The 52702-nt window shown below is 70.5% G+C and carries 70 protein-coding genes, 2 pseudogenes and 1 riboswitch (2 of these 73 only partly in view); of the genes and pseudogenes, 39 read left to right on the top strand and 33 right to left on the bottom strand.

Going from position 1 to position 52702, the window contains the following annotated elements; all coding sequences use genetic code 11:
• The 8 genes and pseudogenes from mug to NLX86_RS19350 all read right to left on the bottom strand — a co-directional run.
• Positions 1-251: the 5' portion of a G/U mismatch-specific DNA glycosylase gene (gene mug, locus NLX86_RS19385; RefSeq protein ID WP_254372997.1), read on the bottom strand. It extends 337 nt beyond the left edge of the window; the window shows 251 of its 588 coding nt (coding positions 1-251); its start codon is at positions 249-251; its stop codon lies beyond the left edge, outside the window.
• Positions 248-1690: an adenylosuccinate lyase gene (purB, locus tag NLX86_RS19380; RefSeq protein ID WP_254372983.1), complete on the bottom strand. Its 1443-nt coding sequence runs from the start codon at positions 1688-1690 to the stop codon at positions 248-250. The genes mug and purB overlap by 4 nt, the downstream gene beginning before the upstream one ends.
• 77 nt (positions 1691-1767) lie before the next feature.
• Complete coding sequence (locus NLX86_RS19375) at positions 1768-2547, bottom strand: SGNH/GDSL hydrolase family protein (RefSeq protein WP_254372982.1); 780 nt, start codon at positions 2545-2547, stop codon at positions 1768-1770.
• A gap of 38 nt (positions 2548-2585) precedes the next feature.
• Positions 2586-3605, bottom strand: coding sequence for a hemolysin family protein (locus NLX86_RS19370; RefSeq protein ID WP_254372981.1), 1020 nt, complete (start codon positions 3603-3605; stop codon positions 2586-2588).
• The gene (locus tag NLX86_RS19365; protein WP_254372980.1) at positions 3602-4939 is read right to left on the bottom strand and encodes a hemolysin family protein; all 1338 of its coding nucleotides are present in this window, start codon (positions 4937-4939) and stop codon (positions 3602-3604) included. The genes NLX86_RS19370 and NLX86_RS19365 overlap by 4 nt, the downstream gene beginning before the upstream one ends.
• 195 nt (positions 4940-5134) lie before the next feature.
• Positions 5135-5529, bottom strand: a pseudogene (locus tag NLX86_RS19360) (GNAT family N-acetyltransferase).
• 96 nt (positions 5530-5625) lie between these two features.
• Positions 5626-8190 carry an FtsX-like permease family protein gene (locus NLX86_RS19355; protein ID WP_254372979.1) on the bottom strand — a complete coding sequence of 855 codons (2565 nt, stop codon included), beginning with the start codon at positions 8188-8190 and terminating at the stop codon, positions 5626-5628.
• A gap of 6 nt (positions 8191-8196) precedes the next feature.
• Entirely contained in the window at positions 8197-9018 is an 822-nt protein-coding gene (locus tag NLX86_RS19350) for an ABC transporter ATP-binding protein (protein WP_254372978.1), read from the bottom strand.
• A 112-nt stretch (positions 9019-9130) separates the two neighbouring features.
• On the opposite strand from NLX86_RS19350, the gene NLX86_RS19345 reads away from it, so the two are divergent.
• Both NLX86_RS19345 and NLX86_RS19340 read left to right on the top strand, forming a co-directional pair.
• The gene (locus tag NLX86_RS19345; RefSeq protein ID WP_254372977.1) at positions 9131-9358 is read left to right on the top strand and encodes an antitoxin; all 228 of its coding nucleotides are present in this window, start codon (positions 9131-9133) and stop codon (positions 9356-9358) included.
• The gene (locus NLX86_RS19340) at positions 9355-9726 is read left to right on the top strand and encodes a fic family toxin-antitoxin system, toxin component (protein WP_254372976.1); all 372 of its coding nucleotides are present in this window, start codon (positions 9355-9357) and stop codon (positions 9724-9726) included. Before NLX86_RS19345 ends, NLX86_RS19340 begins: the two co-directional genes overlap by 4 nt.
• Positions 9727-9775: 49 nt before the next feature.
• On the opposite strand, the gene NLX86_RS19335 is transcribed toward NLX86_RS19340, so the two are convergent.
• Genes NLX86_RS19335 through bioB form a run of 5 tightly spaced genes read right to left on the bottom strand, consistent with a single transcriptional unit; the run spans position 9776 to position 14125 of the window.
• Positions 9776-10453, bottom strand: coding sequence for a class I SAM-dependent methyltransferase (locus tag NLX86_RS19335; RefSeq protein WP_254372975.1), 678 nt, complete (start codon positions 10451-10453; stop codon positions 9776-9778).
• A 60-nt stretch (positions 10454-10513) separates the two neighbouring features.
• Positions 10514-10858, bottom strand: a complete 345-nt coding sequence (locus NLX86_RS19330) for a VOC family protein (protein ID WP_254372974.1) — start codon at positions 10856-10858, stop codon at positions 10514-10516.
• A 5-nt stretch (positions 10859-10863) separates the two neighbouring features.
• Positions 10864-11577 carry a dethiobiotin synthase gene (gene bioD, locus NLX86_RS19325; RefSeq protein ID WP_254372973.1) on the bottom strand — a complete coding sequence of 238 codons (714 nt, stop codon included), beginning with the start codon at positions 11575-11577 and terminating at the stop codon, positions 10864-10866.
• Positions 11578-11622: 45 nt separating this feature from the next.
• Positions 11623-12936 carry an adenosylmethionine--8-amino-7-oxononanoate transaminase gene (locus tag NLX86_RS19320; RefSeq protein ID WP_254372972.1) on the bottom strand — a complete coding sequence of 438 codons (1314 nt, stop codon included), beginning with the start codon at positions 12934-12936 and terminating at the stop codon, positions 11623-11625.
• Positions 12929-14125, bottom strand: a complete 1197-nt coding sequence (gene bioB, locus NLX86_RS19315; protein WP_254372971.1) for a biotin synthase BioB — start codon at positions 14123-14125, stop codon at positions 12929-12931. The genes NLX86_RS19320 and bioB overlap by 8 nt, the downstream gene beginning before the upstream one ends.
• A gap of 147 nt (positions 14126-14272) precedes the next feature.
• Between bioB and NLX86_RS19310 the strand changes: the two genes are divergently transcribed.
• Positions 14273-15418, top strand: a complete 1146-nt coding sequence (locus tag NLX86_RS19310) for an 8-amino-7-oxononanoate synthase (protein WP_254372970.1) — start codon at positions 14273-14275, stop codon at positions 15416-15418.
• Positions 15419-15439: 21 nt separating this feature from the next.
• On the opposite strand, the gene NLX86_RS19305 is transcribed toward NLX86_RS19310, so the two are convergent.
• Together NLX86_RS19305 and NLX86_RS19300 are read right to left on the bottom strand one after the other, a co-directional pair.
• The gene (locus NLX86_RS19305; protein WP_254372969.1) at positions 15440-15691 is read right to left on the bottom strand and encodes a DUF397 domain-containing protein; all 252 of its coding nucleotides are present in this window, start codon (positions 15689-15691) and stop codon (positions 15440-15442) included.
• A 10-nt stretch (positions 15692-15701) separates the two neighbouring features.
• A complete protein-coding gene (locus NLX86_RS19300) occupies positions 15702-16565 on the bottom strand; it encodes a helix-turn-helix transcriptional regulator (protein ID WP_254372968.1) in 864 nt (287 codons plus the stop codon).
• A gap of 228 nt (positions 16566-16793) precedes the next feature.
• Between NLX86_RS19300 and NLX86_RS19295 the strand changes: the two genes are divergently transcribed.
• Positions 16794-17285, top strand: coding sequence for an ATP-binding protein (locus NLX86_RS19295; protein WP_254372967.1), 492 nt, complete (start codon positions 16794-16796; stop codon positions 17283-17285).
• Positions 17286-17293: 8 nt separating this feature from the next.
• On the opposite strand, the gene NLX86_RS19290 is transcribed toward NLX86_RS19295, so the two are convergent.
• Complete coding sequence (locus tag NLX86_RS19290; protein WP_254372966.1) at positions 17294-18196, bottom strand: LysR family transcriptional regulator; 903 nt, start codon at positions 18194-18196, stop codon at positions 17294-17296.
• A gap of 72 nt (positions 18197-18268) precedes the next feature.
• On the opposite strand from NLX86_RS19290, the gene NLX86_RS19285 reads away from it, so the two are divergent.
• Positions 18269-18898 carry a LysE family translocator gene (locus tag NLX86_RS19285; protein ID WP_254372965.1) on the top strand — a complete coding sequence of 210 codons (630 nt, stop codon included), beginning with the start codon at positions 18269-18271 and terminating at the stop codon, positions 18896-18898.
• Positions 18899-18933: 35 nt separating this feature from the next.
• Here NLX86_RS19285 and NLX86_RS19280 read toward each other — a convergent pair whose 3' ends face one another.
• From NLX86_RS19280 to NLX86_RS19270, 3 genes are all read right to left on the bottom strand, one after another.
• Complete coding sequence (locus tag NLX86_RS19280; protein ID WP_254372964.1) at positions 18934-19410, bottom strand: C40 family peptidase; 477 nt, start codon at positions 19408-19410, stop codon at positions 18934-18936.
• Between the two features lie 2 nt (positions 19411-19412).
• Positions 19413-19596, bottom strand: a riboswitch (cyclic di-AMP (ydaO/yuaA leader).
• A 315-nt stretch (positions 19597-19911) separates the two neighbouring features.
• Positions 19912-20217: a hypothetical protein gene (locus NLX86_RS19275; protein ID WP_254372963.1), complete on the bottom strand. Its 306-nt coding sequence runs from the start codon at positions 20215-20217 to the stop codon at positions 19912-19914.
• 7 nt (positions 20218-20224) lie between these two features.
• Positions 20225-20860, bottom strand: a complete 636-nt coding sequence (locus NLX86_RS19270) for an ATP-dependent Clp protease proteolytic subunit (protein ID WP_254372962.1) — start codon at positions 20858-20860, stop codon at positions 20225-20227.
• Between the two features lie 60 nt (positions 20861-20920).
• Here NLX86_RS19270 and NLX86_RS19265 point away from each other — a divergent pair, with 60 nt between their 5' ends.
• From NLX86_RS19265 to NLX86_RS19230, 8 genes and pseudogenes are all read left to right on the top strand, one after another.
• On the top strand, positions 20921-21223 hold the full coding sequence (locus NLX86_RS19265; RefSeq protein ID WP_254372961.1) for a type II toxin-antitoxin system Phd/YefM family antitoxin: 303 nt from the start codon (positions 20921-20923) through the stop codon (positions 21221-21223).
• A gap of 386 nt (positions 21224-21609) precedes the next feature.
• Positions 21610-21912: an urease subunit gamma gene (locus NLX86_RS19260; RefSeq protein WP_254372960.1), complete on the top strand. Its 303-nt coding sequence runs from the start codon at positions 21610-21612 to the stop codon at positions 21910-21912.
• 14 nt (positions 21913-21926) lie between these two features.
• Complete coding sequence (locus NLX86_RS19255; RefSeq protein WP_254372959.1) at positions 21927-22238, top strand: urease subunit beta; 312 nt, start codon at positions 21927-21929, stop codon at positions 22236-22238.
• Entirely contained in the window at positions 22231-23958 is a 1728-nt protein-coding gene (locus NLX86_RS19250; RefSeq protein ID WP_254372958.1) for an urease subunit alpha, read from the top strand. The genes NLX86_RS19255 and NLX86_RS19250 overlap by 8 nt, the downstream gene beginning before the upstream one ends.
• Before the next feature lie 8 nt (positions 23959-23966).
• Complete coding sequence (locus NLX86_RS19245) at positions 23967-24671, top strand: urease accessory protein UreF (protein ID WP_254372957.1); 705 nt, start codon at positions 23967-23969, stop codon at positions 24669-24671.
• A gap of 29 nt (positions 24672-24700) precedes the next feature.
• Entirely contained in the window at positions 24701-25393 is a 693-nt protein-coding gene (gene ureG, locus NLX86_RS19240) for an urease accessory protein UreG (RefSeq protein WP_254372956.1), read from the top strand.
• Positions 25390-26211: an urease accessory protein UreD gene (locus NLX86_RS19235; protein ID WP_254372955.1), complete on the top strand. Its 822-nt coding sequence runs from the start codon at positions 25390-25392 to the stop codon at positions 26209-26211. The genes ureG and NLX86_RS19235 overlap by 4 nt, the downstream gene beginning before the upstream one ends.
• 110 nt (positions 26212-26321) lie before the next feature.
• Positions 26322-27949: pseudogene (locus NLX86_RS19230) on the top strand (alpha/beta hydrolase).
• Between the two features lie 77 nt (positions 27950-28026).
• Here the strand turns inward: NLX86_RS19230 and NLX86_RS19225 are convergent.
• The 3 genes from NLX86_RS19225 to NLX86_RS19215 all read right to left on the bottom strand — a co-directional run bounded on the left by NLX86_RS19225 (position 28027) and on the right by NLX86_RS19215 (position 30388).
• Positions 28027-28509, bottom strand: a complete 483-nt coding sequence (locus NLX86_RS19225) for a YbaK/EbsC family protein (RefSeq protein WP_254372954.1) — start codon at positions 28507-28509, stop codon at positions 28027-28029.
• Positions 28510-28551: 42 nt separating this feature from the next.
• On the bottom strand, positions 28552-29619 hold the full coding sequence (locus NLX86_RS19220; protein ID WP_254372953.1) for an NAD(P)-dependent oxidoreductase: 1068 nt from the start codon (positions 29617-29619) through the stop codon (positions 28552-28554).
• A 64-nt stretch (positions 29620-29683) separates the two neighbouring features.
• The gene (locus NLX86_RS19215) at positions 29684-30388 is read right to left on the bottom strand and encodes a 1-acyl-sn-glycerol-3-phosphate acyltransferase (protein WP_254372952.1); all 705 of its coding nucleotides are present in this window, start codon (positions 30386-30388) and stop codon (positions 29684-29686) included.
• Positions 30389-30525: 137 nt separating this feature from the next.
• Here NLX86_RS19215 and NLX86_RS19210 point away from each other — a divergent pair, with 137 nt between their 5' ends.
• A complete protein-coding gene (locus NLX86_RS19210; protein ID WP_254372951.1) occupies positions 30526-31050 on the top strand; it encodes a hypothetical protein in 525 nt (174 codons plus the stop codon).
• A 114-nt stretch (positions 31051-31164) separates the two neighbouring features.
• Entirely contained in the window at positions 31165-31620 is a 456-nt protein-coding gene (locus tag NLX86_RS19205) for an ATP-binding protein (RefSeq protein WP_254372950.1), read from the top strand.
• Between the two features lie 7 nt (positions 31621-31627).
• Here NLX86_RS19205 and ppk2 read toward each other — a convergent pair whose 3' ends face one another.
• The gene (gene ppk2, locus NLX86_RS19200) at positions 31628-32602 is read right to left on the bottom strand and encodes a polyphosphate kinase 2 (protein ID WP_254372949.1); all 975 of its coding nucleotides are present in this window, start codon (positions 32600-32602) and stop codon (positions 31628-31630) included.
• A 32-nt stretch (positions 32603-32634) separates the two neighbouring features.
• On the bottom strand, positions 32635-32940 hold the full coding sequence (locus tag NLX86_RS19195) for a DUF4235 domain-containing protein (RefSeq protein ID WP_254372948.1): 306 nt from the start codon (positions 32938-32940) through the stop codon (positions 32635-32637).
• Positions 32941-33088: 148 nt separating this feature from the next.
• On the opposite strand from NLX86_RS19195, the gene NLX86_RS19190 reads away from it, so the two are divergent.
• Positions 33089-33445: a hypothetical protein gene (locus tag NLX86_RS19190; protein WP_254372947.1), complete on the top strand. Its 357-nt coding sequence runs from the start codon at positions 33089-33091 to the stop codon at positions 33443-33445.
• 54 nt (positions 33446-33499) lie between these two features.
• On the opposite strand, the gene NLX86_RS19185 is transcribed toward NLX86_RS19190, so the two are convergent.
• The 5 genes from NLX86_RS19185 to NLX86_RS19165 form a co-directional block, all read right to left on the bottom strand.
• Positions 33500-33658, bottom strand: coding sequence for a hypothetical protein (locus tag NLX86_RS19185; RefSeq protein ID WP_254372946.1), 159 nt, complete (start codon positions 33656-33658; stop codon positions 33500-33502).
• A gap of 85 nt (positions 33659-33743) precedes the next feature.
• On the bottom strand, positions 33744-34700 hold the full coding sequence (locus NLX86_RS19180; RefSeq protein WP_254372945.1) for a cytochrome c oxidase assembly protein: 957 nt from the start codon (positions 34698-34700) through the stop codon (positions 33744-33746).
• Positions 34701-34811: 111 nt separating this feature from the next.
• Positions 34812-35837, bottom strand: a complete 1026-nt coding sequence (locus NLX86_RS19175) for a 6-phosphofructokinase (RefSeq protein WP_254372944.1) — start codon at positions 35835-35837, stop codon at positions 34812-34814.
• Positions 35838-35954: 117 nt separating this feature from the next.
• Entirely contained in the window at positions 35955-36683 is a 729-nt protein-coding gene (locus NLX86_RS19170) for a type 1 glutamine amidotransferase (RefSeq protein WP_254372943.1), read from the bottom strand.
• A 244-nt stretch (positions 36684-36927) separates the two neighbouring features.
• Positions 36928-38166: a MurT ligase domain-containing protein gene (locus tag NLX86_RS19165; RefSeq protein WP_254372942.1), complete on the bottom strand. Its 1239-nt coding sequence runs from the start codon at positions 38164-38166 to the stop codon at positions 36928-36930.
• 114 nt (positions 38167-38280) lie between these two features.
• On the opposite strand from NLX86_RS19165, the gene def reads away from it, so the two are divergent.
• Entirely contained in the window at positions 38281-38820 is a 540-nt protein-coding gene (gene def, locus NLX86_RS19160; protein WP_254372941.1) for a peptide deformylase, read from the top strand.
• A 10-nt stretch (positions 38821-38830) separates the two neighbouring features.
• On the opposite strand, the gene NLX86_RS19155 is transcribed toward def, so the two are convergent.
• Positions 38831-39475, bottom strand: a complete 645-nt coding sequence (locus NLX86_RS19155; RefSeq protein ID WP_254372940.1) for a TetR family transcriptional regulator — start codon at positions 39473-39475, stop codon at positions 38831-38833.
• Positions 39476-39628: 153 nt separating this feature from the next.
• Here NLX86_RS19155 and NLX86_RS19150 point away from each other — a divergent pair, with 153 nt between their 5' ends.
• Positions 39629-40855, top strand: coding sequence for an acyl-CoA dehydrogenase family protein (locus tag NLX86_RS19150; protein WP_254372939.1), 1227 nt, complete (start codon positions 39629-39631; stop codon positions 40853-40855).
• A 124-nt stretch (positions 40856-40979) separates the two neighbouring features.
• Here the strand turns inward: NLX86_RS19150 and NLX86_RS34765 are convergent, their stop codons facing one another.
• The 3 genes from NLX86_RS34765 to NLX86_RS19135 all read right to left on the bottom strand — a co-directional run bounded on the left by NLX86_RS34765 (position 40980) and on the right by NLX86_RS19135 (position 43187).
• Positions 40980-42242, bottom strand: coding sequence for a tyrosine-type recombinase/integrase (locus NLX86_RS34765; protein WP_254372938.1), 1263 nt, complete (start codon positions 42240-42242; stop codon positions 40980-40982).
• Positions 42243-42317: 75 nt separating this feature from the next.
• On the bottom strand, positions 42318-42503 hold the full coding sequence (locus NLX86_RS19140) for a hypothetical protein (protein ID WP_254372937.1): 186 nt from the start codon (positions 42501-42503) through the stop codon (positions 42318-42320).
• Positions 42504-42647: 144 nt separating this feature from the next.
• Positions 42648-43187 (bottom strand): helix-turn-helix transcriptional regulator, encoded by a 540-nt coding sequence (locus tag NLX86_RS19135; RefSeq protein WP_254372936.1) that lies wholly within the window; start codon positions 43185-43187, stop codon positions 42648-42650.
• Positions 43188-43433: 246 nt separating this feature from the next.
• Here NLX86_RS19135 and NLX86_RS19130 point away from each other — a divergent pair, with 246 nt between their 5' ends.
• The 21 genes from NLX86_RS19130 to NLX86_RS19035 all read left to right on the top strand — a co-directional run.
• Positions 43434-43649 carry a helix-turn-helix transcriptional regulator gene (locus NLX86_RS19130; RefSeq protein WP_254372935.1) on the top strand — a complete coding sequence of 72 codons (216 nt, stop codon included), beginning with the start codon at positions 43434-43436 and terminating at the stop codon, positions 43647-43649.
• Positions 43636-43959 carry a hypothetical protein gene (locus NLX86_RS19125; protein WP_254372934.1) on the top strand — a complete coding sequence of 108 codons (324 nt, stop codon included), beginning with the start codon at positions 43636-43638 and terminating at the stop codon, positions 43957-43959. Before NLX86_RS19130 ends, NLX86_RS19125 begins: the two co-directional genes overlap by 14 nt.
• 87 nt (positions 43960-44046) lie before the next feature.
• Positions 44047-44886 (top strand): phage antirepressor N-terminal domain-containing protein, encoded by an 840-nt coding sequence (locus NLX86_RS19120; protein WP_254372933.1) that lies wholly within the window; start codon positions 44047-44049, stop codon positions 44884-44886.
• The gene (locus NLX86_RS19115) at positions 44883-45308 is read left to right on the top strand and encodes a hypothetical protein (protein ID WP_254372932.1); all 426 of its coding nucleotides are present in this window, start codon (positions 44883-44885) and stop codon (positions 45306-45308) included. Before NLX86_RS19120 ends, NLX86_RS19115 begins: the two co-directional genes overlap by 4 nt.
• Positions 45308-45646 (top strand): hypothetical protein, encoded by a 339-nt coding sequence (locus tag NLX86_RS19110; protein WP_254372931.1) that lies wholly within the window; start codon positions 45308-45310, stop codon positions 45644-45646. The genes NLX86_RS19115 and NLX86_RS19110 overlap by 1 nt, the downstream gene beginning before the upstream one ends.
• Entirely contained in the window at positions 45643-45945 is a 303-nt protein-coding gene (locus NLX86_RS19105; protein WP_254372930.1) for a hypothetical protein, read from the top strand. Before NLX86_RS19110 ends, NLX86_RS19105 begins: the two co-directional genes overlap by 4 nt.
• The gene (locus NLX86_RS19100) at positions 45942-46334 is read left to right on the top strand and encodes a phiSA1p31-related protein (protein WP_254372929.1); all 393 of its coding nucleotides are present in this window, start codon (positions 45942-45944) and stop codon (positions 46332-46334) included. Before NLX86_RS19105 ends, NLX86_RS19100 begins: the two co-directional genes overlap by 4 nt.
• Positions 46331-46465 carry a hypothetical protein gene (locus NLX86_RS34485; protein ID WP_302061492.1) on the top strand — a complete coding sequence of 45 codons (135 nt, stop codon included), beginning with the start codon at positions 46331-46333 and terminating at the stop codon, positions 46463-46465. Before NLX86_RS19100 ends, NLX86_RS34485 begins: the two co-directional genes overlap by 4 nt.
• Entirely contained in the window at positions 46462-46827 is a 366-nt protein-coding gene (locus NLX86_RS19095; protein WP_254372928.1) for a hypothetical protein, read from the top strand. Before NLX86_RS34485 ends, NLX86_RS19095 begins: the two co-directional genes overlap by 4 nt.
• Entirely contained in the window at positions 46820-47149 is a 330-nt protein-coding gene (locus NLX86_RS19090; RefSeq protein WP_254372927.1) for a hypothetical protein, read from the top strand. The genes NLX86_RS19095 and NLX86_RS19090 overlap by 8 nt, the downstream gene beginning before the upstream one ends.
• A 192-nt stretch (positions 47150-47341) precedes the next feature.
• A complete protein-coding gene (locus NLX86_RS19085) occupies positions 47342-47581 on the top strand; it encodes a hypothetical protein (RefSeq protein ID WP_254372926.1) in 240 nt (79 codons plus the stop codon).
• On the top strand, positions 47578-48018 hold the full coding sequence (locus NLX86_RS19080) for a hypothetical protein (RefSeq protein ID WP_254372925.1): 441 nt from the start codon (positions 47578-47580) through the stop codon (positions 48016-48018). The genes NLX86_RS19085 and NLX86_RS19080 overlap by 4 nt, the downstream gene beginning before the upstream one ends.
• A complete protein-coding gene (locus NLX86_RS19075; RefSeq protein ID WP_254372924.1) occupies positions 48018-48326 on the top strand; it encodes a hypothetical protein in 309 nt (102 codons plus the stop codon). The genes NLX86_RS19080 and NLX86_RS19075 overlap by 1 nt, the downstream gene beginning before the upstream one ends.
• Complete coding sequence (locus NLX86_RS19070) at positions 48323-49117, top strand: site-specific DNA-methyltransferase (RefSeq protein WP_254372923.1); 795 nt, start codon at positions 48323-48325, stop codon at positions 49115-49117. The genes NLX86_RS19075 and NLX86_RS19070 overlap by 4 nt, the downstream gene beginning before the upstream one ends.
• A 113-nt stretch (positions 49118-49230) precedes the next feature.
• Complete coding sequence (locus NLX86_RS19065; RefSeq protein WP_254372922.1) at positions 49231-49614, top strand: hypothetical protein; 384 nt, start codon at positions 49231-49233, stop codon at positions 49612-49614.
• On the top strand, positions 49611-50129 hold the full coding sequence (locus NLX86_RS19060) for a hypothetical protein (RefSeq protein WP_254372921.1): 519 nt from the start codon (positions 49611-49613) through the stop codon (positions 50127-50129). The genes NLX86_RS19065 and NLX86_RS19060 overlap by 4 nt, the downstream gene beginning before the upstream one ends.
• A 113-nt stretch (positions 50130-50242) precedes the next feature.
• The gene (locus tag NLX86_RS19055; protein WP_254372920.1) at positions 50243-50485 is read left to right on the top strand and encodes a hypothetical protein; all 243 of its coding nucleotides are present in this window, start codon (positions 50243-50245) and stop codon (positions 50483-50485) included.
• Entirely contained in the window at positions 50485-51411 is a 927-nt protein-coding gene (locus NLX86_RS19050) for a YqaJ viral recombinase family protein (protein ID WP_254372919.1), read from the top strand. The genes NLX86_RS19055 and NLX86_RS19050 overlap by 1 nt, the downstream gene beginning before the upstream one ends.
• Positions 51408-52226 (top strand): recombinase RecT, encoded by an 819-nt coding sequence (locus NLX86_RS19045; protein ID WP_254372918.1) that lies wholly within the window; start codon positions 51408-51410, stop codon positions 52224-52226. Before NLX86_RS19050 ends, NLX86_RS19045 begins: the two co-directional genes overlap by 4 nt.
• A 79-nt stretch (positions 52227-52305) precedes the next feature.
• Positions 52306-52674 carry a hypothetical protein gene (locus NLX86_RS19040; protein ID WP_254372917.1) on the top strand — a complete coding sequence of 123 codons (369 nt, stop codon included), beginning with the start codon at positions 52306-52308 and terminating at the stop codon, positions 52672-52674.
• A protein-coding gene (locus tag NLX86_RS19035; protein ID WP_254372916.1) for a hypothetical protein crosses the window boundary here: on the top strand, positions 52671-52702 show its 5' portion. The gene runs 274 nt beyond the window's last position; the window shows 32 of its 306 coding nt (coding positions 1-32); the start codon lies at positions 52671-52673; its stop codon lies off the right edge, out of view. The genes NLX86_RS19040 and NLX86_RS19035 overlap by 4 nt, the downstream gene beginning before the upstream one ends.

Genomic DNA, 52702 nt, shown 5'->3' with positions numbered 1-52702 from the left:
CGTGCCACCACATTGGTGATGCCGAGCCGGTGGGTGAGCAGTTCGTCCTGCTCATCCGGTCTCAACTGCCGTGGCGTGAAGCCGGACAGATGCAGCACCGGCCAGAAGCGGTTGCCGGGCCGGGCGAAATGGTGCCCCGTCGCAGCCGACATCAGCCCCGGATTGATGCCACAGAAGAGCACACGCAGACCGCCCGCGACCACATCGGGGACGACGTGACCGCGGGCGGCCTGGAGATCGTCGGGGGTCAGAGGATCGACCCCGGCGTGTATCCGGCAGCCTCCGGGTGCTGCTTGGCGATCTCCTCGACCCTCGAGACCACGGCCGTCACCTGGTCGCCGGCCGCGCCCGTGAACGACAGCTTGTCTGCCATCAGCTCGTCCAGCTGCGCACGGTCGAGCGGAATCCGCCCGTCGGTCGCCAGCTTGTCCAGCAGCTCATTGCGCTCGGCGCCCTGCTCACGCATCGCCAGCGCCGAGGCGACCGCGTGCTCCTTGATTGCCTCGTGCGCGACCTCGCGGCCGACCCCGGCCCGCACCGCACCCATCAGCACCTTGGTGGTGGCCAGGAACGGCAGGTAGCGGTCCAGTTCCCGCGCCACGACCGCCGGGAAGGCCCCGAACTCGTCCAGCACCGTCAGGAACGTCTCCAGCAGCCCGTCGAACGCGAAGAACGCGTCGGGCAGCGCCACCCGGCGGACCACCGAACAGGAGACATCGCCCTCGTTCCACTGGTCGCCGGCCAGTTCGCCGGTCATCGAGGCGTAGCCGCGCAGGATCACCATCAGGCCGTTGACGCGCTCGCAGGAGCGGGTGTTCATCTTGTGCGGCATCGCGGAGGAGCCGACCTGGCCGGGCTTGAACCCCTCGGTGACCAGCTCGTGCCCGGCCATCAGACGGATCGTCTTGGCGATCGACGACGGGGCGGCGGCCAGCTGCACCAGCGCGGTGACGACGTCGTAGTCGAGGGAGCGCGGGTAGACCTGGCCGACGGAGGTGAAGGCGTGAGAGAAGCCGAGGTGCCCGGCGATGCGCTGCTCCAGCTCCGCGAGCTTCGCCGCGTCGCCGCCCAGCAGGTCGAGCATGTCCTGTGCGGTGCCGACCGGTCCCTTGATGCCGCGCAGGGGGTAGCGGCCGAGCAGGTCCTCGAGCCGCCCGTAGGCCACCAGCAGCTCGTCGGCCGCAGTCGCGAAGCGCTTGCCGAGGGTGGTGGCCTGCGCAGCGACATTGTGCGACCGTCCGGCCATCACCAGTTCCGCGTGCTCGCCGGCCAGCTTGCCCAGCCGGGCCAGTACGGCGACCGTGCGGTCCCGGGCGAGCTCCAGCGAGAGCCGGATCTGCAGCTGCTCGACGTTCTCGGTGAGGTCCCGGGAGGTCATGCCCTTGTGGACGTGCTCGTGGCCGGCGAGGGCGTTGAACTCCTCGATCCGGGCCTTCACATCGTGGCGGGTGACCTTCTCGCGCTCGGCGATCGAGGCCAGGTCGACCTGGTCGAGCACCCGCTCGTAGTCGGCGAGGGCGGCGTCCGGCACCTCGATACCGAGGTCCTTCTGGGCGCGCAGCACGGCGAGCCACAGCCGCCGCTCCAGCGTCACCTTGTACTCGGGGGACCACAGGACGGCGAGCTCCGCGGAGGCGTAGCGGCCGGCAAGGACATTGGGGATGCGAGGCTTCGCAGGAGCAGCAGTCACGTGTACGGATTCTACTGGCGGTTTACGCAGGCCAACGCCCCGGTACGGTTTGTGGCTTCCTACGAGAACGAGATCTGCTACGGCAGCGGTGTGTCGTACGGGAGCAGCTCGGGACGCTTGGCCGGGCGGCCGTCTCCCGAGGAGCGGCCGGTCAGCCGCCGCCCGATCCACGGCATCAGGTGCTCACGCGCGAAGCGCAGGTCACTGCCGCGCCGGCGCGCCCACCCCGGCGGCACACCGGGAGGCAGCACGGCCCGCCAGTCGTCCTCCGCCTCCAGGCCCAGCGTCTGCCATACCGCCTCGGCCACCCGCCGGTGCCCCTCGCCCGTCAGATGCAGCCGGTCGACATGCCACATCCGCGGGTCGCCCAGCGCGGGCGCGCCGTACAGGCCGACGACGAGGGCCCCGTGCCGCGCCGCGAGCTCGTCGATGATCGAGAAGAGCTCCTCCATACGAGGCCGGAACCGCTCCATCACCGGCCCGCTGCGGCCGGGGGAGCGCATCAGCACCAGCTGTCCGCACATCGGCGCCAGCTTGCCCGCGGCCTCCTCCAGGAGCCCGCGGACCCGTCCCATGTCGCACTTGGGCCGCAGTGTGTCGTTCAGACCGCCGACGAGCGTCACCACGTCGGCCCGCATGGCCACCGCCATGTCCACCTGCTCGTCGACGATCTGGCCGATGAGCTTGCCGCGTACAGCGAGATTCGCGTACCGGAAGCCGGGAGCGCGCGCCGCGAGCCGGCCGGCGAGCAGATCGGCCCAGCCCCGGTAGGAGCCGTCCGGCAGACCGTCGGACATGCCCTCGGTGAAGGAGTCACCGAGGGCGACAAAGCTGGTGTAGGTGGCATTCAATTCCATGGCGGGAGCGATCCTACCGCCCAGTAACACATGCCGGGTCAGACCGCGGGAGCGCTGCCGAACAGCTCCCGCAGTACGTCCTCCATGGTCACCAGGCCGGCCAGCGTGCCGTCCGCGCCGAGGACCGCCGCCAGGTGCGTCCGACTGCGGCGCATCGCGGTGAGCACGTCGTCCATCGGAGTACCCTGCCCGACCTGGGCGATCGGGCGCAGCGCGGCGACCGGGAACGGTTCCTCGCGCGGCCCTGCCTCCAGCGCGTCCTTGACATGCAGGTAGCCGAGGATGCGACGGTCGTCGTCCACGACGGGGAACCGGGAGAAGCCGGACTCCGCCGACAGGCGCTCCAGGCCCTCCGGCGATATCCCGGCCCGGGCACTCACCACCCGCTCCACGGGCAGCACCACATCGTCGACCGGGCGGCGCCCCAGTTCCAGGGCGTCGTGCAGCCGCACGCTCGCGCGGTCGTCCAGCAGCCCCGCGTCACTGGAGACCTTGACCATCCGGGCGAGTTCGTCGTCCGTGAAGGTCGCGGACACCTCGTCCTTGACCTCAACCCGCAGCAGCTTCAGCAGTACGTTGGCGAATGCGTTGACGGTGAAGATCACCGGCCGCAGCGCGCGGGTCAGGGTGACCAGCGGAGGACCGAGCAGCAGCGCGGTCTTCACCGGCTCCGCCAGCGCGATGTTCTTCGGCACCATCTCGCCGACGAGCATGTGCAGATACGTCGCCGCGGCGAGGGCGATGACGAACGAGATCGGGTGGGTCAGCCCGTCCGGCACACCCACGGCATGGAACACGGGCTCCAGCAGATGGGCGATGGCCGGCTCGGCCACCACACCCAGCACCAGGGTGCACAGGGTGATGCCCAGCTGAGCCGCCGCCATCAGCGCCGAAACGTGCTCGAGCCCCCACAGGACGCTGCGCGCCCGGCGGTGGTCGTCGTCCGCGTACGGCTCGATCTGACTGCGGCGTACTGAGATCAGCGCGAACTCCGCACCGACGAAGAAGGCGTTGACGACGAGAGTCGCCAGACCGATCAGAAGCTGGACCGCTGTCATCGCACGCCCTCCGACGCCTGGTTGTCACCCGGGGCCGGGGCATGCAGAAGCACCCGCGCCGCACGCCGCCCGGAGGCGTCCACCACGTCCAGCCGCCAGCCGTTCAGCTCCACACGGTCGCCGACGGCCGGGATCCGGCCGAGGTCGGTGGCGACCAGGCCGGCCAGGGTCTCGTACGGCCCGTCCGGGACCCGCAGGCCGATGGACTGCAGCTGATCGGTCCGGGCGGCGCCGTCCGCCGAGTACAGCCGGCGGCCTTCGGCGTCGGTTCCGGCCGAAGCCAGATCCGGCGTCTCGTGCGGATCGTGCTCGTCGCGCACCTCGCCGACCACCTCCTCGACGATGTCTTCCAGGGTCGCGACCCCGGCCGTACCGCCGTACTCGTCGATGACGACGGCCATGGTCCGCCGGCCGGACAGCCGGTCGAGCAGCCGGTCCACCGTCAGCGACTCGGGTACGAGCAGCGGCTCGCGCAGCAGCTGCGCGACCGGGAAGCGGTGCCTGCGCTCGGCAGGCAGCGCCAGCACGTCCTTGATGTGCACGATCCCGACGACCGTGTCGAGGCTGCCCCGGTAGACCGGGAAACGGGAGAGGCCCGTGGCGAGCGTCGCGTTGGAGACGTCCTCGGCCGTGGTCTGCACATCCAGCGCCGTGACCTGCACCCGGGGGGTCATCACGTTCTCCGCCGTCAGATCGGCAAGGTTCAGTGTGCGTACGAAGAGTTCCGCCGTGTCCTTCTCCAGCGCACCCTGCTTCGCGGAGTGCCGCGCCAGCGCGACCAGTTCCTGCGGGGTGCGCGCGGAGGCCAGCTCCTCGGCCGGCTCCATGCCCAGCCGGCGCACCGTGCGGTTCGCGGTGCTGTTGAGATGGCTGATGAGCGGGCGGAACAGGGCACTGAAGGCGCGCTGCGGGGTGGCCACCCGCTTGGCCAGCGCCAGCGGCGAGGAGATCGCCCAGTTCTTCGGTACGAGTTCGCCGACCACCATCAGGACGATCGTCGACAGCGCGGTGCCGAGCACCAGCGCCACCGAGGAGGCAGCCGAGGCGGACAGGCCGATCGACTGGAACGGGCCACGCATGAGCTTGGCGATCGACGGTTCGGCGAGCATGCCGATGACCAGGTTGGTGACGGTGATGCCGAGCTGAGCTCCGGACAACTGGAACGTCAGGCTCCGCACAGCCTTGAGAGCACTGGCGGCGCCCCGCTCGCCCCGCTCGACGGCCCGCTCGAGATCGCTGCGCTCGACCGTGGTCAGAGAGAACTCGGCGGCGACGAAGGCGCCGCAGGCCAGCGAGAGCAGGAGGGCCACGAGGAGAAGAAGCACTTCGGTCATCGGTTCACCTCCGTCCCATGGTCGGCCAGGGGGAGGATGAGTGCGCGATGTCGGCTACTGGGAGGCTCGCCCATGGGCGGACGCTCACACCTTTCGATCGAAGTGGAGGTGCACCCATGGTAAAGGACAGGCAAAGGAGTGTTGCCGTCAACCGCCGAGCGGCTTGACCCAGCGACTCCACTGGGGTTCGGGCGCCTACCCCGCAGCGCTCCAGGCATGCTGCGCGAGCGCATTGCGGTCCAGCACCATCGCGTCCCCGCGCCGCCCGCCGAGCCGTACGAAGCGCTCCTCCGCCGCCGCGAGCAGCGCCGAGGCGACCCCCTGCCTGCGGTGGTCCGGGTGCACCGCCAGTCGGTACAGGTGGCACTGCCAGCCGTCGAAGCCCGCGATGACGGTGCCGGCCAGGTCGCCGCCGCGCTCGGCGATGATCAGCGCCTCGGGGTCCCGGCCGACCAGCCGCTCCATGCCGTCGAAGTCGTCGCTGATGCTCATGCCCTCCGCGGCCACCGTCCAGAAGGCCGGCACCGCGTCAAGGCCAGCACCGCGTCAAGGTCCGAGGGCGCCGCGGCCCGGGTCCGAAGGTCGTCCATGGCAGGAATCCCACCACCTCGTGGCCGTCGCGTCGAACAGATTCCAGCATCCGGCACATTCCGGCATCCGGTCAGCGGCCGTGCCACGGCGTCACCTCACTCGTGGGCGATGGCGGCCAGCACATTCATCCGCGCCGCCCGCAGGGCCGGCAGCACCGCGGCGGCGAGGCCGACCACGACCGAGCCCGCCACCACCGCGACGATCGTCGGCCACGGAACGGCCAGCGCCTTCATGCCCTCCAGCGCCAGCACCTGCTGGACGGCCAGGCCCCACACCAGCCCGAGCCCGAGACCGAGCAGCGCGCCGAACACGGCGATCACCACCGACTCCAGGTGGATCATCCGCCGCAGCTGCCTCCGGGAGAGCCCGATCGCCCGCAGCAGCCCGATCTCACGGGTGCGCTCCACGACGGACAGAGCGAGCGTGTTCACCACGCCGAGCACCGCGATGATGATCGCCAGCGCCAGGAGTCCGTAGACCAGCCTCAGCATCACGGCGATCTGATCACGAATCAGTTCCTTGTAGTCCGCCTGGTCGCGGACCTGCACCTGCGGATACGGGTCGAGGGCCGCTTCCAGTCCCTCGCGCAACTGCTGTACGTCGGTTCCGGGCGCGGCATTCACGTACAGCGCCGCGTCCTGGCCGCCCGGCAGATACTCCTCCACCGTGCCCAGGCCCAGGAACAGCCCGCCCTCCATGCCGGGACCGCTCGGCGCGTCCTGGTCCGTCAGCGCGGCGACCTTCAGTTCGGCAGCGCGCTCGCCCGGGAAGGTCACCGGCAGCGTGGCACCCAGCGCGAGGCCGTGCTCCTCGGCGAACTTCCGGTCCATCGCGATGCTGCCCGAAGCGAGCGCGGCGGGCGTGTCCCCGTCCGCGTACGTGACCCGGGCGATCTCGTCGAGCTCCCGGTCGTAGCCCGCCGCGGTGGTCTCGACGCGCTTGCCGTCCGGCAGCCGGATTTCGAGCGGCGCGAAGCGCTGCCGCACCACCAGGCCCGCGCCGTCGACGCCGCGCACCTTCTCGGTGATCTCCTTCGGGAAGGGCAGGAAGTTGCTGTTCTGTACGACGAAATCGGCGCCGAGCGTCTTGTCGATCTGGTCGTCGAAGGACTGCGCCATCGAGGCACTGGCCACCGAGAGCCCGCCCACCAGCGCCAGTCCCACCATCAGCGCGGCCGCCGTCGCTCCGGTGCGGCGCGGATTGCGCAGCGCGTTGCGCTGGCTCAGCCGCCCCACCGAGCCGAACACGCGGGGGAACGCCCCGCCCAGCACCCTGATCACCGGCCGCACCAGCAGCGGCCCCGCGACCACCGTCGCGATCAGGGTGAGGACCACGCCGAGCCCCAGCAGTGAGGCCGCCGACGAGGTGTCGTTGCTCGTCGCGCAGCCCGCGAGCGCCGCCGCACCGGCCGCGCCGACCAGCGCGCCCGCCACCGCCCGGACTCTCAGCGGCCTGCCGACGCCCGCCACTTCGACGTCCGCGAGCGCGGCCATCGGCGAGACCCTGCCCGCCCGGCGGGCCGGCAGGTACGCGGCGAGGAACGTGACGCCGACCCCGACGACGTACGCCGACACCGGAGTCGCCCAGCCGACGACCATCTCGGCGGCGCTCAGGTTCATCCCGAGCAGCCCCATCAGCTCGATCAGGCCGGCTGCCAGACCGATTCCGGTCGCCAGCCCCAGCGTCGCGCCGACCAGTCCGAGCAGCAGCGCCTCGATCAGGACGGACCTGCGCACCTGGCGGCGGTCGGCGCCGAGCGCGCGCATCAGGCCCAGTTCACGGGTGCGCTGTGCGATGAGCATCGAGAAGGTGTTGACGATCAGGAACACGCCCACCAGCACCGCGACACCGGCGAAGCCGAGCATCACGTACTTGATGACGTCGAGGAAGCCGCCGAGCTGCGACGCGGCCGACTCCGCCTGCTCGTCCGCCGTCTTCAGTTCGTACGCGTCGCCGACGGCGGCCGCGACGCGCTCCTTCAGTACGGCATCGCTCACGCCGGGAGCCGCGTCCACGGAGATCGTCGTCGCCACGCCCGGCCTGCCCAGCAGCGCGGTCTGCGCGGTCGGGGTGTCGAGGAAGACCAGGGCGGCGCCGGGGTTGGTGGTCGTGAAGGTGGCGATGCCGACGATCTCCACCTTGAAGGAGCCCGGTTGGGCGAGGACGGTGAGCGTGTCGCCGATCCGGACCCTCTTGTTGTCGGCGGTGTCCTTGTCGAGCAGCGCCTCGGCGGCGCCGCGCGGCTCCCGCCCGCTGGTCAGCTTCACCGGACTGCGTTCGGTGACGTACCAGTTGGTCGCGATGGTCGGCGCGCCCGTCGTCGGCCCGACCGGATCGTTGTTCCGGTCGACGATGGTGATGTTCTCCACCGCGGCGTCGACGTGGGTGGCGGCCACCCCGTCGACCTCGTCGATGCGCTCGGCGAGGGTTGCGGGCACGGTCTCGACCACCCCGGAGGGCAGGTTGCCGCTGACCCCCTCCTTGGGGCCGACGGTCACATCCGCCGAGGTGGAGGCGAAGAGCCGGTCGAACGTCCGGGTGACCGTGTCGGAGAAGATCAGGCTTCCCGCGACGAAGGCGACGGACAGGATCACGGCCAGCGCGGACAGCAGCAGCCGCCCCTTGTGGGCGAAGAAGCTCCGCAGCGTCGCCTTCAGCACCCGGGCTCAGTCCTTTCGCAACGGGTCGGAACCCGGCCCGGAACCCGGCTCGGAACGCAGTCCGTCGAACCGTTTCATCCGTTCGAGCACCGCCTCCGCGGTGGGCTGCGGCATCCTGTCGACGATCCGCCCGTCCGCGAGGAACAGCACCAGATCGGAGTGGCCGGCGGCGCCTGGGTCGTGCGTCACCATCACCACCGTCTGGTCGAGGCAGTCGACAGCCTCCCGCAGGAAGGCCAGTACCTCGGCGCCCGCACGGGAGTCGAGGTTGCCCGTGGGCTCGTCCGCGAAGATCAGTTCGGGCCGGGACGCGAGCGCCCGCGCGCAGGCCACGCGCTGCTGCTGGCCGCCCGACAGCTGGGCCGGCCGGTGCCCGAGCCGGTCCCGTAGCCCCAGCGTGTCGATGACCCGCTCCAGCCACTGCGGGTCGGCTTCGCGCCCCGCGATGTCCATGGGGAGCGTGATGTTCTCCGCAGCGGTGAGCGTGGGCAGCAGATTGAACGACTGGAACATGAAGCCGATCCGGTCCCGCCGCAGCCGGGTCAGCTCACGCTCCTTCAGCCCGGTGATCTCGGTGTCGCCCAGCCACACCTGCCCGGCGGACACCGTGTCGAGGCCGGCCAGGCAGTGCATCAGGGTGGACTTCCCGGACCCGGACGGGCCCATCACAGCGGTGAACCGGCCACGCGCGATGTCCACATCGACAGAGTCCAGGGCCAGTACCGTCGTCTCGCCCGTGCCGTACGCCTTGGTCAGCGCCCTGGCCCGCGCGGCCACCGGCACCGGGCCTGCCCGGTCCTCGGCGTGCGCAGCAGCAGGTGTGGACATGGCCGCCTCCCCGGTTGTGGCCGTCCCAACTCGCGTACAGGCCGAGGGTAGAACATGCGGGGGCCGGGGCGGGCCGTTGCCGGTGATAGCACTCCTGCGCTAGCTTGGAAGCGTGGCAAAGACCCAGCTGAACGTGCGGGTGGACGAAACCACCGCGGAGGCCGCGCGCAGTCGCGCCCAGCAGCGCGGCATGAGCGTCAACCGGTACATCGAGGAACTCGTCCGCCAGGACGCGGGCGACGCCGGCCGTACCTTCGTCGAGGCGGCCGCGGACTTCATGAAGAGTTACGAATCGGTGTTCACCGAGGAGTTCGGCAGCGAGCGCGAAGGGCGCCGTTGAGCCTCAGGATCGACCTCGCCTGGCTGCTCATGATCGCCGAACACAAGACGCCCGGCGATCCCCAGGTCACTGACTGGGGCGCGTTGGTCGCCGCCGTCAGCCGCCATGACGCGGAGATATTCGGCATCCCCGTCTACGGCGATCCGCAGGCCCGGGCCGCCTCGCTGCTGCAACTCCTGCTTCACATCCCGGCCCTGGAGCGCTCCAACGCCATGTTCGCCTGCGCCGTGGCGTACGCCTATCTCGTCGCCAGCGGCCTCAAGGTCGCCACCTCGCCCGAGCAGGTCCGCGATCTGGCCCGCCTGGTCAAGGACGGCGACGCGGACGTACGGGCGATCGCCGACGCACTGCGGCAGTGGAGTGTGTGACCGGTCCTCGCGGGAGCCGGATCCATGCCCCGATCGGTCCATGCCCCGATCAGTCCATGACCGGGGGCCGTCTGGCCGTGCCCAGCACGCAGGACGACATCGGCAGCGTGACCCCCTTCTCGGGGACCTTCAGCCGGCGGTATCCGTCGATCTCGAAACCCGCGGCCTCGATCGCGGCCAGTGCGTCCCGAGCCGTATGGCAGCCGCCGAAGAGCAGCGGCCACACCGTACGGTCCAGCGCCTTCTGGGCGGTGGCCATCGCCCGCCCCCGGGCCACCCCGTGCTCGAAGAACCGCAGCTCGCCGCCGGGACGCAGGACGCGCCGGACCTCCGCGAGGGCCCGCGGCACATCCCGTACGGTGCACAGCACCAGCGACACCACGGCCGCGTCGAACGCCTCGCTCTTGACCGGGAGGGCCTCGGCGGCGCCCGGCACCACATCCACCGGAACCTCCGCCCGCATCGCCGCGCTCGCGGCCAGTCGGCGCAGGGTGCGCTCCGGCTCGACCGCCACGACCTCGGAGACGGTGGCCGGATAGTGCGCGAAGTTCAGGCCGTTCCCCGCGCCGATCTCGATCACCCGGCCGGACAGCCCGGACAGCAGCTCCTCCCGGTAGGCGGCCACCCCGGCCCTGAGATCGGCGGCGACACTGAACCGGGCGTAGAAGCGGGCGAACAGCGGATGATGCACGACGTCCCGGGGCACCTTGGTGCTGCGCAGCGGCATGACGGGTCCTCCTCCGGCGAACGGACGGATACCGTCAATTGTCCCCCCGGCCGTGCCGCCTCATCCGCCTACGAAACAGAACTCGTTGCCCTCGGGGTCGCGCAGCAGCTGGAAGCGACCGTGATCGTCGGTCACCATGTCGCCGACCCTGACCGCGCCGAGCCGGACCGCCTCGTCGGCCGCCGCGTCGACATCGCCCGCGTCCAGGTCGAGATGGAGCCGGTTCTTGGCGGACTTGCCCTCGGGCACCTGCTGGAAGGCGATCCGGACGAACCCGGGCGGGTCGATGTACGACCAGTCCGCGCTGCGGTCCACCGGTTCGCCGCCCAGCAGGGCAGCCCAGAAGCGCACCAGGGCGGCCGGATCGGCGCAGTCGAAGACGATCTCTTCCACTCGTGCTCGCATGACGCTCAGGCTATGCGGAGGGCGAACGCTGCCGCGTCCCAGACACCGCCGAGCGCGGCGCCGAGCCAACTCCCGGCCCGCGCCCGGAACTCCGCGGGTGCCAGCGCCCCCGCGCCCGCGGGGACCGCCCCGAGCAGCGGCGCGCCCGCCATCGACGGCAGGTCGGCCAGATTGCACCGCGCGGCGAGATCGGGGACGGCCGGCCAGCTGCCGACCACCACCCCGAGCGGCTCCAGCTCCCGCGCCCGCAGGGCTTCGGCGGTCAGCGCGGTGGAGTTGAGCGTGCCGAGCCCGGCCGGGGCCACCACCAGGACCGGCGCGCGCAGCAGGCGGGCCGCGTCGGCGAGCGTGGAGCCCGACTCGTCGAACCGTACGAGCAGCCCGCCCGCACCCTCGATCAGCACCAGGTCGTGTTCAGCGGCGAGTTTCTCCGCCGCCTCGGCCACGTCCTGCGGCCGCACCGGCGCCAGCCCGGCCCGCCGCGCGGCGGTCGCGGGGGCCAACGGCTCGGGGAACCGCGCGAGTTCGACCGCCGTCAGCGGGCCCGCAAGCCGGGCCGCCTCCGCCGCGTCACCCGGCTCGCCGGGCTCCAGCCCGGTCTGCGCGGGTTTCAGTACGGCGACGGAACGGCCGGCTGCCAGCGCCGTCGCCGCCACCGCGGCGGTGACGACGGTCTTGCCGATTTCCGTTCCGGTTCCGGTGACGACGACCACGGCCATCGCTGTTCACCGCCCTTCCTGCATCGTCTCTGGGGCTGTTCGTGCTCAACCCGCGGCGGCCGCCGCGCACACGGCACGGCAGACGCGCGCCACGTCCTCGTCACCGGTGACGTAAGGCGGCATCGTGTAGACGAGGTCGCGGAACGGCCGCAGCCACACGCCCTCGCGCACCGCCGCCCGAGTGGCCGCGGCCATGTCCACCTCGTGATCCAGCTGGACGACGCCGATCGCGCCGAGCACGCGTACGTCCCGTACCCCGGGAAGGGCCGCTGCCTGTGTGAGCCCGTCCAGCAGGCCCGCCTCGATCCGCTTGACCTCCTGGCGCCAGTCCTGGCCCAGTAGCAGATCGATGGAGGCCAGTGCCACGGCGGATGCGAGCGGATTGCCCATGAATGTCGGGCCGTGGGCGAGTACCGGAACCTCGCCCCGCGAGATTCCCTCGGCCACCGCCGAGGAACACAGCGTCGCGGCCATCGTCAGGTAACCGCCGGTCAGCGCCTTGCCCACGCACATGACATCGGGTGAGATGCCGGCGTGCTCCGCCGCGAACAGCCCACCGGTGCGCCCGAATCCGGTGGCGATCTCGTCCAGCACCAGCAGCACACCGTGCGCGTCGCACAGTTCGCGGAGCACCCGCAGATAGCCGGGGGAGTGGAAGCGCATCCCGCCCGCGCCCTGCACCACCGGTTCCACGATCACCGCGGCCAGCTCGTCCGCGTGCCGCGCGACAAGGTCCGTCAGATGCTGTACGTACGCCGGGTCCGGCTCGGCGTCGAAGCCGGCCGGCGGCGCGTCCGCGAACACCTGACGCGGCAGCGCCCCGGACCACAGCTCATGCATCCCGCCCTCGGGGTCGCACACCGACATCGGCTGCCAGGTGTCGCCGTGGTAGCCGCCGCGCCAGGTCAGCAGGCGCTGCTTGCGGGGCCGGCCGGCCGAGCGCCAGAACTGCAGGCACATCTTCACCGCGACCTCGACCGAGACCGACCCGGAGTCGGTGAGGAAGACGTGCTCCAGCCCGGCCGGGGTGATCTCCACCAGCTTGGCCGCGAGCCGCACGGCGGGCTCATGCGTGAGCCCGCCGAACATCACATGGCTCATCCGGTCCAGCTGGCCGCGCGCCGCGTCGTTGAGGACGGGGTGGTTGTAGCCGTGGATCGCCGACCACCACGACGACATCCCGTCGACCAGCTCGTCCTGACCGTGCGCGGGCCGGTCCAGCCGCAGCCGTACCCCCGACGCCGAGCCGACGAGGAGCGGTTCCTGCCGGCCGGGCATCGGGCCGTACGGATGCCAGACGTGCTGCCGGTCCAGGTCCAGCAGCCGGCCGGGGGACAGCGGGGGCAGCGGATCAGGCATTGGGCGCGAGGTCCGTCCCGGCGCCGCGGCGGCGGACCGCGACCAGGTCGGTACGGGCACCGGGGACCTCCGCGGCCGACTCCACGGACGGCGCTTCCACGCCGGGCACCTCGGGCTCCGAGGAGCCGCACGGCGCGCAGCCGCCGCCGTGCGATCCGCAGCCCTCGGCGGCGGCGAGTGCGTCGGCCCGGTGCTCGGGCAGCGTGGTCGTGCCGGTGCCCTCGACTTCGAAACCGGCGTCCGCGATCATCTCGAGGTCCGCCCGGCCCTCCTGGCCCTCACTGGTGAGGTAGTCCCCGAGGAAGATCGAGTTGGCCAGGTGCAGGGCGAGCGGCTGGAGCGTACGCAGATGTACCTCACGGCCGCCGGCGAGCCGTACCTCCACGTCCGGGCAGACGAACCGCACCATGGCGAGGATGCGCAGCGCCCGCTGCGGAGTGAGGTTCCACTCCTTGGCCAGCGGGGTGCCCTCGAACGGGATGAGGAAGTTGACCGGCACCGAGTCCGGGTCGAGATCGCGCAGGGCAAAGACGACATCGACCAGGTCCTCGTCGCTCTCGCCCATACCGGCGATCAGTCCGGAGCAGGCGGAGAGCCCTGCGGCCTGGGCCTGCTGCACGGTCTCCACCCGGTCCGCGTAGGTGTGGGTGGTCGTGATCTCCCCGTACGTCCCCTCGGACGTGTTGAGGTTGTGGTTGTACGCGTCGGCGCCCGCGGCCCGCAGCCGCTCCGCCTGGCCGTCCGAGAGCAGACCGAGGCAGGCGCACACCTCTACGCCCTCGTTCTGCTCCTTGATCGCCTCGATGGTCTGCGACACTCGGTCGACGTCCCGGTCCGTCGGACCGCGGCCGCTCGCGACCAGGCACACGCGCTTGGCCCCGCCCGCCACACCCGCGGCGGCGGCCTTGGACGCCTCGTCCGGCTTCAGCCACGTGTACTTGAGGATCTCGGCCTTCGAGCCGAGCCGCTGGGAGCAGTACGAACAGTCCTCGGGGCACAGGCCCGACTTCAGGTTGACCAGATAGTTGAGCTTCACCCGCCGCCCGAACCACTGGCGGCGCACCTTGCCCGCCGCGGCCACCACGTCGAGCAGTTCGTCGTCCGAAGTCGCCAGTACGGCGAGCGCCTCTTCGCGGGTCGGCAGTTCGCGCCGCAGCCCCTTGTCCACCAGCGTGGTCAGCAGATCCATGCTCCAGATCCTGACCTATCGCACCGTCCCTGGCCAAGGAGAGATCGCACAACAGAGCTGCTTCGAGGTGTGTGTATTGCCACACCCTGACCGCAGACCCGGCCCGTTAGGGTCTGTCGACAGCCCACAAACCGCGAGGACTCATCCATGCCCCAGGACGTGTTCGACTGGATCGACGAAGCGGCGCGCGAGCGCGACCGGGCCGGACTCGTCCGGACCCTGCGTCCCCGCCCCGCCGAATCCGCGCTTCTCGACCTGGCGAGCAACGACTACCTGGGGCTCGCGCACCGCCCGGAGATTACCGCGGCGGCAGCCGAGGCGGCTCGCCGCTGGGGGGCAGGAGCGACCGGTTCGCGGCTGGTGACCGGCTCCACGGAACTGCACGCCACGCTGGAGCGGGAACTCGCGGAGTTCTGCGGCTTCGAGGCGGCGCTCGTACTGTCCTCGGGCTACGCGGCGAACCTCGCCGCGGTCACCGCGCTGACCGGGCGCGGCTCGCTCATCGTCTCGGACGCCGGCAACCACGCGTCCATCGTCGACGGCTGCCGGCTCTCGCGCGCGGAGACGGCCGTCGTCCCGCACTCCGATCCCGACGCCGTGCGCAAGACGCTCGAGGCGCACTCCGGCCGGGCCCTCACCGTCACCGACTCGGTCTTCTCCGTCGACGGTGACGCCGCGCCGCTGCGCGAGCACGCGGCGGCCTGCCGTGACCACGGCGCCGCGCTGCTGGTCGACGACGCGCACGGTCTCGGCGTGCTCGGCGAGGGCGGCCGGGGCGCCCTGCACGCCGTGGGCCTGGCCGGCGCGGACGGTGTGGTGGCGACGCTGACCCTGTCCAAGTCGCTGGGCAGCCAGGGCGGCGCGGTGCTCGGCCCCGCCAAGGTCATCGACCATCTGGTCAACACCGCCCGGACCTTCATCTTCGACACCGGACTCGCCCCCGCGGCGGTCGGCGCCGCGCTGGAGAGCCTGGGACTGCTGCGCCGCGAACCCCAACTGGCCGCGCGCGCCCGCATGGTGGCCACCACGCTGTACGACCGGCTGACCGCCGCCGGGCTGACCGCGGCGAAGCCGGACGCCGCTGTGGTGTCGGTACGGGCGCCCTCGCCCGGGACGGCTCTGCGGTGGGCAGCCGACTGCCGCGCGGCGGGCCTGTTCGTGGGCTGCTTCCGGCCGCCGTCCGTACCGGACGGCATCTCCCGGCTGCGCCTGACCGCGCGTGCGGACCTGACGGAAGGCGAGATCGCGCGGGCGGTCGCCACCATTGTGGCCACCGCGCCGATCGCTGCGTAAGGCTCAACTCCCGTCTCGGGCTCAACTCCCGTCCCGCGCAGGGTGGTTGCGCAGGTAGGACACGAAGGACTCCCAGGCGCCCGCGGAGAACAGCAGAGCGGGCCGGGAGAGGTGCTTCGAGTCGCGGACGGCCAGCAGGCCGCCGTCGAGGCGGGCCGCCTCGACGCAGTTGTTCATTCCGGTGCTGCGGCTGCTGCGCCGCCACCGCGCTCTGTTCAGGGAAGGGCCGAGGGAAGGGCCGGGGGAGGGTTCGTACGCATGGCGTGCGGACATGGGGGCCTCCTTACGCGCCGTCACCGATTCTGGTGAGGAGATCCGACGAGCCCTCGGGCGAGAGGGCGTGCGCCTGAAGGGTGCGGAAGGCGGCGCTGTACGCCTCGAGGTCTGCCTTCCGCTCGAGGTAGAGGCTACTCGTCAAGTGGTCGAGAACGACCACATCCAGATCAGAAATGTTCGGAAAAGAAAAGATAATGAAAGGTCCGGTGAGTCCGACGTGTCCACCGACGCTGAACGGCAGGACCTGAAGCCGCACATGAGGAAGCCGGGCCATTTCCTGGAGCTTCCGCAGCTGCTCCGCCATCACCCGCGGGCCGCCCACCTGTCGTCGCAGCACCGCCTCGTCCACCACCGCGCTCAGCTGAAGCGGCGTATCCGCCCACAGGACGGACTGCCGGGCCAGCCGCACCCGCACCAGCGCGTCCACCTTCTCATCCGGCAGCCCGTCCAGCGCCGCCCTGGTCACCGCCCGTGCGTAGGCCTCGGTCTGCAACAGTCCCGGCACCACGGCGAGTTCCACGCTGCGCGCGGTGCACGCCTCCGCCTCCAGGCTGATGAAGTCCCGGTACTCGGGCGGCAGCAGCCCCCGGTAGGCGTGCCACCACTGGCGCCTGCGGTCTCCGCCGCCGGCCGAGCCGGCCAGTGCCTCCAGCAACGCCCGTGCGCGCGGGTCCCGTACGCCGTACGCGTCGAGCAGCCTCGTCACGTCGACAGGCTTCACGTTCGTGCGTCCGGTCTCGATCCGGCTCACCTTCGACTGGTGCCAGCCCAGCAGCGAAGCGGCCTCGCCACTGGTCAGCCCCGCCCGGTCACGAAGGCCGCGCAGTTCCTCGCCGAGCTTGCGCCGGCGCACTGCGGGACCGTGCCGCATACCTGCCTCCCTCCGGTCGGCGCCGATGCGTAGTGTGCCGCCCAAATACGCTTTTCCGTAGCAGAGTTCACCGCTTCGAGCGACAGATATATGCATAACCTGGTGGATCGCCACCCGCGACGGCGGCATGAGTGGCACGCTGGCGCGAAGCACGTATCCGAGGCCGTCTTCGCGTACATCCGCCACGAGTCTTCGGTCCGGCCTCGGTGGGAAAGGGACAGCGTCGCCATGGCAGACCATCAGGAAACATCCGTCACTCTGCCGAGCGATCCCGCCTCGGTCTCCGCCGCCCGGAGATACGTCGTCGACGTTCTCTCCGCATGGGGCCTTCCCGCCGACGAGGACACCGCCGACACGGTACGGCTGATCGTCTCCGAGCTCGCGACCAACGCGGTGCAGCACACCTTCGGCCAGTCACCCACCTTCACGGTGGATCTCCGGCTCGAGCGCGAGGAGGAGCTGCACATCGGTGTCACCGACAGCCACCCCCGCTGGCCGAAGCGGCTGCCTGCCGCCGTCCAGCAGGACAACGGCCGCGGCATGGTCATCATCCGCTGGCTGGCCGCCGAGTGCGGCGGCCGGCTGTCTGTCGCGCCGACCGAGGACGGCGGCAAGACCGTGTGGATCGCCCTGCCCTGGACGGCTGCGGTCTCGCAGCAGGAGTCCATGGCGGCCCCGGTTGTTCCGGAAAGCCCCCTGAACGCCCCGCAGAGCCCCTGACTTCCCGGTTACCGGCCGAAGCCGCCGCGCAGCAGCGCCCGCAGGGTGTCCGCGGCCGGACCCGCCCCGTCGGGCCGGTGAACGACCGAGATCGTACGGCGCAAGCCGCCGGACTCCAGCAGCCGCACCCCCAGCGGTGTCGCCGACATCGACGCCACCATCTCCGGTACGACCGCCACCCCCAGCCCCGCGCTCACCAGGGCGGTGACCAGCGCGTACCCGGGCATCTCGCAGACCACGGCCGCGGTCGCCCCCGCTGCGGCCAGGGCCGCTTCCACCCCCTGCCGGGGCGGATGCGAGGGCGCGCTGCTGATCAGCGGCTGACCTGCGAGTTCGGCCGGCGGCAGCCGTCCCGAGCCACCGGACAGGGCGTGACCCGGCGAGGTGATCAGGACCAACTCCTCCACCAGCAGCGGCTCCACCGCCACGGACGGCGGGAGCGGGGCGGGCACCGCGGGCTCGTACGCATGCGTGAGCGCCAGGTCCACTTCACCCGCCGCCACCGCCGCGACCCCGGCCGGCGGCTCGTACTCGGCGACGGTCAGCTCCACGGCGGGGTGCGCGCGGCGGAACGCGCTCAGCACGGGCGGCAGCAGATGGATGCCGGCGGTGGTGAAGGTCCCGACGCGCAACCGTCCGCCGGACAGGCCCGCCAGCCCGGCCAGTTCATGCCGGGCGCGCTCCATCTCGTCCAGGACCCGGCGGGCGCGCGCGACGAGCAGTTCGCCGGCGGCCGTCAGCCGGGCCCCGCGGTGGTGGCGGACCAGCAGGGTGGCCCCGGCCTCGCGCTCCAGCTTGGCCAGCTGCTGCGAGAGCGCCGGTGCGGTATAGCCGAGGCGGGCCGCCGCGCGCGTGATCGAACCGGCCTCGGACACGGCCACCAGGGCGGCCAGCCGCGTCGCATCGTACATAAAGGGTTCCTTAAGGCAGACCCAGGAGACTCGAAGTACACGCTAAAGCCTTCACGGGTCCACAGTGGAGCGATGGACGCTGAACTGGTCGCCTTCACCGGCGTTGCCGCAGGCATGATCGCCATGCCCGGCGCGGATTTCGCCCTGGTCGTACGCAACGCGCTCGCCTCCCGCACAGCGGGGGTCGCCACCGCCGTCGGAGTGGCCGGGGGGCTCCTCGTGCACACCGCGCTCGCGGTAGCCGGGCTCGCCGCGGTGCTGGTCGCGGTGCCCACGCTGTTCCGTACGCTCCAGCTGCTCGGAGGTGCGTACCTGGTCTATCTGGGGCTGCGGGCGCTACGGGCCGCGCTGCGGCCGGCGCGGCGGGCACCCGAGGAGGACGGCGGGACCCGCGTGGGACCGGGGCGGGGTCTGTACCAGGGCTTTGTCACCAACGTCCTGAACCCGAAGGCGCCGGTCCTCTTCCTGAGCCTGCTGCCCCAGTTCGTGAACGAGGGGCAGAACCCGCTGCCGCGGACCCTCTTGCTCGGGGCGGTCGTCGTGGTGCTGGCCCTGCTGTGGTTCCCGGCGATCGCGCTGCTGGTGGACCGGCTCGGCCGGTGGCTGCGCCGCCCGCGTACCGCCCGCACGGTCGAAGGCGTCACCGGCGGCGCACTCGCGGGCCTCGGCCTGACCCTGCTGGCAGGGTCGGTGACGCACTGACCGCGGTGGTCGCGGTCAGTGCGTCCGCCCTGCCGTCAGCGCACCCGGCCGTACCAGACGCTCTTGGACCAGATCTTCTCCAGGCGCACTACCGCACCGGTCTTCGGGGAGTGCCAGATCTTCCCTTTACCCGCGTAGATTCCGACGTGGTAGACGTTCTTGCCGGAGTGGAAGAAGACCAGGTCGCCCTGCTGGCGCTTGGACGCCGCGATGTGGCGGGTCTTGTTGTACTGCTGCGCGGCCGTGCGGGGCAGTGACTTTCCGGCGCGCTTGTACGAGTAGAGCGTCAGCCCCGAGCAGTCGAACCGCTTCGGTCCTACCGCTCCGTACTTGTACGGGGCCCCCTTCTTGGAGGCTGCCACCTTCAGGGCCTCCGTCGCGTAGGACGGAGCGGCCTGGGCTTCCGACACGGCGCCAGGCGCCAGCATCGTGCCGCCGACGGCGGCGAGGGTGAGCGCCGATGCGGCGCCGGCCCGGGACAGCAGAGACGGGACAGTGTTCTGCGCAGTCATGCGCAACCCTTCGTCAGCCGCCTGTGAAGGATGACCTGTCGGGTTCGGACTGGCGAAGTTGCCCGGCCGTCAAAGACGGCTTCACCCCAAGGGATGACCATGGTCGGTCACCCCGCTGTACTTGGGTCCTCCACTCCTGCCGATCCACTCTTGTCGACCAGGCATCCGGGACGGCGGCAGGACTCGGCGTCCGCCCGGACCGCCCCGCCGCGGCGGCGGGGGCTTGTCGTCCCAGGGATCTTGACTCATAACTGCCCGAAAATCCGAGCAGAAGCGGCCCTTTGTGGGGTTCCTCACCACTGACCCGTTCGGGTGGACGAGGGTGCATTCGCCCCCCGGGCCGAAGGCCCGAGGAGCCCTGGACCAGCAGCGGAACAGTCCATTCCGCCCCGCGCGTAGACACGTTGTGCAAGTCGGATGGTCCGTCCGGCCCTTGGTGAACTAAGCCGAACGGGGGATCGATTCCAGTACTCCGTGCGGGTGCTTCGGCGAGTCGTTCGCTCAACTCGGCGATGGCGGCGGCACCGTGACGCGCCCGGCGCGGCGCTCGCCGTCGAGCACGCGCAGCGCGCGGGCCAGCGTCTCCTCGTACACCTCGGTCTCGCCTCGCCGGTGCATGACCGTCAGGGCGTCGCGCAGCGCCGCCGCCCTGCTCACGAGGGCCTGCGCGGCGCGCAGGCAGCTGTACGTGTCGCCGCCTCGCGCGGGATTGATCCGGCCCAGCAGGTCGACGACTTCCAGATAGCGGTCGATCAACTCGCACTCGGCGCGCGTCAGTGCGGGGAGGGGCGGGAGTTCCGGCAGCATCCTGGTCTCACCTCGTGCCGAGGACCGTCGCGGCGCCCTTGCGGCTGTGCACGATCCGGTCCACGAGTCCGTACTCCCGGGCGCTCTCGGCGTCGAAGATCTTGTCGCGCTCGATGTCCGCCGAGATCCGCTGCGTGCTCTGCCCGGTGTGCCGTACGAGCATCCGGGTGAGCATTCCCCGCACCCGCAGCAATTCCTGCGCCTGGATCTCGAGGTCGGAGGGCTGCCCCCGCAGCGGCTCCGGGATGGCGGGCTGGCCGATGAGCACCCGGGCGCCCGGCAACGCCAGTCGCTTGCCCGGCGTGCCGGCCGCCAGGAGCACGGCGGCGGAGGAGGCGGCCTGGCCGAGGCAGATTGTCTCCACGTCGCAGGTGACGAACTGCATCGTGTCGTAGATCGCGGACATCGCCGCGTAGGAGCCGCCGGGGGAGTTGATGTAGAGCGAGATGTCCCGGTCGGGCGCGGCATGCTCCAGATACATGAACTGCGCGACCACGTCGGTCGCCGCGGGCTCGTCGATCGGGGTCCCGACAAAGACGATGCGCTCGCCCAGCAGCTTGGAGTACGGGTCGAGGGTGCGCGTGCCTGTGGTGGTGCGCTCGGTGAATTCGGGCAGGACGTGACGGGCGATGGGCCGACTCATGGCGTTCCTCTCGCGCTCTGTATAAAATGTACAGGACGTACATCCCGTTATGATGGGAGCATGGCCTACGAGATTCCGGTGACGCAAGCCCGCGCAGAGCTCGCCGAACTGATCAACCGCGTCGTCTACGGCGGCGAGCGGGTCGTGGTGACGCGTCACGGCAAGCCCCTGGTGGCGCTGGTTTCCGCCGCTGACCTGGAACGACTCGAATCCGCGGCGGAGCCGGCGGAGGAGCAGGTGATCAGCTCGGTCTCCTCGGTCCGCTCACTGACGTCCGCTCCGGGCGAACGGCGCCGCTTCGGCATCGCGGCGGAGCACCGCGACCCGGATGCGGGCGACCGCCCGGCAGGGCACGAAGACTGAACGGCCGGCGCCCTCGTCCGCGGGATTCCGCAGCTCGGCGGGACCGGCCGAGGACGCGGGTGACCGGAGCGCCGGCCGTCAGCACATGCGGCCCCTGCCGGGTCACGACCACCGCGCCGTATACATCGCGGTCCTCGATCGGTGGACGTCGCAGGCCCCTCGCGCCGCTCGAACCGCTGCTCCCATGAGCACGTCCTGGACGAAGATCGCCGAGGCGTACCGCGACGCCGGGATGATGCACGGTCTGCGCGCACTGAGGAGCACTCCCCGAAACCTGAGTTAACGCGTTGGAAAAAGTGGCGCCCTAATCTGCGACGCCTGGCTGCGAGGCCGCCCACCGGCGCGCCTCCGTCGACACTCGCCAGGAAGACAGTGAGGTGGGAGCCGTGCAACTGACCCCGCACGAGCAGGAGAGGCTGCTCATCCACGTGGCCGCCGACGTGGCCGAGAAGCGAAAGGCGCGCGGGCTTCGGCTGAACCACCCCGAGGCGATCGCGCTGATCACCTCGCACATCCTGGAGGGCGCCCGCGACGGACGTACCGTCGCGGAACTCATGTCGTCGGGGCGCAAGGTCCTCACCCGTGACGACGTCATGGACGGCATCTCCGAGATGATCCACGACGTCCAGGTCGAGGCGACCTTCCCGGACGGAACCAAGCTGGTCACCGTCCATGATCCGATCGTCTGAGGGGGAGTGCGACGATGATCCCGGGTGAAATCCTGTACGCCGACGGGCCCGTGACCCTCAATGAGGGGCGGCCCGTCACCTGCCTCACCGTGCTGAACGCCGCCGACCGGCCCGTCCAGGTCGGCTCCCACTACCACTTCGCCGAGGCCAACCCCGGCCTGGAATTCGACCGCGCCGCCGCCCGCGGCCTGCGGCTGAACATCGCCGCGGGAACGGCCGTGCGCTTCGAGCCGGGCATCCCCGTCGCGGTGGAACTCGTGCCCCTGGCCGGCCTGCGTGCGGTCCACGGCCTGCGCGGCGAGACGGGAGGGGCGCTCGATGCGTGAACTGAAGCTGGACCGTGCCGTGTACGCCGATCTGTTCGGCCCCACCACCGGTGACCGTATCCGGCTCGCGGACACCGACCTGTTCGTCGAGATCGAGCAGGACCGGGCAGGCGGACCCGGACTGGCCGGCGACGAAGCGGTCTTCGGCGGTGGCAAGGTCATCCGCGAGTCGATGGGGCAGGCCCGTACGACACGAGCCGAGGGCGCCCCCGACACCGTCATCACCGGCGTCGTCGTCCTGGACCACTGGGGCATCGTCAAGGCCGACGTGGGCATGCGCGACGGCAGGATCACCGGTATCGGCAAGGCCGGCAACCCCGACACCATGGACGGCGTACACCCGGACCTGGTGATCGGTCCCGAAACCGAGATCATCGCGGGCAACGGGAAGATCCTCACCGCGGGTGCCGTCGACGCCCACGTCCACTTCATCTCCCCGACGCTCGTCGACGAAGCCCTCGCCTCCGGAGTCACCACCCTCGTCGGCGGCGGCACCGGACCCGCCGAGGGCACCAAGGCCACCACCATCACCCCCGGTCCCTGGCACCTGGCCCGGATGTTCGCCGCGCTGGAGGACCATCCGGTCAATATCGGGCTGCTCGGCAAGGGCAACACCATGTCCCGCGACGCCATGCACTCCCAACTGCGCGGCGGAGCCCTCGGGTTCAAGATCCACGAGGACTGGGGGTCGACCCCCGCCGTCATCGACGCGTGCCTCGGCGTCTGCGAGGAGACCGGCGCCCAGCTGGCCATCCACACGGACACACTCAACGAGGCGGGGTTCGTCGGCGACACCCTCGCGGCCATCGCCGGCCGGACCATCCACGCGTACCACACCGAGGGCGCCGGCGGCGGCCACGCGCCGGACATCATCACCGTCGTCTCGGAGCCCAACGTGCTGCCGAGCTCGACCAATCCGACCCGCCCGCACACCGTCAACACCATCGAGGAACACCTCGACATGCTGATGGTCTGCCACCACCTCAACCCGGCCGTTCCCGAGGACCTCGCCTTCGCCGAGTCCCGGATCAGGCCCAGCACCATCGCCGCCGAGGACATACTCCACGACCTGGGTGCGGTCTCGATCATCTCCTCCGACTCGCAGGCCATGGGGCGGATCGGTGAGGTCGTCCTGCGCACCTGGCAGACCGCGCACGTCATGAAGAGGCGACGAGGCGCCCTGCCGGGCGACGGCCGCGCCGACAACCACCGCGCTCGTCGCTATGTCGCCAAATACACCATCAACCCGGCCGTCGCCCAGGGCCTCGACCACGAGATCGGCTCCGTCGAGACCGGCAAGCTCGCCGACCTCGTGCTCTGGGACCCGGCCTTCTTCGGCGTCAGACCGCAGCTCGTCATCAAGGGCGGGCAGATCGCGTACGCGCAGATGGGCGACGCCAACGCCTCCATCCCCACCCCGCAGCCGGTACTGCCCCGTCCGATGTTCGGCGCCACCGGGCGTGCCCCGGCGGCCAATTCGTTCAACTTCGTCGCCCAGGCGGCTCTGGACGACGGCCTCCCGGAACGCCTCGGGCTGGGCAAGCGGTTCGTGGCCATCAAGAACACCCGCGGCGTCACCAAGGCCGACATGCGCAACAACGACGCCCGTCCCCGGGTGGAGGTCGACTCCGACACCTTCACGGTGACGATCGACGGCGAAGCGGTCGAACCGGCGCCCGCCGCCGAACTCCCCATGGCCCAACGCTACTTCCTCTTCTGAACGCGGGGATGGGCATCAACATCGAAGGCGGGTCCAGGACCGGCAGGGCCGCCCTGCTGGTCCTGGCCGACGGCCGGTTCCCGGCCGGCGGCCACGCCCACTCCGGCGGCGCAGAAGCCGCCGTGAAGGCCGGCCGGATCCGCGACGCCGCGACCCTGGAGGACTTCTGCCGCGGCCGGCTCCACACCACCGGTCTGGTCTCCGCGGCTTTGGCCGCCGCGGCGGCCCTCGGGTTCGACCCCCTCGCCCTGGACGCGGCCGCCGACGCCCGCACCCCCTCACCCGCCCTGCGCGCCGTCGGCCGCCGCCTCGGGCGGCAGATGATGCGCGCCGCGCGGACCGTCTGGCCCGCGCCCGAACTCGACGACCTCGCGGCGGCCCTGCCACGGGGCGCCCATCAGCCGGTTGTCCTCGGGCTGGCCGCCCGCGCCGCCGGGCTCGGCGCCGGGGACGCCGCGCACGTCGTCGCGTACGAAACGGTCAGCGGCCCGGCCACCGCGACCGTACGCCTCCTCAGCCTCGACCCCTTCGAGGCCACCACGGTCCTCGCCCGACTCGCGCCCGAACTCGACGACGTCGCCGCCCGCGCCGCCGCGGCCGCCCGGCGCGCCCGCGACGAGGGCACCCATGCGCTGCCCGCCGCCTCCGCACCCCTGCTGGAGATCAGCGCGGAACACCACGCGGCCTGGCCCGTCCGCCTCTTCGCCTCCTGACCCGCTCGTACGAAACACCGGAGCCCGCCATGCATCTCGACCACGCCGTCGGTTACCCCCAGCGGCACACCCACAGCGCCGAGCCCCACCGCCCGTGCGGCGGGCGGCGTGCCCTGCGCATCGGCCTCGGCGGACCCGTCGGTTCCGGCAAGACCGCAACCGTGGCAGCCCTGTGCCGGCTCCTGCGCGACGAAGTGTCCATCGCCGTCGTCACCAACGACATCTACACCCGCGAGGACGCCGAATTCCTGCTGCGAAGCGCTGTCCTGCCGCCCGAACGCATCACCGCCGTCGAGACCGGAGCCTGCCCGCACACCGCCATCCGGGACGACATCTCCGCCAACCTGGAAGCGGTCGAGGACCTGGAGGAGGCGGTCGGTCCGCTCGACCTGATCCTGGTCGAGTCCGGGGGCGACAACCTGACCGCCACCTTCTCCAAGGGCCTGGTCGACGCACAGATCTTCGTCATCGACGTGGCCGGCGGCGACGACATCCCCAGGAAGGGCGGCCCGGGCGTGACCACCTCCGACCTCCTCGTGGTCAACAAGACCGACCTCGCTCCATACGTCGGATCGGACCTCGGCCGGATGGCCCGGGACGCCGCTGCCCAGCGCGGTGAACTCCCCGTCGCCTTTACCTCGCTGGCCGCCGAGGACGGGGTCAAGCCGGTCGGCGACTGGGTCCGCCGGCAGCTCGCGGCCTGGACCAGTTCCCTCGTATGACCACCGTCGCCACCGCCACCGCCACCGCCACCGCCACCCCCGCGCAAGCGACCACCACCCCGGCCACGGGGCTCACCGCGTGCGCCCGGATCACCGCGCGCGCCGACGGCCGCGGCTCCACCGCCCTCCCCGTCCTCGACGGAGACGGCCCGCTCGCCCTGCGCCGGGTCCGCTCCACCGGCCCCGGCGCCAAGGTCACCGTCATCGGCGCCATGAGCGCGCCCCTCGGCGGCGACCGGCTGGCCGTCGAGGCCGTCGCCGAGCCGGGCGCGCGGCTGCACCTCGCCTCGGCCGCGGCCACCCTCGCCCTGCCCGGCCGCGGTGGTGACCCAGCCACGTACGACGTACGCCTGACCGTGCGCGAGGACGCCGAACTGCGCTGGCTGCCCGAGCCGTTGATCTCCGCGCACGGCAGCGATCTGCGGATGACCACCCGGGCCGAACTCGCCTCCACCGCACGGCTGGTCGTTCGCGAGGAGCAGGTGCTCGGCCGTACCGGTGAGCCGCCCGGCCGGCTCACCAGCCGGCTCACCGTAGACCTCGCCGGCCGGCCGCTCCTCGACCAGGAGCTGTCCTACGGGCCCGGCGCGCCCGGCGGTTGGGACGGCCCGGCCGTCCTCGGCGGCGGACGGGCCGTGGGCCAGCTCCTGGTGGTCGATCCGGACTTCGCCGGGCGGATGCCCGAGGCGCGCGTGCTGGGGGAGCGGGCCGTTCTCACGCCGCTCGCGGGTCCCGCCGTTCTTGTGACCGCCGTCGCGGCGGACGCGGCGGAACTGCGTCAACTCCTGAACTCGGTAACGATTTTCAACTGTTGGTAAAGAACAGCCGTACGACCTTTTGTCGGGTGCCCTTCAAACGAAAGGATCCCCCTGCAAGCGCAACGATCACTGCCGCCACAAGCGGCGCTCCATGCAGGGGGAGGTACCACTTGAGACGCACAGCAGTGCTCGGCTCTGCCGGCACTCTGATAGCGGGCACGCTCATAGCCGGCGCGATGACCGCCCCGTCGGCCAGTGCCGAGGGCCGTCACCACGGCAACTCCGAGGCACGCGGCGTGAAGATCGCCGCCGACCGTGCGGCCAAGGCCGGCATCAACTGGAAGGCGTGTCCGGCGGACTGGGGACTGGAAGCACCCATCCAGTGCGGCTGGGTCAAGGTTCCGCTCGACTACGCCAAGCCCAACGGGCGGCAGATCGAGATAGCCGTCGACCGCATCGGCAACACCGGCAGTAAGAAGGAGCGCCAGGGCTCCCTGATCTACAACCCCGGCGGCCCCGGCGGCTCCGGCCTGCGCTTCCCGCGCCGGGTCACCACGAAGAACCCGCTCTGGGTCAACACCTCGAAGGCGTACGACTTCGTGGGCTTCGACCCGCGCGGTGTCGGCCACTCCGCCCCGATCTCCTGCATCGACCCCAGGAGTTCGTCAAGGCCCCGAAGCTCGACCCGGTGCCCGACAGCGAGGCCGACAAGCGGGCGCAGCGCAAGCTGGCCGCGGAGTACGCGGACGGCTGCAAGGAGCGCAGCGGCTGGATGCTGCCGCACATGACCACGCCGAACACCGCGCGGGACCTGGACGTCATCCGGGCCGCCCTCGGTGAGCGGAAGCTCAACTTCCTGGGCGTTTCGTACGGTACGTACATCGGCGGCGTCTACGCGACGCTGTTCCCGACCCATGTACGCCGCATGATCGTCGACAGCGTGGTCAACCCCTCGAAGGAGAAGATCTGGTACGAGGCCAACCTCGACCAGGACGTCGCCTTCCAGATGCGCTGGAACGACTGGAAGGCATGGGTCGCCAAGAACGACGCCGCCTTCCACCTCGGGGACACCCCCGAGAAGGTCGAGCAGCAGTGGGTGAAGCTCCGCGCAGCCGCGAAGAAGAACCCGATCGGCGGGGTAGTCGGCCCGGCCGAGCTCATCGGTTTCTTCCAGAGCGCGCCGTACTACGACTCCGCCTGGGTGCCCGTCGCCCAGACCTGGAGCGACTACGTGGCCGGTGACACGCAGGCGCTGGTGGACGCGGCGGGTCCGGACCTGTCCGACACCGCGGGCAACGCCTCCTCGGAGAACGGCAACGCCGTCTACACGGCGGTCGAGTGCGCGGACGCCAAGTGGCCCACCAGCTGGAAGAAGTGGGACCGCGACAACACCCGGCTCCACCGGGACCACCCCTTCATGACGTGGGCCAACGCATGGATGAACCTGCCCTGCGCCACCTGGTCCTCCAAGCAGCAGACCCCCCTCGACGTGAAGTCGGGCAAGGGGCTGCCGACGGTGCTCATCGTGCAGGCCACCCGTGACGCCGCCACCCCGTACGAGGGCGCCGTCGAGCTGCACAAGCGCCTGAAGGGCTCGCGTCTGATCACGGAGAAGGACGCCGGCTCGCACGGTGTCACCGGACTGCTCAACCCGTGCGTCAACGAGCGGGTGGACACCTACCTGCTCACCGGCAAGACGGACCGCCACGACGTGACGTGCGCACCGCACGCCACGCCGAAGCCGGCCGCCGCGGCAGCGGGCGCCAGGGTTGCGGCCGACCTTCCGGTCGTGCCGTAAGCGGATGAGGAGGGGACGGCCGGGCATCCCGGCCGTCCCCTCCTTCCTTTCCCTGCTCTCGGTCTGCCTCTCGCCCGCTACGAAATGGCGGCCGTCCGCGGTTCGGCGATCGCGGTGTAGTCGGCCGTCCGCAAGGCCAGCGAGCGGTCCAGACGCGCCGCGTTGAAGAAGATCTCCTCGTGCTCCAGCAGGGCCGGGTCCACGACGACTTCGAGCTCGGGGTCGAAGGAGAACGGCAGAATGGTCCCGCTCACGCTCCTGGCCAGCCGCTCCGCCACCTCGGGCGTGGCGAACCCCGCGTACGTACCACCGAGCAGCGCCTTCACCGCCGACAGATCCAGCCGCCGGTCACCGGGAACCACGGCCAGCGCGTAACGCTTGGTCTTCCTGCCGGTCTTGACCATGACCACGATGCATTTGGCCGCCTGGGCCAGGGTGTTGCCGCGCAGCGTGCTGACCGCCTCGGTGGCTCCCTCCGGCTCGTGCTCGATGATCCGGTACGCCGCCCCGCGCTCGTCCAGCAGGCCGATCAGCTTGGTGTACGTCTCGTGCTCGGTCACCCGGTGTCTCCCAGAAGCTGCCTCGAAAGTCGTAGCCCCAGCTTACGGTTGGGCGTGCCGGGCGGCGCTCCGTGTGTCCAGCCACGCATCCTCCTCCGCATAGCCGAAGAGGTCGCCGTGCGGGTCGTAGTTGCGTGCCATCTTGGGGAACGCCTCGCGCCAGTCCCGCCCCCGCAATTGCGCCGCAAGCCATTCGACGGTGGGCGGCAGCGATTCGGTGTAGCCGGTGACCGCCCGGTAGCCCAGCTCGCGCTCGGCGGCGGACATGTCGTAGACCACCGGATGCTCCTGCGTCCACGGCGTGGAACCGACCGTGCCGACCGGCGGAGCCCCGGCCACCAGCACCGTCTCGCACTCCCAGCCCATCACCTCGTCGATTGCGGCACCGATCTCCGCCACCGAAGGCGCCTCGGGATCCGCGGAGTTGAGTACGCGGGAGCCCGGCCGCAGCGCGGCGAGGCGGATCAGCTCCGCGACATTGGAGACATGGACCGGATGGAAGCGGCTGCTCCCGCCGTACGCCAGCACCCGAGTGCGCCGCCCGTCGAGCACCCGCTTGACGAAGTACAGCTCCCGCGGCGTGCCGCAGTACGGTCCGTGGATCGCCCCGGCGCGCAGCAACGTCACCGGCAGCCGGTCGCCGGCCGCCAGCAACTCACCCTCCAGCTGCACCTTGCGCGTGCTGTAGGTCGCCTCGCCGGGCGCCACGGTGCGCTGTGTCTCCGGGATCGGCACCGGGTAGCGGGGGCAGCCGTCCGGCTCCGACTGAGTGTCGAAGCCGCGGCCGTGGTCGTCCTCGTACACCGCGCCGCTGGAGATGACGACGGCCGAGCCGATCCGGTCCGCGAGGCCGGTCAGCTGCGCCGCGTGGCCGGCTCCGAACGCGACCATGTCCACCAGTACGTCGGCACCCTCGCCGAGCGCCGCGGCCAGCGCGCCGTCCTCGTCCCGGTCCAGCCGTACGGTGCGTACCTCCGCGGGCCACGACGCGTCCCGCCCGCCGCCCCGCGAGGCCGCCCGTACCTCCCAGCCGTCCGCCGCCATTGCGCGCACCGCGGCGCGCCCGACCTGTCCTGTGGCGCCCAGTACGAACGCGGTTCCCCTGCTCATGCCCCGGACCCTACGCCGCCGGGCCCGTGCCGCCCGGCGGGGTTCGCCCTGCGCTGATTCGCCGTCAGCGCAGCAGCCGCGGGAACTTCTTCGCCTGCTGCTCCGCCTTGACCTCGGCCGCGTACCGGTCGACGTACTCCTGCCCGGACAGTGCCAGGATCGCGTACATGATCTCGTCGGTGACGGCCCGGAGCACGGCCTTCTCGTTGTCCATCCCCGCGTACCGGGAGAAGTCCAGGGGCGCCCCGAAGCGGATGGTCACCCGCTTGACGCGCGGCACGACCTGCCCCGGCGGCTGGATCTCGAACGTGCCGACCATGGCGCACGGCACCACCGGGACCTGTGCCCTGAGCGCCATCGCGGCGACGCCGACCTTGCCCTTGTAGAGCCGCCCGTCGTGCGAGCGGGTGCCCTCCGGGTAGATGCCCAGCAGCTCGCCCTTGCCCAGGACGCCGAGCCCCTCGCGGATCGCGGCCCGGCCCGCCTCCTTGCCGGATCTGTCCACCGGGATCTGACCGGCGCTGCGGAAGAAGGCGGCGGTGAGCCGGCCCTTCACGCCGGGGCCGGTGAAGTATTCGGCCTTGGCGAGGAAGGTGATGCGCCGCTTGATGATCGCCGGCATCAGGAAGTGGTCGGAGAAGGAGAGATGGTTGCCCGCCACGATCGCGGCGCCGTCGGCCGGAATGTGCTCAAGTCCCTCGATGCGCGACCGGAACACCAACCGCAGCAGCGGCCCCAGCAGCACATATTTGAGCACGCAATAGAACATGACGACCTGCCTTCCCCCTGGTCCGGTGACGACGCAGAGTAGTCGTTCGGACGCGGCGGCGCGAGAGCACACGCAGGTCTCCAGGGGCGGCGCCAAGGGTCTGGCCTATGGACGCAGCCAGGAGTAATTTGAATTACATGCTTACGAACGAGGAGAAGGAGGCGCTGCGCGGCTGGTTCGCCGGGCGGCTGCCGGAGGGACTGTTCCTCGAACTCCTGGACGTGACGGTCGACCGTGAGGAGATCACGGTCGTCGGCCGGATCCCGGAGCCCGAGGTGAGCGCCGATGCGTCCGCGACGGAGCGCGACGCGGCGCTGGAGGGACGCGCCGCGGAATTCCGCGAGCGGACCCGCGAGGACCGCATGCGGGTGGCGCGCGACGCGGAACGCAAGTTCCGCAGGAAGGTGTCGTGGGGGGTGGAGTGCGGCGGCAGGCGTGCCATGTACACCACCGTCGCCGCGCCCGTGATGACCCGCCTGCGCCAGCCCGAGCGCCAGGTGCTGGACACGCTGATCGCGGGAGGTGTCGCGCGCAGTCGCAGCGAGGCCCTCGCCTGGTGCGTGCGCCTGGTTCAGAAGCACGCGGACGACTGGCTGGAGGACCTGCGGGACTCCCTGGAGAACGTCCGGAAGGTACGGTCCCAGGGCCCGGACGCGGACTGACCGACTGCTCTCGCGGCACCAGGCGTGAAAAGGACGGCTTAGGGCGCGGGACACGGGGTAGGCGAGCGGCCGGAGATCCTCTCCGACCACCCCCAGGCGCCCCGGCTGGAGATCATGAGCGAGCCCACCACCACCCGACCGGTCACCCGGCCGGCCTTCGACGTGCGCGTCGAACCCCTGCTCCGCGCAGAGGTGTTCAGTGGCGAGCCCGGCTGCATCGCCCAGGCCCGCGCACTCGCCGACCGCTTCCTCGCAGAGCTCGCGGCCGAGTGGTTCGCCGAGTTCGGCGAGCGCAAGCGCAGCGACCTGCTGCTGGCGGTCAGCGAACTGGTCACCAACGCCGACCGCTACAGCTGCGGTCCGTACCTCCTGGAGCTGGAGGGCACCGCCGAACTCGTCACCGTCACCGTGTACGACAGCAGCTCGGCCCTGCCGCTCCTCTACGCCCAGGATCCGCAGCGTCTCGGCGGCCACGGCATGGAGATCGTGGTCGCGCTGTGCGACCGGCTGAGCGCCGAGCGCGTGCCGGTGGGCAAGCGGGTACGGGCCGAGTTCGAGCTCAGTACCTGACTGATGCTCAGCCGGCCCGGCCGGCTTCGGGCGGATGGTCGCCTGGGCCCTCCCGCCGGCGGGCGAGCGGGGTGGGGGAGAGGTCGGTGCTCTCCTCGCCGGCCTCCAGGAGCGTGTCCGCGGCGCCCACGATGAGCGGGTCGGGTACCCCGACGGCCTTCTCGTCCTTGCTCGCATAGTCGAAGCGCCAGAGCAGGCTGCGCATGGCCTCGATGCGGCCGCGCTTCTTGTCGTTGTTCTTCACCACGGTCCACGGCGCGTACGAGGTGTCCGTCGCCCGGAACATGTCGATCTTGGCTTCGGTGTACGCGTCCCACAGGTCGAGCGAGGCGACGTCCATCGCCGACAGCTTCCACTGGCGCACCGGGTCGACCCGCCGGATGGCGAACCGGGTGCGCTGCTCGGCGCGGGACACTGAGAACCAGAACTTCACCAGCAGGATGTCGTCGTCGGTGAGCATCCGCTCGAAGAGCGGGACCTGGACCAGGAAATGCTGGTGCTCCTCCGGGGTGCAGAAGCCCATCACCCGCTCCACACCCGCGCGGTTGTACCAGGATCGGTCGAAGAAGACGATCTCGCCGGCCGACGGCAGGTGGGCCACATAGCGCTGGAAGTACCACTGGCCCGCCTCCCGCTCGGTGGGCTTCTCGAGCGCCACGACCCGGGCTCCGCGCGGATTGAGCCGCTCCGTGAACCGCTGGATGGTGCCGCCCTTGCCGGCCGCGTCCCGGCCCTCGCACAGCACGACCAGCCGCCGGCCGGTGTCCTTCACCCACCGCTGCAGCTTGAGCATCTCGATCTGCAGCACCCGCTTGTGCTGTTCGTACTCGCGCCGGCGCATCTTCTGGTCGTACGGATGGTTCTCCCGCCAGGTCTGCAGCGGCAGCCCGGTTCCACCGAGCAGAATCGGCTGCTCGGGGTGCCGGTCGTCGACCGTCATCCCGTCCAGCAGGGCGTCCCGGTCGCTCTTGTCGGCGTCCATGCGCGGCTCCCCGGCTTCCCAGGCACCCGGTCCTAGTCCCTGCCCCCACCCGCGGGGGCGGGCCACACGCCGGTCGCGCGCCGGATGCCCGCGGCGCCGGACCGGTCAACAGCGCTGCGTACGACGGCGAAGATCGCACCCTGCACAGCCGCCGCCAGCAGGATCTCGCCCCAGCCGCGGTCCTCGTCCAGGGCGTCCGGCGCGTTGTCCTCGTGCCGGATCGCCTTCCACGCCTGCTGGAAGGCGAGGCCGGCCAGCGCACCACCGGCCCAGCTGAGAACGAACCCGACCGGCTTGTACGCAAGCGGAAGCTTCCGCTTCTTGGTCCTGGTCTTCATCCCAGCTCCTCCGCGGTCACAGGTATCGATGCGTCGGCGTATCGACGGGCGGCGCGTCCCGCTTGCCTGCGTTTTCCCGTTCACGGCCGCCGCACACGCGCCGTACCCCGTGCACATCACCACGGGAAAAGGGGACACACGTACCAATATGAGCACTCAGCAAAAGGGAAGGCACAAAGACCGGACCGTGGGGACCCGGCTCCGCGCCGAGGTCGAGGAGGCACACAGTGCGCTCGACGCCGCAGCCGCCGGGCCGGACCGGCAGACGCAGCTCTCCCGGGGCGTCCTGACCGGTTATCTGTGGGCACTGGGCCGGGGGGAGGACGCCCCGATAACCGGCGCCCGCATCGAGGGCCCGCCGGACATCCCCCAGCTGACCGCGGAGGTGGACGCCGCCACCGTGCAGCTGGAGGACACCACGCAGCGGACGGTCCCCCGGGACTTCATCCGGGGCGTGCACGACGCGCTGGCCTGGGTGTGCGGCCACAGCGACGACAGGCCGTGAGGCGTGGGGTCCCCGGCGGGGGCACTCCGGCTCGGGTCCGCCCGGCGCGGAGCCTCAGGTGTTGCGCGACACCGCCATGCCGGCGGTCAGCAGACCGAGCACGATCCAGCCGAACCACAGCCAGCCGTTGCTGCCGAGCGCCACGGTGTAGGCGGTCACGACCACCAGGCCGCCGAGGGTGAGTGCGGCCATCGCCTTCGTAGATCCGGGCATGGGGTTCCCTTCTCCCGGCAGTCCGGACGGGGTGCGCCCGGACGGCGGTCAGGGACCCATCGTCGCCCCGGGGAGGGGCCCGCCGCTACCGGCCGCGCGCCTGGAGCGACGCGAGATAGGCGTTGTACGCCTCCAGTTCCTTGTCGCCGTCGCGGTCGGCGGCCCGGTCGGCGCGCCGGGCCGTGCGCTGCTCGGACTTGTACCACTGGAAGACCAGGGCGAGCAGGACCAGGACCGAGGGGATCTCGCTGAACGCCCAGGCGATGCCGCCGGCGGCGTTCTGGTCGGTCAGCGCGTCGATGCCGAGCGAGGCGGGCGGGTTCGCGTACGTGCCGATCATGGGCTCGGTCGCCATCATCAGCGCGATGCCGAAGAAGGCGTGGAACGGCATGCCGGCGAACAGCTCCAGCATCCGCATCACATAGCCGGGCCGGTGCGGACCCGGGTCCACGCCCATGATCGGCCAGAAGAAGACCAGGCCCACCATCAGGAAGTGCACCATCATCGACACGTGCCCCACCTTGCTTCCCATCAGGAAGTCGAAGATCGGGGTGAAGTAGAGCGCGTACAGGCTCGCGATGAAGAGCGGGATCGTGAACACCGGGTGCGTGACCACCCGCATGTACCGGCTGTGCAGCAGCGCCACCAGCAGTTCCCGCGGCCCCTTGCGGCCGCGCCCCGCCGAGGGCAGCGCCCGCAGCGTCAGCGTCACCGGCGCCCCGAGGAGCAGCAGGATCGGGGAGAGCATGCTGATCACCATGTGCTGGACCATGTGCACGCTGAACATGACCATGCCGTAGTCGTCCAGCTTGGTGCAGGTCACGAACGCCACGCTCAGCACACCGAGGGTGAACAGGACGGGCCGGGCGGCCGGCCAGCTGTCGCCGCGCCGGCGCAGCCGCAGCACGGCCCAGCCGTACAGCACCAGGGCGATCAGGCTGCCGGTCAGGAAGAAGGGGTCGGGGGAGAACTCCAGCCCGCGCCCCAGCGTGAACGGCGGCAGGTCCATGGTCATTCCGTCGCCGTGCCCGCTGTGATCCATCTGTTCTCTCCCGAGGGGGATGCCCCTGATTCGCGGCTGTTGTCCGCCCCAGACTAGAACCGCCCCCGGCCACTGCTGCGGCCGGGGGCGGTCAATTGCGTACGAGACGGCTCAGAGCACGCACTCCGCCTCTTCGTACCGATCGTCCGGCACGGTCTTCAGCGTCTCGACGGCCTGCGCGAGGGGCACCATGAGGATGTCCGTGCCGCGCAGGGCGGTCAGCATGCCGAACTCGCCCCGGTGGGCGGCCTCGACCGCATGCCAGCCGAAGCGGGTGGCGAGGACCCGGTCGTACGCGGTGGGGGTGCCGCCCCGCTGCACGTGCCCGAGGATGACCGGCCGGGCCTCCTTGCCGAGTCGCTCCTCCAGCTCGATGGAGAGCTGGCGGGCGACACCGGCGAACCGCTCGTGCCCGTAGATGTCCTTGCCGCCCTCGTCCCACGGCATCGAGCCCTCGCGGGGCTTCGCGCCCTCCGCCACCACCACGATGGCGAACCGCTTGCCGGCGGAGAAGCGGCGCCCGACGACCTCGGTCAACTCGTCGATGTCGAAGGGGCGCTCCGGAACGACGATGGCGTGCGCGCCGGCCGCCATGCCCGAGTGCAGGGCGATCCAGCCGGTGTGGCGGCCCATGACCTCGACGATGAGCACGCGCTGATGCGACTCGGCGGTGGTCTTGAGCCGGTCGAGGGCCTCGGTCGCGACGCCGACGGCCGTGTCGAAGCCGAAGGTGACATCGGTCGAGGCGATGTCGTTGTCGATGGTCTTGGGCACGCCGACGATGGGCAGGCCCGCCTCGGACAGCAGGTTCGCCGCCTTCAGGGTCCCCTCGCCGCCGATCGGGATGATCGCGTCCAGACCGAGGTCCGCGACATGCCCGCGGGCGCGCTCGACGCCGTCACGCAGATGCGCCGGCTGCACCCGGGAGGAGCCGAGGATGGTTCCGCCGCGAGCGAGGATGCCGCCCACCGCGTCCAGGTCGAGCTTCCGGTAATCGCACTCCAGAAGGCCCTTCCAGCCGTCGTGGAAGCCGATGACCTCGTCGCCGTGGTCGACGACGGCCCGGTGCACGACCGAACGGATGACGGCGTTCAGGCCGGGGCAGTCGCCGCCGGAGGTGAGTACACCAATTCGCATTGCCCGAATTACCTTTGCAACGTGGGCCGACGACCGGACCACGTCGTCCGGCTGGATCCCCGCCACCCTACAAGCGCGAGATGGCGGGGCCGAACCACGCGTCCGGCAGCTGGACGGTCAGGCGGGCTGGGTGGCCGCGCCGATCCGCTCCGCGCGCAGGGCTTCGTACCACCGGTCGTCGACCGGCGGCAGCGCGTTCACGTCGAGGGCCAGCTTGAGCAGCAGGTCCGCGATCTGCGGGTTCCGGGCGAGCACCGGGCCGTGCATGTACGTACCGAAGACCGTGCCGTTGTACGCGCCCTCGGTTCCGTCGCCTGTGCCGTTGCCCTTGCCCAGGCGGGTCCGGGCGAGCGGCCGGGCCGTCGGGCCCAGGTGCGTGATGCCCTGGTGGTTCTCGAAGCCGCTGAGCTGCGGCAGCCCCAGCGGCTCGTCGATGTCGGCCAGCACGTCACCGACGCACCGCTCGCCCTCGCCGCGGGTGCTGACCACGTCGAGGAGGCCGAGGCCCGGGTCCCGCTCGCCGAGGTCGTTGATGAACTCGTGCCCGAGGATCTGGTAGCCGGCGCACACGGAGAAGACGATCGCGCCGTTGGAGACCGCCCGCTCCAGCCCGCCGTCACGGCGCAGCCGCTCCGCGGCCAGCCGCTGCGGCCGGTCCTCGCCGCCGCCGATCAGGTAGATGTCGCCGGAGGTCGGGACCGGCTGGTCGCTGCGCACGTCCACGCGCGCCACGTCCAGTCCGCGCTGGCGCGCCCGGCGCTCCATCACCAGGGCGTTGCCCTGGTCTCCGTACGTGCTCAGCAGGTCCGGGTAGATCCACACCAGGCGCAGGCTGTTGTCGCTCATTCTCGTCATCCTCTGCGGGCTTGGGGGGCGTCCGGTCGATCAGGCCGGATCAGGGAGCGGGGTCTGGTGCCGTGCATCGCAAGGCGGAGGAGGGAGTCGACGCGGTGGGGGCACCCCCAGCGGTAGCTGGCGGACATCGGCGACCGACGACAACGCTGGGGGCACCTCCCGTGCCCGAAGGGCTACGGGGGAGAGGCGCGGTGCCAGGGCACGCGAGCCCGGCATGATCGACCGGACACCCCCCCTAGTTGCCGACGCGGCGGCGCAGGTCCTGGAAGGCGGTGTAGTTGGCGATCGCCTCGATGCGTCCGGGCGGCGCCAGCTGCACGGCCTCGTCGACGGTCTCGCAGACCCGGAAGTCGAGGTTCGCCACCTCCAGTCGGACCGCGAGGTCCAGCTTGCGGTCGCCGATCACGAAGATCGGGTGGCCGGCGAGCCGGGTGTAGTCGACGTCCCAGAGCCACGAGGTGTCCGTGCCGTCCGCGCCGCGGGCGTTCACGGCGAGGATCACCGGGGTGGGCGGCGGGTCGATCAGGGAAAACGTTTCGAGCCAGCCCGCCGGGTTCTTCGCCAGCAGAAGCCGCAGCTCACGGCCCTGGAAGGAGACCACGTCATAGCGCCCGGCCACCGCCTGCACCTGGTACATACGCTCCAGTGCGACCTGCGGCGGCACCCCGAACGCGGCCGCGACGGCGGCGGAGGTGGCCGCGTTCGCCTTGTTGGCACGGCCGGGCAGCTGCAGATGGATCGGCCAGGCCGAGCCGTGCGGGTCCAGTACGTGGTCGCCGGAGAGCACCCAGCTCGGGATGGGGCGGCGGAAGCCGCACTCTCCGCAGAACCAGTCGTCGCCGGGGCGCTGCATCACACCGCCGCAGGAGGGGCACGACCAGGCGTCGTCCTTCCACTCCTGGCCGGCCGCCACCCACACCACGTTCGGCGAGGACGACGCGGCCCACACGATCAGCGGGTCGTCGGCGTTGGCGATGACGACCGCCTTCGTGCCCGCCAGGCCCTCACGCCACTTCTCGGCGAGCATGCGGGTCTCCGCCGCCCTGTCGAGCTGGTCACGCGAGAGGTTCAGCAGCGCGATCGCCTTGGGCGTCACATCGCGCGCGACACCGGCGAGGTACTTCTCGTCGACCTCGATCACGCCGTAGCGGGCGTCCGAGCCGCCCGCCAGCGCCGAGGTGATGCCGGCCGGCATATTGGCGCCGAGCGCGTTCGAGACGACGGGACCGCTGGCCCGCAGGGCCTCGGCGATCAGCCGGGTCGTGGTGGTCTTGCCGTTGGTCGCCGACACGAGGACGACGTCCAGGTGCTGCGCCAGCCGCCCCAGCAGATCGGGGTCGAGCTTCAGCGCCACCTTGCCGCCGATCACCGATCCGCTGCCGCGCCCGGCGGCGCGCGACACCGCGGCCGCGGCCTTGCCCGCCGTCACGGCCAGCTTGGCCCGTGGGGTCAGCGGCTCCGTGTTGCCTGACATCGTCCTTGATCCTCCTTGCGTCGGTCCGGGCTCAGCCTATCGAGATCCGGCCACGGCCCTGACCGCGGCACCGCCGGGAGGGTGCGGGACCCGGCCCGACGTACGCTTGCGGCCATGCGACGGCGTCCGATTCCCGGCAGTTCCGGCCTTGTACGCACCATGAGCCTGCTCGGCGATCCGGTGCTGCATGGCGCGTGCGAGCCGGTCACCGACTTCGGTCCGGCCCTGTCCCGGCTGATCGAGGACCTGTACGCCACGATGTACGCGGCGGACGGCGTCGGCCTGGCGGCCAACCAGATCGGTGTTCCCTTGCGGGTTTTCGTCTACGACTGCCCCGACGACGAGGACGTCCGCCATGTCGGGCACCTCGTCAACCCGCGCCTGGTGGAGGCCGACGGGATCGAGATCCGCGGCCCTGAGGGGTGCCTGTCGCTGCCCGGCATCGAGGCGGGCACGACCCGCTGCGACCGGGCCGTCGTCGAGGGCGTCACCACGGACAACACCCCCGTCCGCGTCGAGGGAACCGGATTCTTCGCGCGCTGCCTCCAGCACGAGTGCGACCATCTCGAAGGCACCGTCTACACCGACCGGCTCACGGGGCTGCGCCGGCGCCGGGCCCTGCGGGCCGCGCGCCGGGCGCCCTGGAGTGCGTAGGACCGGCCCTTCAGAAGGCCGGTCCGCCGACGCGGTCGCCTGCCGCGGCCAGCCGGCCCCACAGCAGATCGGCGAGCGAGTGCACCAACTGGGCGCGGGAGCAGGGCCGTTCGCCCAGCCACCAGTCGCCTGCCGCGTACATCATGCCGACGATGCCGTGGCCCCAGACCCGGGCCAACTCCTCGCCGCCCGGCCCCAGATCCACCCGCTCCTCGATGACCTTGGCGAGCTCCTCGCCGAGCCGCCGCAGCAGCGGCGCAGAATGGCGTCCGACGTCGAAGCCCTGCTCCGACTGCTGGGCATCCTCCGCGGGGTGCATCAGGAAGCGGTAGACCTGCGGGCGCGCTTCGATGGCGGCCAGGTAGGTGTCCAACGTCGCCTCGACCCGCTCCCGCCGGTCGGACGCCGCGTCCAGTGCCGCGCGCAGCGAGTCGAGCAGCGCGTCGGTGTGCCGGACCGCGAGCGCCCGGTACAGCCCGCCCTTGTCGCCGAAGTGCCGGTAGAGGATGGGCTTGGTGATCCCGGCCTCGGCGGCGATGGCGTTCATCGAGGCCTGCGGGCCGTCCCGGAGCACCACCCGGTCGGCTGCTTCGAGCAGTTCCCGTCGCCGGCGTTCGGCCGTGTGCTGCTGATCGGCCTGTTGCGTGGTCTCCATCGTGTGTCTCTCCCCGCCCGGTGCGATTGCGTGACGCCTCGGCAAAGTAACACTCTGCCCGCCCGGCGGATCCAGCGGGAAGCAGGAGTTGACATCCCCTACCGGCCGGTAACAGACTGATGTTACCGCTAGTAACAACAGCTTGGAGGGGACATGGCGGAGTTCACCATGGAGCTCAACGATGACCAGAAGCAGGTCCGCGACTGGATCCACGGCTTCGCCGCCGACGTAATTCGCCCGGCAGCCGCCGAATGGGACGAGCGCGAGGAGACTCCCTGGCCCGTCATTCAGGAAGCCGCCAAGGTCGGCATCTACTCCCTCGACTTCTATGCCCAGCAGTTCTTCGACCCCACCGGACTCGGCATCCCGGTGGCGATGGAGGAGCTGTTCTGGGGGGACGCCGGTATCGCCCTCTCCATCGTCGGTACGGGACTGGCGGCCGTCGGTGTGCTGGCCAACGGCACCGAGGAGCAGATCGGCACCTGGATCCCGCAGATGTACGGCGACGAGAACAATGTGAAGGTCGCCGCCTTCTGCTCCTCCGAGCCCGACGCCGGCTCCGACGTGGCGGCGATGCGCACCCGCGCCGTCTACGACGAGGCCAAGGACGAGTGGGTCCTGAACGGCACCAAGACGTGGGCGACCAACGGCGGCATCGCGGGCGTCCATGTCGTCGTCGCCGTGGTCGACCCCGAGCTCGGCTCCAAGGGCCACGCCTCCTTCATCGTGCCGCCGAACACCCCCGGTCTCTCCCAGGGCCAGAAGTTCAAGAAGCACGGCATCCGCGCCTCGCACACCGCCGAGGTCGTCCTCGAGGACGTGCGCGTCCCCGGCCATTGCCTGCTCGGCGGAAAGGACAAGCTCGACGAGCGCCTCGCCCGCGCCCGCGAGAGCGCCCAGTCCGGGAGTGAGAGGGTGAAGAACGCCGCGATGGCCACCTTCGAGGCGTCCCGTCCGGCGGTCGGCGCTATGGCGGTGGGCACCGCCCGGGCCGCGTACGAGGTCGCGCTCGACTACGCCAAGACCCGTGAGCAGTTCGGCCGCCCGATCATCGACAACCAGGGCGTCGCCTTCCAGCTGGCCGACATGCGCACCCAGATCGACGCCGCCCGGCTGCTGGTCTGGCGCGCCTCGTGGATGGCGACGACGGGCAAGCCGTTCACCTCCGCCGAGGGCTCGATGTCCAAGCTGTACGCCAGTGAGACGGCGAAGAAGGTCACCGCGCAGGCCATCCAGATCCTCGGCGGCAACGGCTTCACCCGTGAGTACCCGGTGGAGCGGATGCACCGGGACGCAGCGATCTACACCATCTTCGAGGGCACCAGCGAGGTCCAGCGCCTGGTCATCGCCCGGACGCTGTCCGGCATGCCGATCCGCTGAGGTGGTTTATGCAGCAAGACGCGCATAGATCTCGCGGCAGAAGATAGCCCCCGCCGAGAACGGCGGGGGCTGATTGCTTGCCTCTTCGACGTGATCGAACTGCCGATGGGAGATATCCGGGAGATCAACTTCTCTGAGGTGGGATCCAGGGGGGAATCGGACCGTACTCGCGGCGGTCGACGACCGGCCTCAGCGAGCCTTCCCATAGCGACTGCAGAGACTCGGCGATCTTCAACTCCATCGCGAGCGTCACGTGAGAGTACGTACCCTCGATGCCCTGCAGGGCGTGGCCCATCCGTTCTTCCACAGCAACTCTAGGGTGTCCACCCTCGTCGAGCCAGACCTTGTGACTGTGGCGCAGCCCGTGCGGCACCATCCCACCAACTCCCACGACGGGGCGCACACCCTGCCGGGCCTTCGCCCCTCGAACCACCGGCCGCGCAGAGCGGCCATCAACGATCGGGCGCCAGGTCTCCGCGTACCAGTCGCCCCCGCGGATAAGCCGGCCGCCGCTGGGTGCGGTGAACACCCACTCAGACTTGGGACGCGTAGCCGCAAGGCGCTGGAGCAGCTCGGCCAGGAACGGAGGGATGATCAACCCCCGTCCCGAGTCGTACTTCGGGTCGATCTCCGTGAACTCACCGTTCACGTACTGGCTTTGCTGCGACAGATGGATCCGCGCCCCGTCTCCAGAGTCGTTCAGTGCAAGCTGACTGCGATGGATCCCGGCGAGCTCGCCGATGCGGAACCCCGTGTAGGCGGACGTGAGAACGAGCGCGTACTCGTTCAGGCCACGCATCTCCAAAGCGTTGCGCGCGACGAGCAGTGCTTGCCGCGGAGTTGCGATCACCTTCTCGTCCTTCGGCTTGGGCTTGTACCGCCCGCGCCGGCCCGACTTCCGAGTGCCGACCGGATTGTCGAGGCGGATCTTCTCAAGAACCGCGTCGTCGAGCATCGTCCGGAATGTAGAGATCACCGCGTCCGCGTAGTTCTTGCTGACCCTGACACGAAGGCCCTTCTCCCATGCGGCGATACCGACGGGAGAGAGGTCTCCGATCGCCACGGCCCCCCACTCGGGAAGGACCCGATTCTTCAGCCGGAGGCGGTACTCCTTCTCGCTCAGCGGACCCACGTCGATGGAGTCCAGCCACTGCTGAGCCCACATCTCAACGGTGATCCGACCGTCGCGCGGGTTGATGAACGTCTTGCGGCGCACGTCGACCTCGAGGCCGTGCGCAAAGTCCTCAGCCGACTTCTCGGTATAGAAGGGCTGACCGTTGTCGTCGCGGGACACGGATCCCCACTTGCCGTTGGGGAGTTTGTACCGGCCGCGGTAGCGCCACTTCTTGGCGCGCTTGTCGTATGTGCGCTTTTCGCCGTATGCCACTGCTCACCTCGCCTGCAGAGCTGCCGTACCCGGCCGACCTATGGGGGTTGTCGGCTCGGACGGCATCTGAATGTGTCACCCAGTGTGGAGGCGCAGACGCGCGCGATCCGTAACGGTGGGCAACCGCTGCCAGTGATGTACGACCAGGTTGCACGCTGCCTGGAGCAGCTTGGCGCCGTCTTCCGTGATCAGATCCTCGTCGATGATGATGACGAACTGATCGGGATCATCATGTACCCACATGCCGACGTTGTGCGGCATGCCCTTGACACGAAGAACCAGAACTCGCATTGGTCCCCCAAAAACCATCCGAGTGTGGCCCGCTCGTCGGTATTCAGTCATCAGACCACACCAATGGGTGACATGAGGAGGGGTTGAAGTGACTCGATGAACAAATTGTGAAACCTAGTTGGCGATCTCTGACGAACCGTCGTCGCCCATGCTCTGTAGCAGGCGCTGCGCCTTCGCCCAGGCCAGCAGATCCTTGCGGATCTGCTCAGGGGAGGCGTCCGGCGTCCCCTTCACTACCACGATCATGCGGGCATCGGAGCCGAGGGGCGTCAAGTCCATGACGGTGGTGTCCAGAAGTGGCCCATCCGCCAGCTCCTGCACGATGCGCAGGGGGAGTTCGGCCGCCGACACCTCCCCGCTGGCTGACGTGCCGGCTACCGCCCGGAGCTTCGCCGAGCCCGAATGAGTCTGCGGCTCATGGAGGGAAGGGTCGCCGCCGGCGAGGACAGCCTCGCCCGACCCGGGGCGCCAGCCCAGTGCTCGCTCCACTTTGGGGAGCGAGCTGGGCATGCGCTTACGGCCCTTGCCCGACTCGAGGTTCTGCACCGTCGACTCGCTGACGCCGGCCGCTTCGGCCAGCGCTACTTGCGTCCATCCCTTGGTGTCACGCGCTGCCTCGATGGCCTTGGCGAGGCGCGCCCAGTCCCTACCCATGGGTTCATCATGCCTCAGCACCTGGCAACACGCACCCATCGGGACCCCTAAACGACCTGTATTGATCGGCGCACGGGGCGCACTTTTGTTGCCTCTCTAAGCGCCTCCCGGCGCACGCGATGCCTCCTTCACGCCTGTCTCCTGGCATGCAGTGCACCCATCAGCACCTAAAAAATGCGGCTCAACACCCAGAGATTCCGGTAAAACACCTTGCGAACCCGGAGCAGCGGGCCTACTTTAGGTGTCGTGACACCGAACGGAGCCGCGATCAGGTCCATCCGTGAGGCACGCGGACTAAGCCTGAGAAGGCTCGCGCACCTCATCGGCAGAGACCCGGGCTACCTCTCCCACGTGGAGACCGAAAAGCAGGGAGCAGGGCCCAAAACCCTCACCCGAATCGCCGAGGAGCTGCACGTCCCCATCGCAGCCATAACAAGGGAGAAGCCCCGTGACCAGGAATGACCTGGCCAACACCCCCACCGAGACCCCGCCCGCCATCGACGCCGCGCTCATCGAGCGACTCACCGTCGCGGTCGAGGCGCTCGCCCGACAGACGCGGGTCATTGACCCCGAGCTGAAGTGCTACCCGCCCGACGAGGCCGCGCGGCTGCTCGGCAAGACCGAGAACTGGGTGGTCGAAGCCATCCAGGCCCGACGTATCCCGTTCACCTACGTCGGCAAGTCCCCCCGCATGACGGCCGCCCACATCCGTTGGGTGCAGGCCAGCGGGGAGCTCACACCCCACAAGTACGCCGCCGCAGTCGCCGCCTAGAGCGGCAAACGGGCCGCCGCCGGGCTCTCACACACCGACGGACGGCCCTCGATCCACCACTCACCATCCACAGAGACGAGGCAGATCGTGCCTTCATCATCCACTGAGCCCCGCGAGGTCGTACAGCTCGACCTCTCCGCTGGCTCACTCCACACGACTCTGGTCGACGGCCAGCCGCACGTCATCCTCCGTCCGGCCGTCGAAGCACTGGGACTCGACTGGAAGAACCAGTACGAGAAGCTCAAGACCCGCTCGTGGGCCTCCGTGGTGCAGAGCACCATGCAGATCCCCGGCGACACCCAGGCGCGCATCCACTCGCTCGCCCCGGTCCGCACCTTCCTGATGCTGCTCGCCACGGTCAACGAGAACCGCGTCAAGGCCGAGACCCGCCCGACGCTCGTCGCGTTCCAGAACGAGACTGCGGATGCGATCGAGGCCTACTGGACCCGCGGCGGCGTGATCAGTGAGCGCGCCTCGGACGACCAGCTCGACGCCTTGCAGCAGCAGATCGAGGAGCGTCGGATCCGTCGGGCGCTGGGTCTGGTCCAGCTGATTGCCGCGATGGACGACAGCGTGGACCCGAAGTGGAAGCGGTCCCGGCAGCTGCACCACTACGCGGAGGCGACCGGCGAGGTTGCTGAGATCGCCCCGGAGGACCGGGCGCTGCTGGTCGAGACGTACCTGAAGGACCGCGGCCTGACGACGGACGAGCGCCGCTCGGTGCGCTCTTCGTTCGGCCGGCGTGTGTCGCTTGGGTACGAGATGCAGCACGGGGAGAAGCCGAAGGACTCGTTCGGTCTGGTCGATGGCCGTGAGCGGTCGGTGAAGTCGTACACGGAGGCCGACCGGCCGCTGTTCGACAAGGTGTGGAGCGAGTTCTACGCCGACCGCTATCCGGCACAGCAGCAGCTGGGCGGTGCGGCATGAGCGCCCGGAAGCACCTTGCCCGTCGCGGATACGGGCGCAACGGCTTGGCCATCTTCTGCCAGTGCGGCGAGTACAGGTCCATCGCTGGAACCGTCCGCGAGCAGGAGGACGCCCACCGCGCCCACCGCGTGGACATGGGCGAGACCGTACAGCCCCGCAAGCCCAGCAAGATCGAGCGACTTGAGGCTGAGGTCGAGCGGCTGCGCGCCGAGCTGACCGCCGTCTCGGGCGGCACCGCCGACGCCGGGCAGCCGGAGACGGCCGTCGAGTTCGGGGTGCAGGCCCCGGACGGCGACGTGCTGGTCCCGACGCCCGACCGCGCCGCAGCCGAGCAGCGGCTGGCCCGCTACCGCGACATGTGGCCGACCGCCGCCCTGATGCAGCGCACCGTCCGCTACAGCGCATGGACGGAGGCCGAGTGATGGCCACGCCGACGAACCCGATGTGGGCGCACCTCTCGGCCCTGACCGCGAACCCGTTCATCCCGGAGCTGCACGCCGACGACTGCGACGACGTGACGTGCGTCCGCTGCGAGCCGATGGCGATCGACCGCCTGGACGTGCCCCTGGCCGTCGTTGAGGCGCAGACCGCCCCGGACCTGGAGCAGCAGCTGGCGGAGCTTCGCGCCCACGCCGAGCAGCACCTCGCCGAACGCGGCGCCAAGCCGTCGCCGGAGCACTGGGTGCAGTGGCACGAGTTCTTCGACATCGACCCCGACCTGCGCAACCGCGACTACGGACAGCCCGGAGGCACCCGATGATGCGCGCCACGACGTTCTGGACCGAGACCGCCTACGTCGACGCAGGCTTCCAGCCGGACCCGTCGCTCAGGATCTACCCCGAGGGCGAGCACCGGGGGTCCGACATCACCGTCCTCTTCCGGCTAAACACGACGCCCGACGAGCAACTCGCCATCGCCGACAAGGTGCTGGCTGGAGTACAGGCCTGGCGGGACGGCATCGCCGCCCGAGTGGAGGGGGAGCGCACCGCCGCTGACGAACTGGCCGCGGCCCGCGAGGAGATCGCCCGGCTGAAGGCGGAAGCCGAGGCCGCGTCATGACCGCCTACCTACACGACGGCACCGAGTTCGACCTGGACCGCACCTACGTGGATGTGGTCGGTGTCGAGTGGTCCTGGACGGGCGAGTGGACTGAGGCGGGTGAGCCGCTGATGCGCGGCGGCGAGTGCGCCACCCTCGTGCCGCTGCCGGACGTGTACCGCGACCACGGGCCGCTGATCCCGGTCACGGTCGGCGTGCCGGCTGGGCTGCGGGCGGCGGTGTTGGCGGCTGAGTCGCCGCTCGCCGTGGATCTGGCGGCCGGGTATGCGGAGTCGCTGGAGCAGTACACGGCCCGCACAGCGGCGGCGAAGCCCGCGCCCGTGCCGATGGTCCCGGCCGCTGTCCGCCGCGGGTTCTTCGCCCGCCTCGCCCAGGCGGTGGCCCGGTGAGCTTCGGGACCCGCCTCGCCTGCTTCGTGCACTACCGCCTCACCGGCCGCCACATCGCCGCCCTCTTCGCCTACATCGCCGGGTCCATCTGGCTCGGCCACCGACTCTGGAACTGGGGGAACCCCTCGTGACCATCTTCATCAACCCCGGCAGCGGCCCGGTTGCCGCTGCTACCGCCGCCAACGCGGACGCGTGCATGCGGCAGTTCGTCGCCGACCTTCGCGACATGGGCGTCACCGTTGTCGAGATGCGGCAGCCCGGCCTCGACGACGGCGGCCGGTTCGGGTACGCCCTTCACAGCCAGAGCCGGCCGAACGGCCAGGCCATCGAGGTGGAGATGCCTGGCCTGTCGGTCGACAAGGTGCGGTACACGGGCGACGACGGCCAGAACATCTGGGACTTCCCGCGCCTGTACGTCGACGGCGACTCGTGGATCTGGTGCTACGCGCTGGACATCGTCAAGGACACGATCCGGGGCGGCAGCGATGACTGACGACCGTCTCGCCGAGATCGCGGCCCGCATCCCGCAGTTGTACGAGGGCCCGTGGTCCGTCTCCTGGGCTGACGGGGACGGGGAGCACACCCCGGAGCGCTGGGTCATCAGCTACCCGACGGACAACCCGCTGGCCGGGCTGGTCGCCGAGGTCGCGGACTACGGCGCGGAGCTGGCCGAGTTCATCGCCCGCGCCCGTGAGGACGTGCCCTGGCTCATCGAGCAACTGCGCAAGCGCAACGCCGAGATCGCCGAACTCCGCACCAAGCTCGCCATCCGCGAACGGCAGCTCGACGACCTCGACAGGTGGGTCATCGCATGACCGGGCTCGCCATCGGCGTCATCGTCGCCGCCGCCCGATCCTCGCCATCTACGGCCAGCGCATCAGCGACCGCATCGCAGCCCGCCGCCGGTATGCCCGCATCACCAAGCGCATCGCCGCCGAGACCAACCCCTGCCGACGCGCCGCCTGGCGCGACATCCGCGACAACGACACCCACCTGGGGGACTGACCGTGTACACCACCACCCGCTTCGAGCGCGTGCCGCTCACCGCCACCAAGTCCGTACCCTGCACCGGCTGCGGCAAGAAGGTCCGCCGCCAGCGCACCTTCGAGCAGACGATCAACCCGTACAACAAGAACGCCGACGGCATCCCGAAGTCCCGCATCGACATCCTCCACGAGCTCAAGACTCAGGCCGACGCGTGGCAGGCCGTGGCCGAGACGCACACGAAGTGCGAGGGCGAGTCGTGAGCATCACCATCCCGTGGCTTGCCCCCGGCCGACACCGCCTCAGCCCGGCACAGCTGCGCGCCGAGAACGCCACGCTCCTCAACCGGCAGGCCGCAGCAGACGACTACTTCGCCCGCCTCACCGAGGACCGCGACGACGTGTACCGCTGCTGGCAGAAAGCCGCCGCCGCCCGCGACACGGCCGAGGAACTCGCCGCCGGGTACGCCCAGCAGCTCGCCGCGCAGACCGCCGAACTCCTCGAACTGCGGGCGTTCCGCCACAACACGCTCGCCGTCAGCGCCCCCATCGGACAGCGCGACATCGACCCCGACGACCAGCCCACCCAGCCCATACCCGTGCCCCTGTGGGAGGCGCACGGCATCGGCCCCGTCCACGCCGTCACCGACCCCGGCCAGACCACGTGGGGCGCCCGCAACCAGCAGCAGGGGGTGGCCTGATGCTCGCCGACCTCATCACCGTCCTGCACCGCGCCGCCGAACTCGCCCTCCTCTACGGCCCCGACCCCGAAGGCTGCATCCGCGCCGCCGTCTACGGACGACCCGACGTACAGCTGCCGGAATGGGACACCGCCGACTCCATCCTCGTCGAAGAGACCGTCGACTGCGTCACCCTGTGGATCAACCCCGACAGCCCCGACGCCGACCACGACACGCCCCTCGACGAATGGGCCGCCGGCCGGACCGTCGCCGACATCCGCGGCGCACTGTACGGGGCAGCAGCAGGCATCGAAGCAGGTGCCCTGTGAAGCCGTACTGGGAGGACAACGACGCCAGGATCACCCTCTACCTCGGCGACATGCGGGAGATCCTGCCCACGCTCGGCCTGCAGGCCGACCTGATCGTCGCGGATCCACCGTACAGCGAGACCAGCCTCGCCTGGGACCGGTGGCCCGACGGCTGGCCGCAGCTGGCCGCCACGGTCGCGAGCAGCATGTGGTGCTTCGGGTCGATGCGCATGTTCCTCGACCGCCGCGACGAGTTCGCCGACTGGAAGCTGTCGCAGGACATCGTCGGCCACGACGAGGGTGGCCAGCCGATATGGGGCGACGTCAACGTCGTCTGGGAAAAGCACAACGGGACCGGCTTCCAGCGGGACCGGTTCCGCCGCGTCCACGAGCACGCCCTGCACTGGTACCGAGGGCCGTGGTCAGGCACTTGCCACGACGTGCCGCGAGTCCCGTCCACGGGGGCGCACACAGGTGGGGCGAAGAGCGTTACGCGACTCCAGGCACCGCACATGGGGGCCATCGGCGTCGGCACATGGGTGGATGACGGCACTCGCCTTATGCGGTCCGTCATCAAGGTGCGGTCCGTGCGCGGCAAGGGCCGCCACCCCGACGAGAAGCCGCTGCCGATTTTGATGCCGTTGATCGAGTACGCCTGCCCCGAAGGCGGCCTAGTCGTCGATCCATTCGCCGGCAGCGGCAGCACGCTCGACGCCGCGAGGCAGGCCGGCCGCCGCGCGATCGGCATCGAGCTCAGTGAGAAATACGCGCAAGCCGCGGCCAAGCGCCTGTCGGCGCTGGTCCTCACCTAGACCGCGCCGGGCCGGCGGAGACGCAGAGCCCGCCGCCCCGGCGCACAACCGCAGGACGCCCCGCCGACCCAACGACGGCGGGGCGCAACCCAAGCATCCCAGGAGACGCAGCTGTGAACAGCTGGCACCACGCCCAATCATCCGCCCGCAAGTGGGGCGGCGACCCCGAGCTCTACTTGCCCATCCACGAGTTCATCGACAGCTCCAAGCGCATCATCGGCGACGTCCGCCACCGCTCCCTGTACCACCACACCGAGGGCGTCTGGCTCTGCCAGCGGATCTTCGGCGTCACCCTCGACGTCCCGAAGGCCCGCACCACCGTCCGGGTGCCCGTGCGGCTGATCGCCGAGCAGCACGTCCTCGAAGACCTCGGCTGGCTCCCCTCGCCCGCGGACTACATCAACGGCATGCCCATCAAGGCATGGATGTCCGGCAGCCAGCGCAAGACCGTGCCCCTCTCCCACCTGCTCATGACCACGCCCGGAGGCAACCAGTGACCAGCGCCCGCAACTTTCTCGGCATTCCCGTCGAAGGCGACATCAACGAAGGCGACAAGCGGAAGAAGCAGCGGCCCCTCGAAGAGTTCCAGCCGATCCTTCAGGCGGTCCTCGACGACCCGACCATCACCGAGTTCGGCTGGCGCCAGTACACGCCGTACTTCAACGACGGCGACCCGTGCACCTTCAGCGCCTACGAAACGTGGGTCCGTACCACCACGGACGGCGAGGACGTCGACGGCTACGAACTCGAAGTCGCCTACAGCCACCCCAGCCTCGGCCAGATGACGGGCGGCGAGTGGGTCGACAACCCCGAGGACCCGGGCGGTCGCCGCATCAAGGTCGGCGAGCGCTACGAGGGATCGGACCAGGCTCGGTATGAGCGAGCCCGCGAGCTGGACCGGGCTATCGAGGGCGGCCAGTACCTCGACGTGCTGCTCGACGCCTTCGGTGACCACGCCAACATCACCGTCCGCCGCAGCGGCATCCAAGTCGAGTTCTACCAGCACGACTAGCCGCCCCCGCAACCCCAGCCGCCGCGTCGAGCGCACGCCCAGCGCTCCGCGGCAGGAGGCCCGCCTCCACCTCCCCCCGGAGGCGGGCCTCACCATCCCGAAAGGAAGACCACATGAGCACCGAGACACCCACCATCCCCGCAGAGACCGCGGCGCACGTCCTGTTCCACTTCGGACGCGGCGGCTACCAGGCCGGCTCGTTCACCCAGCACCTCATCGCCCTCATCGCCCGCGCAGACATGGTCAACAAGGCCAAGCTCGCCGCCGTCTACCCCGACTACGCCGCCGCCGTCATCGCCATGGAATACGACCCGAACGGCATCGCCGCCCTGCAGAAGATCGCGGCAGGCGCCTGATGACCGAGATCCAGACCCCGACCGGCGTCCTCCTCGGCCGCTACACCCCCGGAACCCCCGAATGGGACGCGGCCCGAGCCGGCCTGTGCATCACCGCCACCGAGATCGCCGCCGTCCTCGGACTGTCGCCGTGGCAGTCCCGCTTCAGCCTCTGGCACAAGAAGGCCGGACTCCCGTCGCCGCCGTTCGTCACGTCGCCGGAGATGAAGTGGGGCAGCCGGCTCGAAGACGACGTGTTCGAGGAGTTCGACGAGCAGCACCCCGAGTACCTAGTGATGGAGACCGGGACGTGGCGGCACCGCGACCGGGAATGGCAGCGCGCCACCCCCGACCGGCTGCTCGCCATCCGCGAGGGCGGGGCCAGCGACATGGTGCCGATCCGTATCGGCGAGGCCAAGACATCGCCGTGGGGCGACCACTGGGGCCCGGCCGGCAGCGACGAAATCCCCGTCTACTACCGGGCGCAGGTCATCTGGCAGCAGGACACCCTCGGCCTGCTGGACCCGGCGCACATCGCGGTCCTCATCTCCGGCCACGACTACCGCGAATACACCGTCGAGTACGACGCCGCGGACGCCGAGCTGATGCGCAAAGCGGCGCGCGAGTTCCTCGACGACGTCGCCGCCGGAGTGCGCCCACCGATCGACGACTCGACCGCCACCTACCAGACGGTCCGCATGCAGCCCGAGGGCCGCGAAGACGTCGACGTCGAAATCCCCGGCCCGCTGCGTGACCGCTACTTCGCCGCCCTCGACGGCGCCGAAGCCGCCAGCGCCGAACTCACCGGCGCCCGCTCCGAAGTCCTCGACCACATCGGCAACGGCAAGCGCGCCGTCTGCCTCGGCCAGACCGTCGCCACCCGCACCGTCCGGGGCGGCAAGACCCACTCCCTCCAGCCCGCCAAGAACAGGAGCAACACCGCATGACCGAGACCATCTCCAACGCCATCGCCACCCGCGACAACGGGCCCGCCGCACAGATCGAGCAATACCGCGACGAGTACGCCGCCCTCGTCCCTTCCCACATCAACCCCGACCAGTGGATCCGACTCGCCGTCGGCGCTATCCGCGGCGACAAGAATCTGATGCTCGCCGCACAGACCGACGTCGGCGTCTTCCTCCGCGAGATGAAGGTCGCCGCCCGCCTCGGCCTTGAGCCCGGCACCGAGCAGTTCTACCTCACCCCGCGCAAGAGCAAGGCGCACGGCGGCCGACAGATCATCAAGGGCATCGTCGGCTACCAGGGAATCGTCGAGCTGATCTACCGAGCCGGCGCAGTCTCCACGGTCATCGTCGAAGCCGTCCGTGCGGCTGACTCCTTCGAGTACGTCCCTGGCCGCGACGACCGCCCCGTCCACGGCATCGACTGGTTCGGCGCCGACCGCGGCGACCTGGTCGGCGTGTACGCCTACGCGGTCATGAAGGACGGCGCCGTCTCCAAGGTCGTTGTCCTGAACCGCAAGCGCGTCATGGAGATCAAGGCCAAGTCGGACAGCAAGAACTCCGACTACTCCCCGTGGAACACCAACGAGGAATCCATGTGGCTGAAGAGCGCCGTCCGGCAGCTCGCCAAGTGGGTGCCGACCTCCGCCGAGTACATGCGCGAACAGCTCCGAGCCCAGGCCGAAGTCGCCGCCGGAGCGCCGAGCGTCGCCGGCGCCCCGCTCCCGCCGCAGCCGAGCGCGCTGGACGACTACGACCCCGCCGACGAGGGCCCCATCGAGGGCGAGCTCGTCGACTAACCGCAGCACTCGGGGCCGCTCTCGCCCGAATCGGGAGCGGCCCCGGCATCAGAGTCCCACACCCGAAGGGAGCACGACCATGACCCGCCGCCTCACCGTCGCCGAGCGTCTCGCCTCTGCCGAGAAGGACTTGCTGCTCGCCGACATAGCCGCCCAGTCGTCCTGGGACCAGTTCCTCGTCGAGCAGGCCGTGTACGCCTTCGGCCTCGCCAACGAGACGTTCTCCGCAAACGACATGCGCGACGTCCTGCCCGACCTCGGCCACGGATACCTGGGCGCCGCTATCAACGCCCTCCGCCAGGGCGGCGTCATCGAGCACACCCGCCAGTACGTGCCCTCCACCAGCCCCGCCACCCACGGACACCCCATCGCCGTCTGGCGGTTGAGCGTCAAGGGCCTCGTCATCGCCGAGCAGCGCCGCGCCGCACGCCGCGGGAGGGCCGTATGAGCGCCCGCGATCCGCTGCGTCCCGGACG

This window comes from Streptomyces sp. A3M-1-3, assembly GCF_024213665.1.
Lineage (GTDB): Bacteria > Actinomycetota > Actinomycetes > Streptomycetales > Streptomycetaceae > Streptomyces.
This window is presented reverse-complemented; position numbering and strand designations above follow the sequence as displayed.

Excerpts from the sequence above, each read along its gene's own strand:
- NLX86_RS19375 (WP_254372982.1), bottom strand. The coding sequence starts at position 2,547 with ATGGAATTGAATGCCACCTACACCAGCTTTGTCGCCCTCGGTGACTCC.
- NLX86_RS19370 (WP_254372981.1), bottom strand. The coding sequence starts at position 3,605 with ATGACAGCGGTCCAGCTTCTGATCGGTCTGGCGACTCTCGTCGTCAAC.
- NLX86_RS19365 (WP_254372980.1), bottom strand. The coding sequence starts at position 4,939 with ATGACCGAAGTGCTTCTTCTCCTCGTGGCCCTCCTGCTCTCGCTGGCC.
- NLX86_RS19350 (WP_254372978.1), bottom strand. The coding sequence starts at position 9,018 with ATGTCCACACCTGCTGCTGCGCACGCCGAGGACCGGGCAGGCCCGGTG.
- NLX86_RS19335 (WP_254372975.1), bottom strand. The coding sequence starts at position 10,453 with ATGCCGCTGCGCAGCACCAAGGTGCCCCGGGACGTCGTGCATCATCCG.
- NLX86_RS19330 (WP_254372974.1), bottom strand. The coding sequence starts at position 10,858 with ATGCGAGCACGAGTGGAAGAGATCGTCTTCGACTGCGCCGATCCGGCC.
- bioD (WP_254372973.1), bottom strand. The coding sequence starts at position 11,577 with ATGGCCGTGGTCGTCGTCACCGGAACCGGAACGGAAATCGGCAAGACC.
- NLX86_RS19320 (WP_254372972.1), bottom strand. The coding sequence starts at position 12,936 with ATGCCTGATCCGCTGCCCCCGCTGTCCCCCGGCCGGCTGCTGGACCTG.
- bioB (WP_254372971.1), bottom strand. The coding sequence starts at position 14,125 with ATGGATCTGCTGACCACGCTGGTGGACAAGGGGCTGCGGCGCGAACTG.
- NLX86_RS19310 (WP_254372970.1), top strand. The coding sequence starts at position 14,273 with ATGCCCCAGGACGTGTTCGACTGGATCGACGAAGCGGCGCGCGAGCGC.
- NLX86_RS19305 (WP_254372969.1), bottom strand. The coding sequence starts at position 15,691 with ATGTCCGCACGCCATGCGTACGAACCCTCCCCCGGCCCTTCCCTCGGC.
- NLX86_RS19300 (WP_254372968.1), bottom strand. The coding sequence starts at position 16,565 with ATGCGGCACGGTCCCGCAGTGCGCCGGCGCAAGCTCGGCGAGGAACTG.
- NLX86_RS19295 (WP_254372967.1), top strand. The coding sequence starts at position 16,794 with ATGGCAGACCATCAGGAAACATCCGTCACTCTGCCGAGCGATCCCGCC.
- NLX86_RS19290 (WP_254372966.1), bottom strand. The coding sequence starts at position 18,196 with ATGTACGATGCGACGCGGCTGGCCGCCCTGGTGGCCGTGTCCGAGGCC.
- NLX86_RS19285 (WP_254372965.1), top strand. The coding sequence starts at position 18,269 with ATGGACGCTGAACTGGTCGCCTTCACCGGCGTTGCCGCAGGCATGATC.
- NLX86_RS19280 (WP_254372964.1), bottom strand. The coding sequence starts at position 19,410 with ATGACTGCGCAGAACACTGTCCCGTCTCTGCTGTCCCGGGCCGGCGCC.
- NLX86_RS19275 (WP_254372963.1), bottom strand. The coding sequence starts at position 20,217 with ATGCTGCCGGAACTCCCGCCCCTCCCCGCACTGACGCGCGCCGAGTGC.
- NLX86_RS19270 (WP_254372962.1), bottom strand. The coding sequence starts at position 20,860 with ATGAGTCGGCCCATCGCCCGTCACGTCCTGCCCGAATTCACCGAGCGC.
- NLX86_RS19265 (WP_254372961.1), top strand. The coding sequence starts at position 20,921 with ATGGCCTACGAGATTCCGGTGACGCAAGCCCGCGCAGAGCTCGCCGAA.
- NLX86_RS19255 (WP_254372959.1), top strand. The coding sequence starts at position 21,927 with ATGATCCCGGGTGAAATCCTGTACGCCGACGGGCCCGTGACCCTCAAT.
- NLX86_RS19250 (WP_254372958.1), top strand. The coding sequence starts at position 22,231 with ATGCGTGAACTGAAGCTGGACCGTGCCGTGTACGCCGATCTGTTCGGC.
- NLX86_RS19245 (WP_254372957.1), top strand. The coding sequence starts at position 23,967 with ATGGGCATCAACATCGAAGGCGGGTCCAGGACCGGCAGGGCCGCCCTG.
- ureG (WP_254372956.1), top strand. The coding sequence starts at position 24,701 with ATGCATCTCGACCACGCCGTCGGTTACCCCCAGCGGCACACCCACAGC.
- NLX86_RS19235 (WP_254372955.1), top strand. The coding sequence starts at position 25,390 with ATGACCACCGTCGCCACCGCCACCGCCACCGCCACCGCCACCCCCGCG.
- NLX86_RS19220 (WP_254372953.1), bottom strand. The coding sequence starts at position 29,619 with ATGAGCAGGGGAACCGCGTTCGTACTGGGCGCCACAGGACAGGTCGGG.
- NLX86_RS19215 (WP_254372952.1), bottom strand. The coding sequence starts at position 30,388 with ATGTTCTATTGCGTGCTCAAATATGTGCTGCTGGGGCCGCTGCTGCGG.
- NLX86_RS19210 (WP_254372951.1), top strand. The coding sequence starts at position 30,526 with ATGCTTACGAACGAGGAGAAGGAGGCGCTGCGCGGCTGGTTCGCCGGG.
- NLX86_RS19205 (WP_254372950.1), top strand. The coding sequence starts at position 31,165 with ATGAGCGAGCCCACCACCACCCGACCGGTCACCCGGCCGGCCTTCGAC.
- ppk2 (WP_254372949.1), bottom strand. The coding sequence starts at position 32,602 with ATGGACGCCGACAAGAGCGACCGGGACGCCCTGCTGGACGGGATGACG.
- NLX86_RS19195 (WP_254372948.1), bottom strand. The coding sequence starts at position 32,940 with ATGAAGACCAGGACCAAGAAGCGGAAGCTTCCGCTTGCGTACAAGCCG.
- NLX86_RS19190 (WP_254372947.1), top strand. The coding sequence starts at position 33,089 with ATGAGCACTCAGCAAAAGGGAAGGCACAAAGACCGGACCGTGGGGACC.
- NLX86_RS19185 (WP_254372946.1), bottom strand. The coding sequence starts at position 33,658 with ATGCCCGGATCTACGAAGGCGATGGCCGCACTCACCCTCGGCGGCCTG.
- NLX86_RS19180 (WP_254372945.1), bottom strand. The coding sequence starts at position 34,700 with ATGGATCACAGCGGGCACGGCGACGGAATGACCATGGACCTGCCGCCG.
- NLX86_RS19175 (WP_254372944.1), bottom strand. The coding sequence starts at position 35,837 with ATGCGAATTGGTGTACTCACCTCCGGCGGCGACTGCCCCGGCCTGAAC.
- NLX86_RS19170 (WP_254372943.1), bottom strand. The coding sequence starts at position 36,683 with ATGAGCGACAACAGCCTGCGCCTGGTGTGGATCTACCCGGACCTGCTG.
- NLX86_RS19165 (WP_254372942.1), bottom strand. The coding sequence starts at position 38,166 with ATGTCAGGCAACACGGAGCCGCTGACCCCACGGGCCAAGCTGGCCGTG.
- def (WP_254372941.1), top strand. The coding sequence starts at position 38,281 with ATGCGACGGCGTCCGATTCCCGGCAGTTCCGGCCTTGTACGCACCATG.
- NLX86_RS19155 (WP_254372940.1), bottom strand. The coding sequence starts at position 39,475 with ATGGAGACCACGCAACAGGCCGATCAGCAGCACACGGCCGAACGCCGG.
- NLX86_RS19150 (WP_254372939.1), top strand. The coding sequence starts at position 39,629 with ATGGCGGAGTTCACCATGGAGCTCAACGATGACCAGAAGCAGGTCCGC.
- NLX86_RS19140 (WP_254372937.1), bottom strand. The coding sequence starts at position 42,503 with ATGCCGCACAACGTCGGCATGTGGGTACATGATGATCCCGATCAGTTC.
- NLX86_RS19135 (WP_254372936.1), bottom strand. The coding sequence starts at position 43,187 with ATGGGTAGGGACTGGGCGCGCCTCGCCAAGGCCATCGAGGCAGCGCGT.
- NLX86_RS19115 (WP_254372932.1), top strand. The coding sequence starts at position 44,883 with ATGAGCGCCCGGAAGCACCTTGCCCGTCGCGGATACGGGCGCAACGGC.
- NLX86_RS19110 (WP_254372931.1), top strand. The coding sequence starts at position 45,308 with ATGGCCACGCCGACGAACCCGATGTGGGCGCACCTCTCGGCCCTGACC.
- NLX86_RS19105 (WP_254372930.1), top strand. The coding sequence starts at position 45,643 with ATGATGCGCGCCACGACGTTCTGGACCGAGACCGCCTACGTCGACGCA.
- NLX86_RS19100 (WP_254372929.1), top strand. The coding sequence starts at position 45,942 with ATGACCGCCTACCTACACGACGGCACCGAGTTCGACCTGGACCGCACC.
- NLX86_RS19090 (WP_254372927.1), top strand. The coding sequence starts at position 46,820 with ATGACTGACGACCGTCTCGCCGAGATCGCGGCCCGCATCCCGCAGTTG.
- NLX86_RS19075 (WP_254372924.1), top strand. The coding sequence starts at position 48,018 with ATGCTCGCCGACCTCATCACCGTCCTGCACCGCGCCGCCGAACTCGCC.
- NLX86_RS19055 (WP_254372920.1), top strand. The coding sequence starts at position 50,243 with ATGAGCACCGAGACACCCACCATCCCCGCAGAGACCGCGGCGCACGTC.
- NLX86_RS19050 (WP_254372919.1), top strand. The coding sequence starts at position 50,485 with ATGACCGAGATCCAGACCCCGACCGGCGTCCTCCTCGGCCGCTACACC.
- NLX86_RS19045 (WP_254372918.1), top strand. The coding sequence starts at position 51,408 with ATGACCGAGACCATCTCCAACGCCATCGCCACCCGCGACAACGGGCCC.
- NLX86_RS19040 (WP_254372917.1), top strand. The coding sequence starts at position 52,306 with ATGACCCGCCGCCTCACCGTCGCCGAGCGTCTCGCCTCTGCCGAGAAG.